Annotated in this window: 49 protein-coding genes and 1 tRNA gene (2 of these 50 only partly in view); 35 read left to right on the forward strand and 15 right to left on the reverse strand. The window is 41.3% G+C overall.

Annotated features, from left to right (window positions below; translation table 11 throughout):
• The 4 genes from tilS to IPN35_02925 all read left to right on the forward strand — a co-directional run.
• On the forward strand, positions 1-499 hold the 3' portion of the coding sequence (gene tilS, locus IPN35_02910; protein ID QQS59794.1) for a tRNA lysidine(34) synthetase TilS. Its footprint begins 440 nt before the window's first position; the window shows 499 of its 939 coding nt (coding positions 441-939); the start codon falls outside the window, past its left edge; the stop codon is at positions 497-499.
• Between the two features lie 119 nt (positions 500-618).
• Positions 619-2,469, forward strand: a complete 1,851-nt coding sequence (locus IPN35_02915) for a peroxidase family protein (GenBank protein ID QQS59795.1) — start codon at positions 619-621, stop codon at positions 2,467-2,469.
• 69 nt (positions 2,470-2,538) lie between these two features.
• Positions 2,539-2,613, forward strand: a tRNA-Gln gene (locus IPN35_02920).
• A 191-nt stretch (positions 2,614-2,804) separates the two neighbouring features.
• Complete coding sequence (locus tag IPN35_02925; protein ID QQS59796.1) at positions 2,805-3,755, forward strand: PrsW family intramembrane metalloprotease; 951 nt, start codon at positions 2,805-2,807, stop codon at positions 3,753-3,755.
• 20 nt (positions 3,756-3,775) lie between these two features.
• On the opposite strand, the gene IPN35_02930 is transcribed toward IPN35_02925, so the two are convergent.
• Positions 3,776-4,981 carry a MiaB/RimO family radical SAM methylthiotransferase gene (locus tag IPN35_02930; GenBank protein QQS59797.1) on the reverse strand — a complete coding sequence of 402 codons (1,206 nt, stop codon included), beginning with the start codon at positions 4,979-4,981 and terminating at the stop codon, positions 3,776-3,778.
• A 398-nt stretch (positions 4,982-5,379) separates the two neighbouring features.
• Positions 5,380-6,837 carry an NOL1/NOP2/sun family putative RNA methylase gene (locus IPN35_02935; GenBank protein ID QQS59798.1) on the reverse strand — a complete coding sequence of 486 codons (1,458 nt, stop codon included), beginning with the start codon at positions 6,835-6,837 and terminating at the stop codon, positions 5,380-5,382.
• A 23-nt stretch (positions 6,838-6,860) separates the two neighbouring features.
• On the opposite strand from IPN35_02935, the gene IPN35_02940 reads away from it, so the two are divergent.
• On the forward strand, positions 6,861-7,262 hold the full coding sequence (locus tag IPN35_02940) for a hypothetical protein (GenBank protein ID QQS59799.1): 402 nt from the start codon (positions 6,861-6,863) through the stop codon (positions 7,260-7,262).
• Positions 7,259-8,482 carry an AI-2E family transporter gene (locus IPN35_02945; protein ID QQS59800.1) on the forward strand — a complete coding sequence of 408 codons (1,224 nt, stop codon included), beginning with the start codon at positions 7,259-7,261 and terminating at the stop codon, positions 8,480-8,482. Before IPN35_02940 ends, IPN35_02945 begins: the two co-directional genes overlap by 4 nt.
• A 22-nt stretch (positions 8,483-8,504) precedes the next feature.
• Here the strand turns inward: IPN35_02945 and IPN35_02950 are convergent, their stop codons facing one another.
• On the reverse strand, positions 8,505-9,605 hold the full coding sequence (locus IPN35_02950) for a hypothetical protein (protein ID QQS59801.1): 1,101 nt from the start codon (positions 9,603-9,605) through the stop codon (positions 8,505-8,507).
• Between the two features lie 217 nt (positions 9,606-9,822).
• On the opposite strand from IPN35_02950, the gene IPN35_02955 reads away from it, so the two are divergent.
• The 3 genes from IPN35_02955 to IPN35_02965 all read left to right on the forward strand — a co-directional run bounded on the left by IPN35_02955 (position 9,823) and on the right by IPN35_02965 (position 11,540).
• Positions 9,823-10,092: a hypothetical protein gene (locus tag IPN35_02955; protein QQS59802.1), complete on the forward strand. Its 270-nt coding sequence runs from the start codon at positions 9,823-9,825 to the stop codon at positions 10,090-10,092.
• A 108-nt stretch (positions 10,093-10,200) separates the two neighbouring features.
• The gene (locus IPN35_02960) at positions 10,201-10,836 is read left to right on the forward strand and encodes a PrgI family protein (protein ID QQS59803.1); all 636 of its coding nucleotides are present in this window, start codon (positions 10,201-10,203) and stop codon (positions 10,834-10,836) included.
• Positions 10,836-11,540 carry a hypothetical protein gene (locus IPN35_02965; GenBank protein ID QQS59804.1) on the forward strand — a complete coding sequence of 235 codons (705 nt, stop codon included), beginning with the start codon at positions 10,836-10,838 and terminating at the stop codon, positions 11,538-11,540. Before IPN35_02960 ends, IPN35_02965 begins: the two co-directional genes overlap by 1 nt.
• 5 nt (positions 11,541-11,545) lie before the next feature.
• Here IPN35_02965 and IPN35_02970 read toward each other — a convergent pair whose 3' ends face one another.
• Complete coding sequence (locus IPN35_02970; GenBank protein ID QQS59805.1) at positions 11,546-12,496, reverse strand: hypothetical protein; 951 nt, start codon at positions 12,494-12,496, stop codon at positions 11,546-11,548.
• Positions 12,493-13,752: a hypothetical protein gene (locus tag IPN35_02975; GenBank protein ID QQS59806.1), complete on the reverse strand. Its 1,260-nt coding sequence runs from the start codon at positions 13,750-13,752 to the stop codon at positions 12,493-12,495. Before IPN35_02975 ends, IPN35_02970 begins: the two co-directional genes overlap by 4 nt.
• Positions 13,753-14,025: 273 nt before the next feature.
• Here IPN35_02975 and IPN35_02980 point away from each other — a divergent pair, with 273 nt between their 5' ends.
• The 4 genes from IPN35_02980 (at position 14,026) to IPN35_02995 (ending at position 19,198) form a co-directional block, all read left to right on the forward strand.
• Positions 14,026-16,392: an ATP-dependent Clp protease ATP-binding subunit gene (locus IPN35_02980; protein QQS59807.1), complete on the forward strand. Its 2,367-nt coding sequence runs from the start codon at positions 14,026-14,028 to the stop codon at positions 16,390-16,392.
• Between the two features lie 26 nt (positions 16,393-16,418).
• Positions 16,419-17,234, forward strand: coding sequence for an ATP-dependent Clp protease ATP-binding subunit (locus IPN35_02985; GenBank protein ID QQS59808.1), 816 nt, complete (start codon positions 16,419-16,421; stop codon positions 17,232-17,234).
• Between the two features lie 88 nt (positions 17,235-17,322).
• Entirely contained in the window at positions 17,323-18,234 is a 912-nt protein-coding gene (locus tag IPN35_02990) for a hypothetical protein (protein ID QQS59809.1), read from the forward strand.
• 76 nt (positions 18,235-18,310) lie between these two features.
• Positions 18,311-19,198: a hypothetical protein gene (locus IPN35_02995; protein ID QQS59810.1), complete on the forward strand. Its 888-nt coding sequence runs from the start codon at positions 18,311-18,313 to the stop codon at positions 19,196-19,198.
• Between the two features lie 54 nt (positions 19,199-19,252).
• Here the strand turns inward: IPN35_02995 and hisF are convergent, their stop codons facing one another.
• A complete protein-coding gene (gene hisF, locus IPN35_03000) occupies positions 19,253-20,008 on the reverse strand; it encodes an imidazole glycerol phosphate synthase subunit HisF (GenBank protein ID QQS59811.1) in 756 nt (251 codons plus the stop codon).
• A gap of 9 nt (positions 20,009-20,017) precedes the next feature.
• Here hisF and rlmN point away from each other — a divergent pair, with 9 nt between their 5' ends.
• The 13 genes from rlmN to IPN35_03065 all read left to right on the forward strand — a co-directional run bounded on the left by rlmN (position 20,018) and on the right by IPN35_03065 (position 33,276).
• Positions 20,018-21,157 (forward strand): 23S rRNA (adenine(2503)-C(2))-methyltransferase RlmN, encoded by a 1,140-nt coding sequence (gene rlmN, locus IPN35_03005; GenBank protein ID QQS59812.1) that lies wholly within the window; start codon positions 20,018-20,020, stop codon positions 21,155-21,157.
• Positions 21,158-21,304: 147 nt separating this feature from the next.
• Positions 21,305-22,126, forward strand: a complete 822-nt coding sequence (locus tag IPN35_03010; GenBank protein ID QQS59813.1) for a prolipoprotein diacylglyceryl transferase — start codon at positions 21,305-21,307, stop codon at positions 22,124-22,126.
• A 4-nt stretch (positions 22,127-22,130) separates the two neighbouring features.
• Positions 22,131-23,666, forward strand: coding sequence for a DNA polymerase III subunit gamma/tau (gene dnaX, locus IPN35_03015; protein QQS59814.1), 1,536 nt, complete (start codon positions 22,131-22,133; stop codon positions 23,664-23,666).
• Entirely contained in the window at positions 23,663-24,247 is a 585-nt protein-coding gene (locus IPN35_03020) for a 5-formyltetrahydrofolate cyclo-ligase (GenBank protein QQS59815.1), read from the forward strand. The genes dnaX and IPN35_03020 overlap by 4 nt, the downstream gene beginning before the upstream one ends.
• A gap of 45 nt (positions 24,248-24,292) precedes the next feature.
• Positions 24,293-26,917, forward strand: a complete 2,625-nt coding sequence (locus IPN35_03025) for a beta-propeller domain-containing protein (GenBank protein ID QQS59816.1) — start codon at positions 24,293-24,295, stop codon at positions 26,915-26,917.
• 136 nt (positions 26,918-27,053) lie between these two features.
• Positions 27,054-28,271: a hypothetical protein gene (locus IPN35_03030; protein ID QQS59817.1), complete on the forward strand. Its 1,218-nt coding sequence runs from the start codon at positions 27,054-27,056 to the stop codon at positions 28,269-28,271.
• A 23-nt stretch (positions 28,272-28,294) separates the two neighbouring features.
• Positions 28,295-28,726 (forward strand): hypothetical protein, encoded by a 432-nt coding sequence (locus tag IPN35_03035; GenBank protein QQS59818.1) that lies wholly within the window; start codon positions 28,295-28,297, stop codon positions 28,724-28,726.
• 95 nt (positions 28,727-28,821) lie between these two features.
• The gene (locus IPN35_03040; GenBank protein ID QQS59819.1) at positions 28,822-29,556 is read left to right on the forward strand and encodes a hypothetical protein; all 735 of its coding nucleotides are present in this window, start codon (positions 28,822-28,824) and stop codon (positions 29,554-29,556) included.
• 12 nt (positions 29,557-29,568) lie between these two features.
• Complete coding sequence (locus IPN35_03045) at positions 29,569-30,321, forward strand: glycosyltransferase (GenBank protein ID QQS59820.1); 753 nt, start codon at positions 29,569-29,571, stop codon at positions 30,319-30,321.
• A 9-nt stretch (positions 30,322-30,330) separates the two neighbouring features.
• Positions 30,331-30,966: a DedA family protein gene (locus IPN35_03050; GenBank protein ID QQS59821.1), complete on the forward strand. Its 636-nt coding sequence runs from the start codon at positions 30,331-30,333 to the stop codon at positions 30,964-30,966.
• A 23-nt stretch (positions 30,967-30,989) separates the two neighbouring features.
• Positions 30,990-31,478, forward strand: a complete 489-nt coding sequence (locus IPN35_03055; GenBank protein QQS59822.1) for a DUF2127 domain-containing protein — start codon at positions 30,990-30,992, stop codon at positions 31,476-31,478.
• 24 nt (positions 31,479-31,502) lie between these two features.
• On the forward strand, positions 31,503-32,180 hold the full coding sequence (locus IPN35_03060; GenBank protein QQS59823.1) for a response regulator transcription factor: 678 nt from the start codon (positions 31,503-31,505) through the stop codon (positions 32,178-32,180).
• Positions 32,181-32,259: 79 nt separating this feature from the next.
• Positions 32,260-33,276, forward strand: coding sequence for a HAMP domain-containing histidine kinase (locus IPN35_03065; protein ID QQS59824.1), 1,017 nt, complete (start codon positions 32,260-32,262; stop codon positions 33,274-33,276).
• A gap of 51 nt (positions 33,277-33,327) precedes the next feature.
• Here the strand turns inward: IPN35_03065 and IPN35_03070 are convergent, their stop codons facing one another.
• Positions 33,328-40,644 (reverse strand): LamG domain-containing protein, encoded by a 7,317-nt coding sequence (locus IPN35_03070; GenBank protein ID QQS59825.1) that lies wholly within the window; start codon positions 40,642-40,644, stop codon positions 33,328-33,330.
• Between the two features lie 101 nt (positions 40,645-40,745).
• Between IPN35_03070 and IPN35_03075 the strand changes: the two genes are divergently transcribed.
• The 4 genes from IPN35_03075 to IPN35_03090 all read left to right on the forward strand — a co-directional run bounded on the left by IPN35_03075 (position 40,746) and on the right by IPN35_03090 (position 46,378).
• Entirely contained in the window at positions 40,746-42,284 is a 1,539-nt protein-coding gene (locus IPN35_03075) for a threonine synthase (protein ID QQS59826.1), read from the forward strand.
• Positions 42,281-43,630 (forward strand): mechanosensitive ion channel, encoded by a 1,350-nt coding sequence (locus IPN35_03080; GenBank protein ID QQS59827.1) that lies wholly within the window; start codon positions 42,281-42,283, stop codon positions 43,628-43,630. Before IPN35_03075 ends, IPN35_03080 begins: the two co-directional genes overlap by 4 nt.
• Positions 43,631-43,716: 86 nt before the next feature.
• Entirely contained in the window at positions 43,717-44,724 is a 1,008-nt protein-coding gene (gene nadA, locus IPN35_03085; GenBank protein QQS59828.1) for a quinolinate synthase NadA, read from the forward strand.
• Positions 44,725-44,833: 109 nt separating this feature from the next.
• On the forward strand, positions 44,834-46,378 hold the full coding sequence (locus tag IPN35_03090; GenBank protein ID QQS59829.1) for a 2-isopropylmalate synthase: 1,545 nt from the start codon (positions 44,834-44,836) through the stop codon (positions 46,376-46,378).
• Positions 46,379-46,423: 45 nt separating this feature from the next.
• On the opposite strand, the gene glgP is transcribed toward IPN35_03090, so the two are convergent.
• Positions 46,424-48,133, reverse strand: coding sequence for an alpha-glucan family phosphorylase (gene glgP, locus IPN35_03095; GenBank protein QQS59830.1), 1,710 nt, complete (start codon positions 48,131-48,133; stop codon positions 46,424-46,426).
• Positions 48,134-48,311: 178 nt separating this feature from the next.
• On the opposite strand from glgP, the gene IPN35_03100 reads away from it, so the two are divergent.
• Both IPN35_03100 and IPN35_03105 read left to right on the forward strand, forming a co-directional pair.
• Positions 48,312-49,010, forward strand: a complete 699-nt coding sequence (locus IPN35_03100; protein ID QQS59831.1) for a 50S ribosomal protein L1 — start codon at positions 48,312-48,314, stop codon at positions 49,008-49,010.
• Positions 49,011-49,037: 27 nt separating this feature from the next.
• Positions 49,038-50,369, forward strand: a complete 1,332-nt coding sequence (locus IPN35_03105; GenBank protein ID QQS59832.1) for a S41 family peptidase — start codon at positions 49,038-49,040, stop codon at positions 50,367-50,369.
• Here the strand turns inward: IPN35_03105 and IPN35_03110 are convergent.
• Entirely contained in the window at positions 50,276-50,689 is a 414-nt protein-coding gene (locus IPN35_03110) for a transposase (protein QQS59833.1), read from the reverse strand. The two genes, IPN35_03105 and IPN35_03110, sit on opposite strands and share 94 nt — an antisense overlap.
• A gap of 155 nt (positions 50,690-50,844) precedes the next feature.
• Positions 50,845-51,069, reverse strand: a complete 225-nt coding sequence (locus IPN35_03115; protein ID QQS59834.1) for a transposase — start codon at positions 51,067-51,069, stop codon at positions 50,845-50,847.
• A 196-nt stretch (positions 51,070-51,265) separates the two neighbouring features.
• On the opposite strand from IPN35_03115, the gene IPN35_03120 reads away from it, so the two are divergent.
• A complete protein-coding gene (locus IPN35_03120) occupies positions 51,266-51,784 on the forward strand; it encodes a hypothetical protein (GenBank protein QQS59835.1) in 519 nt (172 codons plus the stop codon).
• A 5-nt stretch (positions 51,785-51,789) separates the two neighbouring features.
• Here the strand turns inward: IPN35_03120 and IPN35_03125 are convergent, their stop codons facing one another.
• Entirely contained in the window at positions 51,790-52,752 is a 963-nt protein-coding gene (locus tag IPN35_03125; GenBank protein QQS59836.1) for an ion transporter, read from the reverse strand.
• Positions 52,753-52,849: 97 nt separating this feature from the next.
• Between IPN35_03125 and IPN35_03130 the strand changes: the two genes are divergently transcribed.
• Positions 52,850-53,128 carry an FmdB family transcriptional regulator gene (locus tag IPN35_03130; GenBank protein ID QQS59837.1) on the forward strand — a complete coding sequence of 93 codons (279 nt, stop codon included), beginning with the start codon at positions 52,850-52,852 and terminating at the stop codon, positions 53,126-53,128.
• A gap of 12 nt (positions 53,129-53,140) precedes the next feature.
• On the opposite strand, the gene IPN35_03135 is transcribed toward IPN35_03130, so the two are convergent.
• From IPN35_03135 to ung, 3 genes are read right to left on the reverse strand one after another with little or no spacing between them, the layout of a single operon-like run.
• A complete protein-coding gene (locus IPN35_03135) occupies positions 53,141-53,716 on the reverse strand; it encodes an aminodeoxychorismate/anthranilate synthase component II (GenBank protein QQS59838.1) in 576 nt (191 codons plus the stop codon).
• A 14-nt stretch (positions 53,717-53,730) separates the two neighbouring features.
• Positions 53,731-55,518, reverse strand: coding sequence for a chorismate-binding protein (locus IPN35_03140; protein ID QQS59839.1), 1,788 nt, complete (start codon positions 55,516-55,518; stop codon positions 53,731-53,733).
• 50 nt (positions 55,519-55,568) lie between these two features.
• A complete protein-coding gene (ung, locus tag IPN35_03145) occupies positions 55,569-56,267 on the reverse strand; it encodes a uracil-DNA glycosylase (GenBank protein ID QQS59840.1) in 699 nt (232 codons plus the stop codon).
• Positions 56,268-56,370: 103 nt separating this feature from the next.
• Here ung and IPN35_03150 point away from each other — a divergent pair, with 103 nt between their 5' ends.
• A complete protein-coding gene (locus tag IPN35_03150) occupies positions 56,371-57,051 on the forward strand; it encodes a hypothetical protein (protein QQS59841.1) in 681 nt (226 codons plus the stop codon).
• Here IPN35_03150 and IPN35_03155 read toward each other — a convergent pair.
• On the reverse strand, positions 57,009-57,671 hold the 3' end of the coding sequence (locus tag IPN35_03155; protein QQS59933.1) for a type IV secretion system DNA-binding domain-containing protein. 786 nt of this gene lie beyond the right edge of the window; 663 of the gene's 1,449 nt are visible here — the last part of the coding sequence; its start codon lies off the right edge, out of view — the gene reads right to left on this strand; its stop codon occupies positions 57,009-57,011. The genes IPN35_03150 and IPN35_03155 overlap by 43 nt on opposite strands.

The following is a 57,671-nucleotide window of genomic DNA, read 5'->3' on the forward strand; positions in this document are numbered from 1 at the left end:
AGGACTTTCTGGCATTTTGGAATTTCATGCAGAAACACAGCTTTTTCGTCCGATTCTCCCCTTTCGAAAACAAGAAATTCTCTCATTTTTAGCAGAAGAAAAAATTACATTCTGCGAAGATGAAACAAACAGCAGCTCTCGCTACACTCGAAATTTTCTCCGAAATGAGGTTTTCCCTCTGCTCCAAACACGCTTTCCAGATTTTAGGGAAAACCTTCTCCGACAAGCAGAGATCTTTCGGCGACAGAGTAATTTTTGCGAGCAAAGTGCCGAAAAATTTCTTGAAGAGCAGAAGGAATACATTTCCCGAAAAGAATTTTTGTATCTTCCAGAAGCAGTACAAACAGAAGCAATTCGTCAGCTATTCGCTCCGAAAAATCTTGATTTTTCGCAAATAGAAAATGTACGAGCGTTTTTTTGTATCGGAAAATCTGGAAAAAAAATGTTGCTCTGTGGCAAAAAAATATCTCTTTTCTCCGATGGAATTTTTTTAGAATAAAAAAAATACTATTTAAATTTATCAAATTGTTTTTAACATAACATTTTTTAATTAAGTATTTTTAATTAGTTGACGTATTAAAATATTAATATAAAATATATAAAATTTTTAAGACCATAATGACATTTCGCGGTATTTTTGCTGTTTTTCTTCTCTTGTGTTTCCCTGAAATTATTCTTGCAGATAATCCATTTTCTGCACCCCCTGTTTTTCAACAGAGCACACCTTTCGAGGAAACAAAAAGTCCTGTTTCCTCAGAAAATACAACACCAGAAGTTTCAGAAGAAGTTCAGACGGAGAATATTTTCTCCCCCCCCTTTGTCAATGTACCAGAAGAAGAATCTCTCCCAAGAGAAGAGGAAAATTTTGCAGAAGAATGGGAATTTCCCGAAGTGAAAAAGGAGCTCGGGGCAGATGCATTTTTTACAGATCCCCCCAATTCTCTCTCTCGTCTTTTGAAAGAGTTTCGTACCATCACTGGAATAAAAAATAACCCTTGGCATCCCGAATGGGGAAGCGCCAACACCCCCCTACTCCGCTTTTTTCCATCGAAATACAGCGATAGTCTCTCTTCCCCGGCAGGAAAAACAAGACCGAATCCACGAGAAATTAGTAATACGGTTTTTGCGCAAGATACAAGTATTGAAAACAGTCAAGGGCTTACCAGCATGGTGTGGCAGTGGGGACAATTTCTTGACCACGACATTACTTTTACTGAAACGCTCTCTTACGAACCGCTTCCTATTGCTGTTCCCGCTGGAGACCCATGGTTTGACGCACAAAATACAGGAACAGAGCAGATTCCATTTCAACGCTCAGAATATGAGCACGGAAGCGGAAATAGTCCATTTTCTCCGCGAGAACAGATAAATCGGATTACCTCCTTTATTGATGGTTCAAATATATATGGATCCGACGAATTGCGAGCAAATGCACTCCGAACATTTTCTGGAGGAAAACTTAAAACGAGCTCTGGAAATCTTCTTCCTAAAAATACAGATGGATTTTCCAATGCCGGCGGAACTGATCCCAATTTTTTCCTCGCTGGAGACGTACGCGCCAACGAGCAGTTAGGACTTCTCGCTATGCATACACTCTTTGTTCGTGAACACAATCGAATTGCAGAGCAAATATTTCTCCAAAAACCACAATTCACCGATGAGCAAATCTACCAACTCTCCCGAAGAATTGTTGTTGCCGAAATTCAAGTCATCACCTATCGCGAATTTCTTCCAGCACTTTTGGGAAGAGAATTTCCCTCATACAGAGGCTATAAAGAAAAGGAAGATCCGGGGATTCGAAATGAATTCTCAACAGCTGCTTTTCGATTTGGTCACACACTGATCAATACAACTCTTCTCCGACTCGACAACAGAGGAAATGAAATTCCCGAGGGAAATCTTGCGCTACATGATAGTTTTTTTCGACCCGATCTCGTGAAAAAAGATGAAGATATTGGGTATCTCCTAAAGGGATTAACGGTGCAAAAAATGCAAGAACTCGACACATTCGTGGTCGATGATTTGCGGAACGCCCTCTTTGGCACTGCCGGTTCTGGCGGAATGGATTTAGTTTCCCTCAACATTCAACGCGGACGTGATCATGGTCTTCCATCATATACAGAACTCAGAGCATATTTGGAACTTCCGCCCATAAGAAATTTTTCTGACATTACTAAAGAAGAGAAGATCCAAAATAGACTCCGAGATACCTATGGAAGCGTGGAGAATATTGATGCGTGGGTAGGAATGCTGGCAGAAGATCATATTCCTGAGGCAAGTATGGGAAGAACCATGAAGCGACTCGTTGTTCGACAATTCATTGCGCTACGTGAAGGAGATCAATTTTGGTATGAAAGAATTTTTCAGGGACGGAACAAAAATATCTTGGAACGAACGAGACTTTCAAACATTATCCGAAAAAATACACAGATCAGCAATCTCCCAAGAGATGTTTTTACCGGAAAGTAAGCGAGAGACTTGCCCTCCAATAAAAAAAACGGCAGTATTTGCAAAGAGTTTGGTTGCCAAAAAAAACAGTGCCCGGTAGCCAAGTGGTAAGGCAGCGGACTTTGAATCCGCCATTCGTTGGTTCGATCCCAACCCGGGCAGCCATTTTCTCAAATGTTAAAGGAGTTGCATTTCGTTTTCTCCTTTTTTTGATGTGGATGAATAGAGCGATGATAAAAAAATCATGAAGTTGTTGAGAAATGCAATTTATTAGATACCTCCATTTGTTTGACATTGTTATGTTATTATTTTAAAATTTAATAACGCAACAGAAACACCATTCACAAAACACACACATGATTGATATTTTTTTACGGGCAGCAGAGCGTCCTACAGAATTTTTCTTCTGTTTAGCACTTGCGCTCATTCCCACTGTTGTTTGGTTTCTTATTTTTGGACCTCGCCACAGGGGACGCTGGGGAAGTATTTTTGCTACCTTTTGTGCGGGAATGCTTGCAGGAGCGATTATTCTCTCGTATCAATTTTTTTGGGGCGCTCGATTCGATCTTATCTTTTTTGTTATCGAGCCAAACGATTTTGATTCTGCCATTCGAGTACAAATTGGAAACGTTCTCCTCTCGAGTCTGCTTGTTTTTCTCTCAGTAGGATTCCTTGAAGAATACGCAAAACATTGGGTGGTGAAGAAGGTTGATCATAATATATTTGAGTCTATTGATGATGTGATTGAATTTTCTATTATCGGAGCACTCGGATTTGCCTTTCTTGAAAATGCTGGATACTTCTTTCTCCTTATGGTTCGTGGGGATATGGAAAATTTAGTGACCCTTTTTGTCGTACGCTCTATTTTTGTCGTATTTATCCATATTCTTTGTTCTGGAATTTACGGATATTTTTATGGACTCGGATACTTTGCAAAACCAGTGCTCAGCGAGCGAGTTCGGAAAGGAAAAACTCCTGCACTCCCCTTCTTTCTTCATCGCATTGCAAACTTTCGACCAACCTCAGTATTTCGTGATGAAATGGTCACAGTAGGACTTCTTCTTGCCATGACTATTCACGGTGCCTACGATTTCTTGCTTGAAATTGGAACGCTTGGACAGTTTGCCTCACTCTTTACTGAACAAACCATGCATTTTTCTGGAGAGAATATTCAAATTCATTGGATCCTCCTCCCCATGATTCTTGTCTTTGGATTTTCGTATCTCTCGTATCTCCTCAACAAAAAAGAACACCAAGTTCGCTATGGACACCTAGAGACGCATGAGGTATTTGTTCCACAGACATAAACTCTACCAAGAAGGAGATTTTAAAAATCTTCCGCAATATTCTTGGGAGTAAGGTGTATTGGAAGAATCGCCCCCAAAGGAGCATTTTCTCCTTTTAAACGAATGTAATTTCCGCTCGTTCCCTGACCTCCCCCTTCCACAAGTACCTCAAGAAGTTGTCCCATTTGTTGAGCAAGAAATGTTTTTCTCAACTTATCTCCTGTTTTTCGAAGCATTGCGGCACGCTCTTTCCGAATGGAAACAGGAATCTGCCCAGCAAAATTTGATGCCGATGTTCCCGTTCGCGCAGAAAAAGGAAAAACATGAAGCTTTGCAAATGCAAGATTTGTGACAAGAGTTTCCGTTTCCAAAAAATCTTGCCCCGATTCTGTTGGAAATCCCGTAATAAAATCTCCCGTAATAGCAACATTTGGACGTTTCTTTCGAGCGTTTTCCACGGCAAAATAGACTTCTTCTCTTCCGTGTCCACGATTCATTTTTTTGAGCACCGAAGAAGAGCCAGATTGCACAGAAAGATGAAGGTGATCACAAATTCTTGGATGCGAAAATACTTCAAAAAATTCTTTCCGTAAAAACTGTGGTCCCAAAGAACTGAGACGGACTCGAAGGTGTGTTGTGTGTCTCAAAATTTCTTCAAGAAGCACGGGAAGTTTTGTCTTTTCGGGAAAACATTCGGAGTTTCCGCATCCCCAACTTGCCAATTGAATTCCGGTCAAAACTATTTCTCGTACCCCCAAAGATTCTGCTCGAGAAATTTGTCGCAAAAGAAGTTCAGATGGAATGTCTTCTGTTTTTCCACGCGCAATACGCGTAATACAAAACGTACATTGATTATCACACCCATTCTGAATAGCAATGGGAATTCGCATTCGATTCGTGGAAGCGAGACATTCATTGGCTTCCTCAGGAATCTGAAAAAACGAACGAAAATGAGTATCATCAGAAAAAATAAGGAGATTGGGAAAATGCTTTTTCCATATCTCAGAATCTGCTTTTGGTCCGCATCCAAAAATCGCTACTTTTTTTTTGATTCGCATTGCTCGACTCGCCTCTTGTCGACTCTGCCGATCTGCTCGAGCTGTCACTGTACAAGAGTTGATAAAAATAATATCCGCCTCTACTTCATTTTGCGCCTCAGTATGCCCCGCAAGCTGAAGCCCTGCAGAAAGACGAGCAGAATCAAGCCAATTCATTTTACAGCCAAGAGTTTTGAAGAAAAATTTCATCAAAAAAAAACTCCCAAAGAGTATACGTATTTTTGAACAAAGGGAGTATAAAAACAATCTTCTCTCTGATATAATGGAGAAAACAATATGAAAAAAAACACACCAAAAAAACACAGAAACATGCATATTTCCTCGGAATTTTTTTTCCTCTTGGGTGGAATTGCATTTCTTGAAGCTCTATTTTTCTTATTCCGAGAAAACCCACTCCAAGTGTTAGGACTTTTTGGAATCTCGCTTCTCCTGTTTCCTCCGTTTGAGAAAAAACTCATCCAAAAATTTCATGTTGATCTCTGCCAAAAAAGAAGAGATATTGCGCTCTTTTCAGGACTTTTCTTCTTTTTTCTTGGAAGCGCCATCTGATTTTTTGTTGTATGAATTCGAAGAATTCTTAGTGTTCCTCAGTGAACATCTTCCATGAGAAAATTTCGAGGAAGATTATTTTTTAGACTCCCCTCTACTTTTCTTGTGAGCCCAAGAGGAAGACCCTGAAAACGCAAAAGAATATCTGCTTTTTCAGGAAGATGAGGAGGAGATACAAGGTTTTCTCCTCTTAAAAATGCCCGTGCTTCTTCCGCAGAACACTCAAGAACAAGATTTCCAGAAAAATGAACGCCAAAAGCAACAGCACATTCGTGAGAAATACGGAGTTTATTTCGATGCATTTTTCCGAGCAAAATTCCGGGACGATCTGGAGAAAGAAGGGGCATCGCATCCTCAGCCCCCTGAGGAATTCCCCACAAAAACCCTTTTCGTTCTGCTATGAGAATATGGGGAGGAAGGGAAAACTGAAAAGCAGAAGAGAATGCTTTTTGAATTTCTTGAGAGTGTTTTTCGGGGAGAATTTGAAGAGATCCTGCTCTTTCCTTTCGAAGAGGGGGAAGGTGTTTGGAGTTTCTAAGAGACTCTGTTTTACGAATTGCCGCAACAAAAAAACCCTCGGAATTGAAAAGATGTGGCCATACACGAAGCACTTTTGGCGCAAAAGAAAACTGTTCCGATACAAACTCCGAAAGCCCCTGTGCGCGATGCGCTTCTAAAAAAAGCCCCGAAAGATCGCATATTTCAACAGCATCTCCAAACTCTGCAAGAAGAGAACGAAGAACTCCTTCATTTTCTTCTGGAGCAAGCGTACAAGTGGAATACACAAGAATTCCATAAGGTTTCAATGCCTGAAAAGCGGAACGAAGGAGAGATTTTTGAAGTTTTCCCGCCGCTAAAATTCTCTGTAATGACCAGTTTAAAAGTGCATTTCTGTCTTTTCGAAATGTCCCCTCACCCGTACAGGGGGCATCGACAAGAATACGATCAAAATATTCTGGAAGGAGATTCCCGAAACGCTCTCCCGAAAGATGGGATACAATTGCATTTGGTACGCCACATCGCTGAAGATTTGCCGCCAGTACTTTGATACGGCTTCCCGAAAATTCGTTTGAAAACAGGCTTCCTTGTGCTTGAAGAAGCCCTGCTATTTGCGTGGATTTGCTCCCTGGTGCCGATGCTATATCGAGAACGCGTTGCCCTGGAACAACCTTGAGCGCCAACGGAGGAAGCGCACTACTCGCCTCCTGAATATAAAAGCGTCCCTGTATATGCCCAAGATTCTTTCCAAGGGGATGGTGACGTTGATCCCGATCAATAAGAAAAATTTCAGAAGAAAAAGGGTGTGACGTTAATTTCCAATCTGGATGATATTTTTTCGCCCATTCCAGAAACTCTGGAACCGTATTTCGAAGAGTATTGACCCGAAGAGTTTTTGGAAGTGAAGCATGTTGTGCCGCATAAAATGCGTCAAAATCGTTCCCCAATATCTTTTGGTATCGATTCCAAAAAGCCAATGGTCCCGTTGCGTCTTTCATGGAGGGTATTGTACACTTTTTTCATGAAAAAGATTCTTTCTATTCTCCTCTGGGGAGGAATACTCCTTATTCCCAAAAGAGCACTCGCTGCAGGGTGTGAACTGAACATTATTCCCGATAGCCTCGCGCTCGCAATAAAAACAGGAAATATTCATTGGGAAGATCTTATTACCTTTGTGCTTCATCTTATTTGTTTTCTCGTCTTTATTGCTGGAGGGGTCGCTGTTATTCTCCTTATGATTGGAGGATATAAATTTATCTTTGGAAGCATCATGGAAGATAAAGAAAGCGGTGTCAAAACAATAAAAAATACTCTTCTTGGACTTGTAGTGGTTCTCCTCTCGTGGATTATTGTCGATACGCTCATCTCCTTTCTTACAACTGATGAGAACACTGTTTATCTCTCTCTCCCCACTTTCTCATGAAACGCATTGGCGACACCCTTAAAAAGGCAAATCAACATTTTCGAAAGTGGAAAAAGGAGATTGACGATCGACGAGCACAGATGAAAATAGAATCTGAAGCGCCAGCTCCACCATCCTTTCGGAATCCAGATCAACCCGTGATGCTTGAAATTTCACTCCTCTCTGTTTTTAAAGCAACGCTCATTGTGATGGGCGTTATTCTTCTGAGTAAGGTTGCCGTTCAACTTGTTGATATTGCTGTTACGTTTCTCCTTTCGCTCTTTCTTGCCGCCGCGTTTAATCCTGCGGTGAATAAATTGGAATCGTGGCGAATTCCTCGTGGATTTGGCATTATTCTTCTCTTTTTTCTTGTCTTTGGATTTTTAATACTCCTCATTGCGAAACTTGTTCCTATTATTGCCGATCAGCTCGGACAGATTGCAACATCACTTGAAGAGTGGATTCGGAGCATCCATTTTATGACCGATGCAGGAGGTTCTGACTTACGCCAAAAAGTGCAGGAATTCTTGAGCAGCTTTCTCGGAAATACAAATTCAGAACAGATTTTCCGAACCATTGTCGATAACATCGATCAACTCGGCTCTCGGCTCTCCAATTTTGCCGATAAAGGACTTCAGCTTATTTTAGGAACATTTGGCTTTGCCTTTGAGTTTGTTCTCACCTTCCTCCTCACGTTTTTCTTGGTGCTCGACCGAAAAAATCTCAATGACTTTTTTCAATCGCTTTTTCCGGTTCGTCATCAGGCGTATCTCACGGAAAAACTCCATCTCGTTCAGGTAAAAATTGGAGAATGGGTGCATGGGCAAATTATTCTCTTTTTTGTTATTGGAGGCATTGCCTATATTTCCCTTAATATTATTGGAGTTGAATACGCACTCACCCTTGCCATGGTTTTTGGAATTGCCGAATTCCTTCCCTACCTTGGTCCACTGCTTTCTTTTACGGTTTCTGCACCTATCGCATTTAATGAATCGATTGCCTCGGGAGTAGGGCTTGTTATATTTTGCGTTTTTTTACAGTTTATTGAAGGGAATTTCATTGTTCCCTTCGTTATGAAGAGGTCGGTTGGACTTCCTCCTGTCGTGACTATTATCGCTCTTATTGCTGGTGCAAGTTTTCCGAATATTATCAATCCCGTTCTTGGAATGATTTTAGCAGTGCCAGTAGCAACCATTCTCTCTATTTTTGTACGAGACTACACCATGCGAAACGCAAAATAGTGATCTCTTTTTCGAAAGTCTTTTATTTTTTAAGACAGACCGGACGAGAGAATGCTCTTCCGCTGAAAATTCCCAAAAGGGTTCTCGTAAAAACAAATCCCCAAAGAGCCAAAGAAAGAGCTCCGAGAAGAACCCCAATCCAAGAGAGAAAACCCATTCCAGGGAGAAAGCCTCCTGCGACAAATGTCCCTGTTCCGAGTGCAGCAGGAGGAAACACAAGCGCCCAAAATCCAAGCGTATAGGGAATTCCTTCTGTTTTAATGTAGTTCGTCATGACCCGCAAAATAATCAAAAACCAAAAAAATCCGAATGACAAAAAGACAGGAAGCAAGAGATACAAGGCATTCGTCAAAAGAGCTTTATACGGAAGAATTTCAGAAAGCAAAGGGAGAAGACTCACAGAGGCAATGGTCAAAACTCCTACAGGAGCGAGTGGAATAAAAAAACTTGGAGCCATTTCTTTTTGAGGCAAAGGAGCAAATTTCAGACGAAAAAGAATAAACGTAAGAACAAAAGCAGTGAGTAAAAAAAGCAGTCCTAAAAGAAAAAAATGAATCAAACCAATAATATTTAAAAATACTGTCCCCTTAAGAAAAGTAGTCGCAAAGAAGTTCCCAGAAAAAATATTTACAAATACACCAACCGGCGGCAAAAGACATACTCCAATAGCATGCTTCATTTCTGTTTCGTGAGAAATAATTGTCTGCGAACACGTTGCGAGCAAAAAGAAAATCCCCAATACAAAACCAATCACATAGAATATTCCGGCGAGATACATACCAAATGTATGACCCAAAATTCCTTGGGGAACGAATACGAGCGATACCCCAGTACTCAAAACCGCAAGAGAAATGCTAATACCCGAAAAAAACTTTGCAGTAGAAGGCGAAAGAAAATCTTTCTCTACGTTTTCCCAAAAGAAAATCACCCGAAATCCGTATCCAACACTCGCAATAAGAAAAAGGAAAAACGCGAGAAACAGAAGTACAACACCAAGTGTATTCATCCACGGCTGAACAAGAAAAACCGACATCTTTGTCCAAAGAATTCCTACCGCGCCAGTTGCCATACTCGACATAAACCATCGAACTTCAAGGGCGGAAAGTGCTTCGCTGAATTTCATCTTTTTTCGTGAAAAATACCCCCATAGGGTATACTTGGGCAGAAAGGAAAATCAAGTACTTTTTTGTATTTTACAAAAAAACTCCCAAAAACTATGGAAATATTAAGAAGTAGACAAAGGAAAATAATTTTTTGGATTTGGATTTACAGAAAGAAATTTTCTCCATATTTTTCCTCTCAAAGTCTTTGGAATTGTTTTCTTACTCCCTTTTTTTCCCTTGACGAAAATAAACTATTCATTTAAAAGTATCGGCAAAATTTTATTTTTCATTTCGATGTTGGAAACAGAAGGAAAGGGCGTATTTCGAAACAACCATTGCAATCCTCATCATAACCTAGTATCTTATCCCCATTTTCTTGCAAGAAAGATTGGGATTTCTCCCGAAGAAATGGATCGTCTGCTTTCACACGGAAGAGAAGATCCCAATGAGATAATAGAGCGTTTGCGTAGATATGATAAGAAAAAACCTTCTGAAAAAAAATTTTAGAGTGTATATTTTATGATTTTCCATACACAAAAACTCCAAATCAGAACTGATTGAAGAAACCTAAAAAAAACAGTACAATAGGAGGAAAATAACAAAAACGAAAAAGACATGCTCCAATACAAAATTCCACAGGATGTTCAACGGGAAGACACCATTATTGGTCCCATCACTATGCGCCAACTCATTATTTGCGCTATAGGAGGTGGTATTGCCTACACACTTTATATGATTCTTAGTAAGAGCTATTACATGAGTGTTTGGCTTCCTCCGATAGCAATTATCTCTTTACTTACTGTCGCTTTTGCATTTATAGAAATTCGCGGTATCAGTTTTACAAAATGGATTCTCCTCATGCTTGAAACAATTATCCTTCCCAATAAACGAGTTTGGGACAAAAGACAATCAACCCAATTCCTTTTTCGTTTTCCTTCCCCCTCCGTGTCAAAGAAAGAGAATGAAGATGAAGATGAAAACACAAAAGAAGTGAGTATCGATCATCTTGAAGAGATTTCAAAAGCACTCGACTTTTCTTCTGGTGTTTTGGATGAACAGAAGGATTCTCCCACAGCAAATGCGGAAGATCATTATTTAGCAGCAACAGCACTTCATGAGGATGATAAAATGCGACACGACGCACGACTTCAGCAATTCCAAGAAGATCAGAAAATTTCTGCCATCCGTGGAAACCAAGCCCCCCTTCGCTCGGGACAAGTCAACACCCTTCAAAATCCCAAAAAAGCGTAATGGAGACAAACGACAAAACTGTCCGGCAAAAAAAAAGTTCTCCTGAGGCAAGCACTCAGCGTTTTCTTCCGATCTCAGAAATTCGAGATGGCGTCGCCGTTCTTAAAAATGGTGGTGTACGTGCTATTTTAAAAACCTCTTCTGTGAATTTCAACCTCAAATCAATAGAAGAACAAAATGCGCTCATTTATGCGTACCAAGGATTTGTCAACACGCTAGAATTTCCTATACAAATCCTAGTGCGCTCCCGAAAACTCGACATTGATGTGTACGTTGCAAATCTTACAAAAACCGCAAAAACTCAACAAAATCCTCTACTCCGAAAGCAAACACTTGAGTATATTGAGTATATCAAAAAACTCGTAGAATACGCAGACATTATGGAAAAAAATTTTTATGTCATCATTCCGCATGACCCCATTCGATCACAAGGAGGAGGCATGTTTAAACTGTTTGTTCAAAGCATTAGCCCAGAAGATAGTCTTGAGAATATTCGCATGCGACACCGAGAATTTGACAAGCTCCACAAAAAATTGTTGCAACGAGTAAACATTGCCCGTGCTGGTTTAGAAGGATGTGGACTCAATGTTGTAGAACTTGGAACAAGCGAAATTGTAGAACTCTTTTACCAGATTTATAACCCGAGCACTGCCCGAAACCAAAAACTAGTGAATCTCGCAGGTGAACATATTTTGCCGATGTAAGTTCATCATGAGTCTCCTCTTTTTAAAAGAACACGCCATGAGGAGCTTTTTTCATAATAGGTATCGTACATTTTCTGAAGTTCTTCCGCAGTTAAAACACCTTTATTTGTAATAAATTTCGATACCCACTCTACTGGATAACGATCGTGTGAATAGATGAGCTTGTCATACTCTGTTGCATTTACAGATTCTCGCTTTACCACCTTATAAGAGTGATGCTTTCGTTCTGCATCCCAAAGACTGAACTTGTCTGTAGTCAGGGGAACGATAACCGGAATTTTCCACGCACGCATCTGTGAAACGAGAGAATTTGTTCCTGCGTCACCTACAACTTCACCAAGTGAATTCACCGTTACTGCGCCAACAAAACAGCAATCAACGTTCTCTCGAACGTAAGAGAGAAGATATTCAGGAATGACACGAAAAGAAAAATCGTGTTCTGCAAGAAATCGGATAATATTCGCCGTTTTTTCTGCCTCTTGTTCTGCCACAACAATTTCAAGTTTTTTTCCTCCTCTTTTTACCTCAAGAAGGATGTCAAAAATGGTATGACTCGCATCGTGAAGAAGTATTCGATCACGATTCTTGAGCACTTCATGGGAAAAAGCGAGGAGTTTTTCGACGCTTTTTTTTCGTTTTTCCTCTACGTTATCAATAATCTCCACCATTTTTTCCTCATACTCATCAAGCGAGGCATTTGGATTTTGACGACAAAAATCTTCAAATTCCTCAAAAACACGAAAAAACATCATTATTAAAAGAGCGATCCGCGGAGAAGTATTTTTTACAATTTCCACCATTTTCTCTGTTTCCATACAAAACTCCTTTCGTGTCCCTTTGTAATCGACAACTGCTTTGCGAAGACTCTCGATAGCAAGAAAAGAGAAATCGCGTGAACCGAATATCTGCTCACATTCGCGGAAAAGCACCGAAATCGTCGTAACGATATTCTTCATTGCGTTGCGAAAAAGAGGAAGAGAGAAGAGAGAACGAGAGAAAGTATTGTGAGCGGATAGCCAATTTTAAAGTATTCCCAAAAAGAAATTTTTACACCATTTCGTTCTGCAATTTGCGCAACAACCATATTCGCGGAGGAGCCAATGAGTGATCCATTTCCGCCAAGACAAGCACCAAGAGAAAGGGCAAACCAAACAAAATTTGTGTCTCCCGAAAATTCTCCACCAGAAAGAATTGGGGTGAGAACAGGAATCATCATCGCCACGAGTGGAATATTCTCAACAAAAGCAGAGAGAAGCCCAATTCCCCAAAGCACGAACATGGAAAGTTCAAAGATAGAATCTGAGTGCAGAGCAATAAAATGGCTCACAGGAATAAGCGCACCAACTTTTTCTAGGGCACCAATCTGAAGAAAGAGCCCTGCGAAAAAAACGAGAAGATGCCAATCTACTCGGGATAACACTGCGGATGTTGAAACAAAATTCTGTGAAATACAAATTGCTGAAACGCCAGCAAGAAGCGCAATAAACTCAATAGGAAGATGAAAAAAATCGAATACAAGCGCACAAACGGTAACTGCCAAAACGCCCGCAGAAGCAAAAGCAAAATTTCGGTGAAAAAATTCTGTTGCAAACTGACGGCGGATTTTTTCCATCAGAAGATATGTTAGAAACATTTTTGGAATACTTCCGCGAATCGGACACACAGCATTCCAGTATTTCAGTGACAAAACACCAATGACGATAAAGGAAATAATAAAAATAGGAATTGAGTTATAGCGGAGAAAATCCATAAAAGAGAAATGGTTTGCGGAACCGATGAGAACATTTGTCGGATCACCAATAAAGGTGAGTGCACCACCAATATCGGAAAAGACAATTTCTCCAATAAGATACGGTTTCGGATCAAGCCCCATTCCGCGTGTAATGGCAAGTGTAATTGGTACAAGCACCATCATTGTGGTTGCATTTGCGAGAAACGTAGAGAAGAAAAATGTCATTCCCGCAAACAGGAAAAATAAAAAAAGCGGGTTCCCCCGCGTTTTTTCTAAAATCTGAATATTAATCCACGAAAGCAGTTTTGATTCACGTACAACCTCGACAAGAAGCATCATGCCAAGGAGAAGGAGTATCGTCCGAAAATCAATCATTTCCTCAATATCTTCGGGATTAATTACTCTACAAAGAATGAGAATAAAGGCGCCAATGGTTGTTGCAAGTGCCTTATCGAGCCACTCAAAAATAATCGCACTCAAAACGAAGATAAAGGTAGCGAGAGCGATTAAGAGGGGGGGAAATTCAAACACCGCAAGAATTTTTTTTGATTAGAATTTTTCACTAGATTCTTTCTATTGTCAAATTTTTGACGTTTAAAATCAAAAAGCTGGTCACTAATTCAAGAAATATCTAACATTTTTACTTTTCAGAGCTCTATTTTTTCCTAAAAAAATCCAAAAGTGAGTCATGAATAAAGGTTGAAAAAGAAGGGAAAAAATGAGATAATAGAAAGAAAATTCACCAAACACAAAATGCCAGAACCACAAAAAGGATCCGATTCCACTAGAAAAGAGGAAATTAAAACATCACCGCCACCAAATTCGCTTCGGGCAATTGATGAGTTCTTCAGCAATTCTATACGTCGTATTCTCATTTTTTCTAATGAAGAAGCACGAAATGCCGAAGCAGTAGATATTGACACCGAGCATGTGCTTCTTGGAATGATCCGTAATGCAAAACAAGATCAGGTTCTCAAACAGATTTTTGAGGGACTCAAAATTGATTTGGAAGAATTGGAAGGTGCCGCGCGAAAAGAGGTTCGCACAGGGAAAAATAAAAATCCTGATAAGTTTCTTCCCTTTTCCGTTCGTACAAAAAACGTCTTACTTGAATCGGATGCAGAACGGAGAAAATGGCGTCATCATGCTACTGCTGGTGAACATCTCCTTATTGCACTCACCAAAGGCGATGGCGTTGCGGTGAATATTCTTAAAAAATTTGGATTGACCGCAGAAGTTGTTTCACAAGAAGTAGAAAATGTTGTGGGAATGGGACAAAAAAAAGACGTTCTCATTGGCGAAGGAACACCGCTCCTTGATCAATTTGGTATTGATATGTGCCAACAAGCACGAGAAGGAAAAATTGATCCCGTCATTGGTCGTGCAGAAGAAATTGAGCGAACTATCCATATTTTGGCGCGCCGACGAAAAAACAATCCGCTCCTCATTGGAGATCCAGGAGTAGGAAAAACTGCCATTGTCGAAGGACTTGCCAATCGTATTGTACGAGGAGATGTTCCAGAAGTTTTGAAGGGAAAACGGATTATCTCTCTCTCCATTAACAGCCTTGTGGCAGGAGCAAGCCACCGAGGAGATTTTGAACAACGCATGGAAGGCGTCATTAAAGAAGCAGTCAAAAGTAACGGAGAAGTTATTTTGTTTATCGACGAAATCCATACGCTCATTTCCGCAGAAAGCGCGGGAGATGCCGCACAAATCTTAAAACCACCTCTTGCTCGTGGAGAAATCCACTGTATTGGTGCTACCACTACAGCAGAACACCATCAGTTTATTGAAAATGATCCGGCATTTTCGCGACGTTTTCAGCAAGTTATTGTTCCGGAGCCCAGTTTTGACGAAACATTCCAAATTATTCAGGGATCGCGCGATAAGTACGAAGCCTTTCATAAAGTAAAAATAAGCGATGATATCATTCGTCTTGCTATTCTCCTCTCAAATCGATTTATTGCCGACCGATTTTTGCCAGATAAAGCTTTTGACCTCATTGACGAAGCCGCCGCTATGGCGCGCATGCCTTCTATTTCGACTCCCGAAAAGGAGAAGGATATGGAAAAAGAAATCGAGAAACTCCGCGCCGAACGCGAGCGTGCAAAAGGAGTAGTGAACATTGAGGAACTTACACGACTTGAACAAGAAATAAATGAAAAGACAAGACAGCTTGAAGAAATTCGGTCGCACTTTGAAGAAGAGAAATCGCGAAGCCATGATGAAATTAAGCCAGAACATATTGCTCAAGTAGTTTCTCGATGGAGTGGTATTCCTCTCAATCATATTGCAGGATCAGAAGCAAGTCGTCTCCTGAGCCTAGAAGATGTTCTCCATCAACGCCTCATTGGACAAGATTATGCAGTTAAAATCGTAGCATCTGCAGTACGCAGAGGACGAAGCGGTATTCGAAAACCAAAGCGCCCTATTGGTTCTTTTCTCTTTATGGGACCTTCTGGAGTAGGAAAAACAGAATTTGCAAAAACGCTTGCCGAAATGCTCTTTGGAAAAGAAGAAGCGGTCATTCGGTTTGATATGTCGGAATTCATGGAAAAACACGCCGTGGCGCGTCTTACTGGACCACCACCAGGATATGTGGGATATGAAAAAGGAGGAGAACTCACCGAAGCGGTTCGAAAAAATCCGTACTCCATTGTTCTTCTCGATGAAGTGGAAAAAGCACATCCCGATGTCTTTCATATTTTACTCCAGATTTTAGATGATGGGCGACTTACAGATAATCATGGTCGGCTTATTAGTTTTAAACATACCATTATTATTTGTACCTCAAACCTTTCTTCAGAAATTATTACGAAGGAATATGCCATCTACTGGCAACAACTCGAAAATATGAAAGAGTTCCAACGTGCAGAGCAAAAACGAGCCGAAAAAGGCATCCGAGAACAAGAGGCAAAAGATGAACAGCTCCGAAAAGAACAGGAAATCAAAAAAATAGAAGTGAATGCCTCAGATGAAAGTGATCGTAATCTCCCTCAAAAGGAGGACACAAAGCCTTTTTTTCCTGCACAAGAATCACCAGAAAATCCACCAGAATCTCCTTCTCCAGAGCTTGGAAATGATTTTTGGGAAGGACTAACAGATGAAAAGCAATAAGAAATCTCTTCACTTTTTTTTCCGTCATGGATACCGAAAATACAACACCAGATGAAACAATAAAAAACCCAGCAGAAACTTCTGCGAGACAAAATGCTTTTGTCTCTCCTCTTGCCGAAACAGAAGAAAATTTAGAAATCGATTTTCCAGCAAACGATGAAGAATTTCAAAAACATCTCAAAGGAAAAGTTTTTCCTCAACTTCTCAAGTTTTTTCATCCAGAGCTCCTCAATCGTTTTGACGAAATCATCTTTTTTCATCCACTTCGCAAGGACGAACTCAAAATAATTGTCGAACTCATGCTTCGGGAGCCACGAGAAATGTTGAAAGAAAAAAATATGCAAATCCGTATTTCTGATGAAGCAAAGATGTTTATTTCTGAGAGAGGATATGATCCTGCATTTGGAGCACGCCCACTCCGTCGAGCTGTTCAACAATATGTAGAAGATCCTCTTTCTGATGCGCTCATTCGAGGGGATTTTGAAAGTGGAGATACTATTTATATTGATCTCGCAAAAGACGGCTCTCGTCTTCATTTTCGAAAAGATGTCGCTGATGCACAGGAAAAAATAATTGATCCGTTTGCCGTTCTTGAACAAGAACCACTCGGAGAAAATCTGAAAGAAAAAATTGAAGAAACGGTTCCCCAAGAAAAATTGGCAGAATCCGAAAAGCAGAATCCAGAGGAAACACTAAACGAATATGAGGAAAAAACTCCCGAACAAAAAGAATCGTTTTTTGGAAAAATGTTCAATGGAAATGCGAAACCAGAAAATGAAATACCTCCTCAAAATGGAGAGAAACATATCCGATTTGTGGATGGACGCATTGTAGAAGAATAGTATAATTCCAATAGAAGAAGTACTTGTTTCCCATTTTTCGGAATTTTTCTTACAAAGAAGTATATACTGGAGAAGAAGTATTTTTTTTATGAAAGAACAGAATCGAAAACTCCTCATTGCCATTCTTATTTTTTTGGCATTTGTGGGGATTCTCTGGTGGTTTTTTTGGGGAAATCGAGGAATGCTCTCTATCTCTGGGAATCCTCCATTTTTAGTAGATGCTTCACATTTTCGAACATTTTCCTGCACAGAAAATCCCTGTCTTCTTCACATTCCACAAGGAGAAAGGCGCTTTTGTCTCAGCAAAAAGAATTATGAAGCAGCCTGTGAAGAGATGAGCATTCCTTGGAGAAAAACTATTTCGTGGTCACCAGTTCTTCAAAAAATCCCCATGCTCAGTCCCCTTTCTCCCGAAAAAATCCCAAAACCCCAAAATGATACACTCTCTGTCAGCCTTTTAGATAAGAGTCAATACCAATTCCAAAAAGAAAACGAAACCGTTGTTCATTTGCTCCCAAATGGCGAAACAGAAAAAATAGGGAAATTTTTTAATATTAATCCTCTTTCGCTTCTTCCTTTTGGAAATGATCTTCTTCTCCAAACACCAGACAAATTGTTTTTGATCCTTGTGCAAAAAAAGAGGAAGTACGAAATCGCCTCTGGAAAAGATATGCTTGTTCGTGTCATGTCTCCAGAAATCCTATTTTTTGAAAAAGAAGATACTCTCTTTTCATTTACAAAAACAGATATTTTACCAAAAAAACTCCCCTTCTTTTTCCCTCTTGATCATATAGCACTTTGCAAAGAAGATGCTCTTTTTTTTTCGGATATAAAAAATGAGGAGGCTCGTTTTGGAAGTATGGATATTTCTGGAGAAAGAATCCGAGAGATCTTTCATGGAAAGCTCTCATCAAAAAAGGAGTTTCGCTTGGAGTGTGGAGAAAATGAAAACGAACTCCTTATTCTTTTTGGAGAAGAAGGATATGCATTAACATGGTAAAGTTCTCAATTTTACTAAAATAATTTGTTTTTTATAAAAAATAGTTTATAATGTAATCAATATTTCATAAACACACATGGATAAAAAAATGATTTTTTCTGCCCTCGGCGGAATGAGTCTCGGTCTTTTTGGCGCGCTTTTCGTACTCTCTGGGGATGGATCGCACAATCAATCAGCCGACTTTTTTCATAGACCACTTCTTGTCAGCGAAAGGGGAAATGGAGAAAATCAAAATCTCCAGTCTCAGCAAGAAAGAGGTGTAAAAGAAGGAGCGCGCTTTCGAGGGTCTTTCCAAGACGACGGTCCACATGAGAGTGCGCCAATGTTCCCTCCAAAGAGAGGAAATGAGACAGGTCGTGAATTCTCTCCTGAAACGGGAAACGAAAGCTCCGATTTTTCTGAAGAGCAAAGCGCGTGGCAAGATGAACTTCAAAGCCGGAATGAAGAAGGAGACGCTACAGAAAGTGATGCTCAAGAAGGAGACATATTTCAGGGGGAAGAAGTGCAAAAAAAATGGGGGGGAGAGCGAAGACAAAGAGCAATTCGATATTGCCAAGAAAATCACCCCGATTATCTCAAGGAGTGTGTTCGAGATTTCCTTCAGAAAATTGCTGAAACACAAGGAAGCGGTCTCTCAGAAACAAATGCTCCTCGCAATATGAAATTACAAAAGAACATGCAAAATGAAGAAGAAAATGGAGGATTCAGTAATGGAAGATCTATCTCCCAAGATAAAAAAGGAAATGAGGAAGGGAAGAAGAAAATTGATCTTCGAAAACTCGTCACCTCATGCCTTGAGGAAAATACAGAAGACCTTCGAAAATGTATTCGGGAATCACTTCTCAAAAGCATACAAGAACAGAAACAGCAAGAAACCTACGGAGATCCCTCCACGGAAGAAAATTTTGACGAGGGAGAAGAAGACAGTAGTGAAGAGGAAGATAATAGTGTTCCTACCATATAAATAATCCTCGAGAAACAGCTTTCAAAAAATCCCAGAATATTTCTGGGATTTTTTTTATAAACGAATAGGAATGCCTTCTTCAGAAAGCATCTTCTTCAAATTTGGAATGGCAATGTCACCAAAATGAAAGACACTCGCCGCCAATGCTCCAGTTGCTGGTGTTTTTAAAAACACTTCCAAAAAATGTTCTGTGCTTCCCACTCCTCCCGAGGCAATGACGGGAATTTTTACCTGCTCGCATACGGCATTTAAGAGGTCAATATCAAACCCCTCCTTTGTACCATCTCGATCCATGGAGGTGAGGAGGATTTCTCCGGCACCAAATTCCTCTGCTTGTCGTGCCCAATCCAGCACGTTTTTTCCGGTTCCTCTTCTCCCTCCAGAAACAAAAACTTCCCATTCTTTTCCTTGTTTTTTTGCATCAATAGCAACCACCACGGCTTGCGCCCCAAAAGCTTCGGAACACTTTGAAATAAGATTTGGATTTTTTACTGCGGCGGAATTCACAGAAACCTTATCTGCTCCTGCTCGAAGAATGGCGTAAAAATCTTCTGCAGATCGAACTCCGCCGCCAATAGTAAAAGGAATACTAATTTCTCGGGATACTCGTTCCGCAAGATCGATAGCTGTATTTCGCTCTTCATGCGTTGCCGTGATATCGAGAAAAATCAGTTCATCCGCACCTTCTTCTGCATATCGTTTTCCAAGTTCTACGGGATCACCTGCATCGCACAAATCGAAAAAATTCACTCCTTTCACTGTCCGTCCGTCTTGAACATCGAGACAAGGAATAATTCGTTTTTTAAGCATGGAAAGAAAATGAGGAATTCTTGTATACCACAAAACTCGCCTTCCAAGGAGAAAAAAGATACCATGTTCACCGATATGTACCCAGACACGTGGATTATTGGCGAGAAAGAATTTCGAAAGAAACAGCTTCGAAGAGCACTCTTTCGAGAATTTATTAGTGCATTTGAGGAAATGAGCGTATTCCCAAAAGCCCTTCAAGAAAAGCTCATTCAAGAAATTCCCTTTTCAAGCTTCGAAAAGGTAAAACATCTTCAGGGAGAAGAGACAGAGAAAATTCTCTTTCGACTTACAGATGGAAAACAGGCGGAAGCTGTTCTCATGAAACACAAAGGAAGAAATACTGTGTGCGTTTCGAGTCAAGTTGGATGTGCCGCAAATTGCAGCTTTTGTTCTACCGGAGCACTTGGTTTTACTCGGCATCTAACGGATCGGGAAATTGTGGAGCAAGTTCTTTTCTTTGCGCGTTCACTCAAAAAAAAGTGGCAAGAAGAAAATTCCGAAAAAAAGTGGAATCTTGAAACAACACCTCCAGAATATCGTGTGCGGAATATTGTCTTCATGGGAATGGGCGAGCCGCTCCTCAATTTTGAAAATGTTAAAAAAGCACTCGAGATATTTGAGTCACCTGAAGGAATGAATTTGGGCGTTCGACACATCACTATTTCTACTGTCGGTATTGCCGCACACATTCCCCAACTCCTCTCACTAGAACGCCTTCCCAATTTGGCAGTTTCACTTCACGCCGCCACCGATGAACTTCGGGGGCAAATTGTTCCTATGAATAAAGGTTTTCCGCTAAAAAAACTTTTTGCCGCACTCGATGAATATACGGAAAAAACCGGTCGCCGTATTTTTTATGAATGGACAGTACTCCGCGAAGTGAATGATACAAAAGAACAAATGGAGGCGCTGGGAGAGCTACTCCAACACCGATCTGCACATGTGAATTTTATTCCGTGGAACCCAGGACCAAGTCGCGAAAAATATCGAAAGCCATCTATGGATCACATTCGAAAAATGCAAGATTTTCTCCAAAAAAACTATAATATTCCTTCCACCATCCGTGCCCTGTATGGAGATGATATTGCCGGTGCCTGCGGACAACTAGCAGCACAAGAAAAAGAAAGCGAAACACATTCAAATTCATGAAGAAAACATATAGCTGTAATAACCACAAAAAATACGACAAACAAGAATATATCTTGCTTTATTGATTCGAGATCACCACCCACACAACCCAACGCTTGCAACTTGTCGTCTGAATTGACATACTCTAAGTCGTTCTCTTTTTCTCCTGTGAACTCTTTTGGTAGTATTCCAATCGGTCCGCTCATTATACCGACGGGAGGCATTGTCGCCTTTATTGGTGTTCTCTTGGCATCAGTCGTTCTTATTCGAACTGTTCGTGATGAAGAGGTCTCTCTTAAATTCTTAAGCGATCACCTTTTCTTTTTTGTTGTTATTCCTCTTTTTATGGGGCGCCTTGGCGCATTTCTTTCGCTCTGGTCTTCGCTTTCCTATCGAGAAGAAGGAGAAGGCGTAATCTCACGTTTCCAGAGCTTTTTCCTTATTGGGAATGGAGGCATTCAGGCGGACTGGGCATTGGGAGGATTCTTCCTCGTATTTATTCTTATTGCGCTTTGGCGCAAAGAAAAATTCTTTGTTTGGCTCGATACATTTATTCTTCCCGGAATTGTGGTGAGTATTTTTGTTTCACTCGGGGGATATTTTTCAGGATGGGCGTATGGTCGTCCAGCACCAGATGCACTCCCCTTTCCTTTTGTCACCCAATACGATCTGCTCGATGTTCGTTACTCTGGAAAAATTTATGCTGTTCAGCTGTATGCCACTATTGTATACACGCTCATTTTTTTTATTGGCTGGCGTCTCTGGCAACAGAAGCTCTGGCAACGATGGCCATCGGGAAAGTTTTTTGCCGCCATGATTTTTCTCCTCGGTATCTTCACGAGCATTCTCGAATTTTTTCGTGGGGATGGAGTTGCCATGGTAGGAGACATTCGCCTCCCCCAAATATTTGGAGTTTGTATTTCCGTCGCCGCCTTACTTCTTTTTTTCTCACGAAAGAAAAAACCTCTCCTCAACACTATTTCTTCGTAATTCAATGTCTCTTTACCAAAAATATCGACCAAAAACTCTTTCGGAAGTTGTAGGACAAGAGTTCATTCGACATACACTTCGAGCGGCACTTCGAAAGGAGCAAATTTCTCATGCCTACCTTTTCTTTGGTTCTCGAGGAACGGGAAAAACAAGTATCGCACGTATTCTCGCCAAAGCGCTCAACTGCAAAAATCCAAAAGAAGATGGAGACCCCTGCAACGCGTGTGAACACTGTGAAGCGGCAAATGCGGGCAATTTTGTTGACCTCATTGAAATTGATGGTGCCAGCAATCGAAAAATAGAACACGCTCGTGCACTCATTGAGAAAATCCACTTTTCTCCCACACTTGGCAAACGAAAAGTATATATTATCGACGAGGTGCACATGCTCACAAAAGAAGCCTTTAATGCACTTTTAAAAACTATAGAAGAACCTCCTCAACATGCATATTTTCTTCTTGCTACTACAGAACTTCACAAGGTACCAGAAACAATTCGAAGTCGATGTCAGGTATTCTCATTCCAGCGTTTTACTACAGAAGAAATTGTAAAGAGACTCAAGGAAATTGCTGAAAAAGAAGGGATTATTGCAGAAGAAGAAGCACTATTCCTTATTGCAAAACGAGCAGAAGGCGGCTTGCGAGATGCGATTGGACTTTTTGAGCAAGTTTCTGCTGATGAAACACTTACCGCAAAATTTCTTCAGGAAGAATTAGGGATGACCGGCGAAGAAGATGTTGCGCATTTTTTTGATTGCCTTGAGGAAAAAAATACAGAAGAGGCGCTCAACACTCTTGGACATATTTCTTCCTCTGGTATTCCTTTTGAAAATTTTTTAGAACAACTCCTCGATTTTCTTCGCAAGAAAATGATCGCGCATGCGCTTTCTATTCCTCCAAAACAAGAGGAATTAAGGACAATCCTCTTTTTTATTGATGCATTCGATACTGCTCGTCGCGAATTACGAGATGCTATTATCCCCGGATTTCCTTTGGAAATTGCAACAGTAAAGTGTACCCAATTTTGTGAAGAAATCTTTCGAACAGAAAGTCCTCATTTCATAAAAGAGAATAAAACGCTTCCTGAAACACAAAATCTGCCAGAAAAGCTGACTCCGCCCTCATCAACGCAAAGTCCTGCTCCATCATCAAAACCAGCTCCCGAGGAGGAAAAAAACATCTCTGAACCCATTTTTCCTTCTCACGGAGAAAATACTGCTGAGTCTTTTTCAAAAAAATGGTCGGAAGTTCTCAGAAATCTTGATGATGCCGTACTGGGCATGCTTCTCAAGAAAGCAACTGCCACACCCAGTTCAGATACAGAAATTCTTATTACGTTTTCTTCGCATTCATTTGAAGAACAAGCAAAAAATCAAGATCGCTTTGCACGTCTTTTGGATGCCGTTCGAAAAATATGTGGAGAGGGTGTCTCGGTAAAAACGAAAACAAAACCTGTTTCTTTAGAACCAGTAGAGCCATTAAGTACCGAAAAAGCAACCCCAGAAGCGATGCGCGAAATTTTTTGCATTTCTCATCCATGACCAAGACAAGTCTTCGGATGCAATTCCTTCTTCAACGAGAAACTATTTCAGAAGAAGATCGAAAAAGAAAAAGTGAAGCAATTCGAAAACAAATCTCCATACTTCCCGAGTTTCAGAGTGCCAAAACAATTCTCCTTTTTTTTCCGTTTCGGGGAGAACCAGATATTTTTACACTTCTTCATGAATTTCCCAAAAAAACCTACGCACTCCCTTATGTATCACCCAAAGACCACCTTCTTATTCCCAAGAAAGTAGAAACATTGGAGACACTTATTTCTGGAAAATACGGAATCCTCTGTCCTTCTGAATCTGCCGAAGAAATGCCTAAGGATTCATTTGATCTCCTTTTCATTCCGGCTATTGCGGTAGATGCCAATACAGGATTTCGAATAGGGTTTGGAAAGGGCTACTACGACCGATTTTTGCACAATATTTCTGGAATAAAATTAGCCCCTTGCTTTGAAAGCAGTATTCTCACAAACAGTGTCCATCATTTTGACGCGCACGATATTCCTATGGATAGAGTTGTTACCGAAAAAAAAACATACCAAATTGCTCCAAAGGAAAAATATTCTCTTTAATTTTTGGGGAATGTGCTATGTTTCTCTCGTCTTTTTCCCTGTGACATGATTTCCCTTCGATTCTTCTCTCTTGCGATAGCAGGGCTTTTTTTTATCCCATTGGGGTTTGCGGAAGGAACGCCTTTTTCGGATATTTCTGGGACTTCGTCCTCGGAAGCTGTAACTTTTCTTCAAGAAGAAGGAGTTGTGAACGGGTTTGAAGATAGTACGTTTCGACCAGAAAAAGATGTTACCCGTGCAGAATTCCTCAAAATTGCCTTGCAGGCGAAGACAAATTTCTCTGCAGAGAATTGTGAGGCAGAAAAAGATTTTTATGATGTTTCAGAAAAAGACTGGTTTTTCCCCTATGTCTGTTTTTCTGTGAACAACAATATTATTCAAGGATACAACGACAACACCTTTCGCCCACATGAACCCATTAACTTTCGGGATGCCGCAAAAATTATCGCCAATGTATATGATATTCATACTGACAAAAATGAAGGAGAGGAGTGGTATCTCCCGTATGTAAACGCCATTTTGCGTGAACGAGTTTTTCCTGGTTCTGTTCAGAGTTCATCAGCACTTCTTACACGTGGAGAAATGGCGCAAATGATCTGGGGAATCACCACCGGACACGAAGTAGAAAATAAAACTCTTGGCGAGCTCCCCTTTCTTCAAAACTGTGAAGAACTCTCTGTGCAACTCAAAAAACAGACGCTTCGATCTGGTATAGAATATAAAAATGGAGAAGGCGATATTGATATGGTTATGACAAAAGATATGGCTATTGATGAATCCACAAGCGATGAGACAGTAAGCGCGCGCCTAGAAGGTTCCGATGATGATTTCTCGGGAACGAATGTGCAGGAAGAAGGAGTTGATGAGGCGGACATTGTAAAAAATGACGGTTCACATATTTTTCTCGTAAAAAATAATGCCGTCCACATTGTTCGCGCATATCCGCCAGAAGAGCTTGCCGAAGATTCCACTATCTCATTAGCAGAGGAAAATATCACTCCTCAAGAAATGTTTCTCGATGGAGATCGACTCACACTTATTGGAGTAACAAGGATGACGGAAGGAGGCACACCTCGCATTCATTTTTACTCCGATGAGATGTCCTTTGCTCCTTCATATTCTGGAAAAGTGCTTGTTCTCGTGTATGACGTTTCCGATCGAAAGAATCCAAAAAAAGTTCGTTCTGTTTCCCTTGAAGGAAATTATCTTTCTTCACGACGTATCGACGAGAATGTTTTTGTTGCTGTTTCGAGTGGAAACTTTTTTTGGGGAGGGAATCTTGATCCTATTTTGCTCGAGAAAGAACTCCCCTTAATAACGGATTCAGTTTCTTCTGAGCCGGAAAAAATAACATGTGGAACAATTCGATATGTTCCCAATTTCCCTTCCGCAAATCTTCTCACCCTTCTCACCGTTAACACTCAAGATGAGACAAAAAAACCATCTCGAGAAACTGTTCTCGGAGGAGGAGAAACTCTCTATGCTTCTCTAAAAAATATATATGTCACCAGTACGGGCTGGGGAGAAACATATTGGAAAAAGGGAAACGATTCAGGTTGGAAAAGCACAGAAAAGACAGATATATTTCGTTTTTCACTGCAAGAAGGCGGTGTAAAATTTTCGGGAAAGGCACAAGCAGTTGGACACCCCATTAATCAGTTTTCCATGAGCGAAAATGATGAGTATTTTCGTATTGCTACACAGGTCGGAGAGGCATGGGGAAATGCGCTCTCTGAAACCGTAGTAAGTATTTTTAATAATGATCTTCAAGAAGTTTCTCGCATAGATGGCATTGCACCGGGAGAAAATATGAAATCCGCCCGATTCCTTGGAAACAAACTCTATCTTGTCACTTTCAAAACAGTTGATCCCCTCTTCGTTATTGACCTCACTCCTACGAGTCCAAAAATTCTCGGAAAACTCAAAATTCCTGGCTGGTCAGATTACCTGCATCCTTGGGGGGAAAGCTATCTCTTGGGATTTGGAAAAGAAGTAGACGAATCCATTGATGCCGATAAAGTCCATTCGGATTCTGCTGTCTACTACACCGCAGTCCTCGGCATGAAAATCTCACTTTTTGATATTTCCGATATTGAGCATCCGAAAGAAGTTCAGAAAGAAATCATTGGATACCGCGGAACAACAAGCGAACTCCTTCAAAACCACAAGGCTCTCCTTGCAGATATGGATAAGGGAATTATTGGCTTTCCCATAACGATTACGGAAAACAAAAATGGAAAAAGTGGCTCAGAAGCAGATGTTGAAACCGTATTCTCTGGAGCACGCGTTTATACCGTAGACGCAGAGAATGGTTTTTCTCTCAAGGGTTCGGTAACACACTATGCTTCAAATGATGTGTTTCTCAAATCTGGAGAATACTTTTTTGGGGATTACAACCTCAATATTCAACGCATTCTTTTTATTGGGGACACATTTTATTCCATTTCACCAAATGTCGTTACTGCACTTTCAGGGAAAAATCTCTCGAAAATAAAAACACTTGAGCTTGAAAAAAGAACGTGTGAAGAAATTTTTACGGAATCGGAGTGCATTGCAAAACCAGAGTGCGAAGCCGTCTACTGGACATCAAGTGAATGTCGACGCTCTTCAGAAAACGAGGAGATGATTTGTACAGACGATCCGCAGTTTTCACAATGCGAAACCAAGTAAAAACATAGGTAAGGCTCCAAGATCATTTCAGAAAGCGCTCCAAGGCAGAAATGAAAGTATAAACCGTTTGTGTTGTTGCTTCAGGAATTCTTCAGATTCGATTGATAGAATTTGTATGTTTTTTATTTATGAATTAATGACAAAGCAACATTTGGCATGGCTTCGTCAGCAAGGAATCAATAAAGTTCCGAAAATTACATTTTATTTCTGGATTATTAAAATTCTCTGTACAACCGTTGGTGAAACAGCGGCAGATTTCCTCAATGTAAATCTTAATCTTGGTCTTACGGGAACCTCAATTGTAACTGGAACATCACTCATCGTTGCGCTCATTGCTCAATTCAAAACGAAGAAATATATTCCTGCTGTATATTGGATCGCCGTAATGCTCATTAGTGTCTTTGGCACTTTAGTAACAGATAATCTCACGGACGCAATGGGAATTCCGCTCGAAACGAGCACTATCGTTTTTAGTATCCTTTTGGGAATGACATTTTTGATTTGGTATCTCTTTGAAAAAACACTCTCAATCCATTCTATTTTCACCATGCAACGCGAGTCATTTTATTGGCTAGCGATCCTTTTTACCTTTGCATTGGGAACTGCTGCAGGTGATCTTATGGCAGAAGGACTTGGGCTTGGATATGCCATTACAGGAATTATTATTGCGGCACTCATCGCAATTTTTTCTGCTCTCTGGCGACTGGGGCTCAATTCTATATTATCATTTTGGCTTATCTATATATTAACTCGACCCCTCGGCGCTTCTCTTGGTGATTATCTTTCCCAGTCACCCGCCCACGGAGGATTGGGGCTTGGAGCGACAATAACAAGTCTTGTATTTTTTGGCGGTATTTTAGGTATTGTCACCTACCTCTCTATTGCAAAAAGTGACACTGTCGATGAGTCGTATCAAGAGCGGAAAAAAGAAGATGCGCAAAAAGGCGGTTTATGGCAGACAATCGTTGTGCTCGCCATCCTTTTTGTTATAGCAGGAGTAGGATATTATATTCGGCAATCTTCTTTAGGAAATACAGAAATTCTACAGAATGAGACAAATACATCATCTTCAGGGGTGGCAACGCTCGGAGATCTTTCTATTTTTCGAACCATTACCCAAAACACGCTCGATTTGCTCGATGCAGGAAAACAATCTGAAGCCACCAAACGCGTTAGCGATTTGGAATACGAATGGGATAATGCGGAAGCTCGATTAAAACCAATAAATAAAGCACAATGGAGAGAAGTAGATGACAAAATTGACACCGTTTTGCGTGAACTCAGGGCTCTGCGCCCAGACGCATCCACTGAAAAAAAAGCACTTGAAGATCTCCTCACAGTGATTACCTCATGATTAATTTTTTAAACCGCTTTTTTATGAAAAAAATAATTATTTTCCCTGCCATAGTGCTTCTGTTCACGACCCCAATTTGTTTTGCAACTGAAAACACTGGAGATAATGCGACAAGTCCAATCGAAAACAACCAATCTACCACAACACCAAACGATAAAACCATAAAAAATGACACCAATATGCCAGAAATATCAGAAAATACCGAGGATCAAGACAGAACTAAAAATGAATCAACACACAGAAATACCTCTTCAGAAAATAGATACAGGGAGTTCAACAGGAAGAATGATTATAAAGAAGGTAACGATGAAAAATACAAGAGAAGAGAAAAAAATTATTGGGAAGATGGAGAGGAGTTTTTAGCGCCACTCGTAGGAATATTGAGCGGACTTATTGGACTTGCACTTGGTGCCAGCGGAACAGTTTTGTATTTTCGAAGAAAGAGGCAGAAGTAATTTTAGGTCGTACTTCAGGCGATTGACTTCGAAAAAAAATCGTATCTTGCAAAACTTTTCCTAAAGATATCAGTGAATCTTCCCTCCTTTTATTTATGTTAAAATCTGCTAGAAAAATTGCTTCCTCAAAAAATTTTATTTTTACTATAATCTCAGAGATGATTATGCCTCGCTACACGCCTTACTTTCGAAATTACGGCTTTGTCCTATCATCTCTATTTTCAATACTGCTTCTCTTTGGAAGCTTGGTTGTGAATTTCTATGCAGGCACATACGCGACAGAAAAAGCGAGTAATTCGGTAACCGATATTATTCTCAGTAATATTCGTATTTTCGATGTTGAGGCTGTTTTTATTTATGGACCTCTCCTCTTGTGGACATTTGTTGGAATTCTTTTTATATTCAAACCACAACGCATACCATTTGCTCTTAAGAGTATCAGCCTTTTTATCTTGATTCGCTCAGTCTTTATCAGTCTAACGCATATAGGACCATTCCCCAGTGCTATTCCGATTGACAGTGTCGATGTTATAAACAGTATTGGTCATGTGATAGGAAAATTTACATTTGGCGGTGACCTCTTCTTTTCTGCACATACGGGTTTACCATTTTTGATGTCTCTACTTTTTTGGGAGCAAAGAGTACTTCGCCTTATTTTTATTGCCATATCTCTACTATTTGGTGTTGTTGTTTTAGCTGGTCATTTGCATTACTCCATAGATGTCCTGTCTGCATTTTTTATCACCTACACCATTCATCATTTGGCAGTCTTATTCTTTCCTCGTGATCATGATATATTTGAGCGTGGCATTGCGCTGTCTAAAAACTAATCTTTTCTTCTCATGAAAACTTCCCACAAAAATGTGAGCATTATTATTATCACCTTTAATGAGGAGGATAATATTTTAAAGATTCTTCAAGACTTAAAACGACAAAGTTTCAAAAATTTTGAGATCATTGTTTCAGATTCCAACAGTTCAGATAATACAGAAAAAAATGCACGAACCATGATGTCTCAATTTTCAGAATTTCGATTTGAAAATTGTAGCGAAACCCTTGGTCCATCACACGGACGCAATTTTGGAGTGACATTCGCAAAATACGAACGACTCTTATTTTTAGATGCCGACACAAGGATCCATGATATACATTTCCTCAGAAAGTTCATGTCTATCACCAATAGACTGAAAATAGAGGCTGGCTCTATGTACCCAAGACTCAGCACGAAACATCTTATGCCAAAAATAGGATATAAACTCATGAATGCCGGTTTTTTTATCACCCAATATTTCTCTCCAACGGCGTGTGGAAGCTGTATGTTTTCGACAAAAACAATGCACAAATCAATCGGTGGATTTTCGGAGGATGTATTTTTGTGCGAAGATTGCGATTACGTGCGAAATGGAAAAAAACATGGTTTTAAAACCAAAATGGCACCACTCCATTTTGAATTTTCTGACCGACGACTACAGCAAGATGGGTTTTTAAGAACAGGTGCAAAATATCTTACGGCAAATGTTATTCGATTCGTCACGGGAAAAAGTGTAAACAAGCGAAGACTAGAGTATAAGTTCGGTCATTACCTTAAAAAATAATCTCCCAAAATGGATCTTTCTGTACTTATCGATAGTTGGATCCCCTACCTAAAACAACATCAAAATTTTGCCTATGTTGCCCTTTTCTTTGGATCGTATTTTGAAACGGTAATCGGTATTTCTTTTTTTGTTTACGGAGAATTCTTTTTTATCATTGGCGGAATTTTGGCGGGAATGGGGGTTTTAAATATTGGAGTGGTTCTTTTGATATTATTTTTGGGAGGCATGCTCGGCGATTTCACAAGTTATTTTTTGGGCAATAAATACGGCTACAAGTTGTACAGGAAGTTGGAACATGTAAAGTATGTGAATAAATATATCAACGAAAAAAATTATAATCGAGGACGTGCATTTTTTGAAAAGCACGGAAGCAAAAGCATTTTTTTAGCGCGTCTTTTAGGACCAATAGCGTGGATTACGCCATTTTTAGGGGGAATTTATCGTTTACGCTTAAAATCATTTCTCCTTTTTGACATTTTAGGAGTAACCGTCGGCATAGGGCAATTCGTTATAGCAGGATATATATTTGGCATAAATTATGAACGTATTTTGCCCATCATTTCGGAGTACCTTATTGTAGTATTACTAGGAATAGCGAGTATTCTTTTCTTATATCGCTTTTGGAGAAAACCCGAGAGATATTGATTCTTCTTTCTTAACCTTTTTCTATGCCAGCCAAAAAAGTTCCAACGCAAATATACGAGCTCTACCGTTTTGGACTGTATTTAAAAGGAATTCTCGGATTTTTTGAATTGAGTGTCGGATTGTTTTTGTATTTCAATACTAAAGCAGAACTTCACCAGCTACTGCTCATAATAGCGCAGGAAGAACTCATCGAAGATCCCAACGATCCATTCATTGCATTCTTACAAAATTTGCTCATCCATTTTACCGACAACATTCAAAGCATAGCCGTCACCTTTCTCATTCTGCATGGTGTTGCTAAGTGTCTGCTCATCTATGGTCTCGTCCGAAACTACTTATGGGTATACCCAATTGCCGTTATTGTTTTTCTCCTTTTTATTCTACAACAAGGCTATTACCTTACGCATACGTTTTCACAGGGGGTAGCATGGATCATGCTCCTCAACACGATTGTTTTGGGACTTATTGGATATGAATGGTGGTACATAAAAAAACATCATAAGCATTTTTAAAAATTACCGACATTCAACGCAATCATGAAAATTTTAATTGTCGAAGATAATCGCAACTTGGCAAAATCTATCGAAAGAGTTTTTAAGCAAGAAAACTTTTCTGTTCGTTCTTTTTGGAATGGCAAAGAAGCAGAAGAATTTTGGATTTCCCATCACCAAGAAATCGACTTAGTGATTCTCGATATTCAGCTTCCAAAAAAAAATGGTTTTGAAATTTGCCAAACAATCCGAAAGAAAGAAATTTGCACTCCTGTAATCATGCTTACTGCCAAACAAGAACTTGAAGACAGAGTATATGGATTAGAAATCGGCGCGGATGATTATCTTGGAAAACCATTTCAATTTGAAGAACTTCTCGCACGAGTACATGCGCTCCTTCGCAGACCAAGAACGCTAAAAACAGAAAAAATACAACTCACGAAAAATATTGTTTTTGACGGAATTGCAAGAAAAGTTGAAAAGAACGGGACAAAAATTGCTCTCACTCCTAAAGAATTTGAGATTTTAGAATTTCTTGTTCGACACAAAAATGAGGCTGTTTCCCAGCAAAAAATCTTCGATCACTGTTTTGATTTTGCCAAAGATAATTGGAGTAATGCTATTGAAGTTCATGTTAAAAATTTACGAAAAAAACTCTTTACCCATAATGATGAAAAAATTCTTAAAACCGTACGAGGATTTGGCTATCGCTTGGAAATCTAACGATTTTTTCCGAGCGAGAATAAAACTCACTCTGCTTTATTTTCTGATCATTTCAGTAATTTTGCTCATTTTTTCCGTCATGCTGAATTGGCAAATTGAAAATAATCTTCACTATCAATTTCAAAACATCAAACTTTCAGAGCAAGACGTAAAAAGGGAAATACAAACTCTATATTCAGATCGCTCTATTAAAAAAATACATCTTGAAGATGAAAATGGGAATTTAATGTATGACGTGTTTTTTGATGATTCCCCTGAAATAAAAATAGATGCCATCAATGGGAAAATTGTAAATGACAAAACCGTGCCAGAAAATTTTATTGATCAATTTACCTCTGACACACGAGATACTTTGTGGGCTATTGACACCATTATTTTACTCTTAAGTTCTTTTTTGAGTTATTTTTTAGCAGGAAAAACACTGGCATCAATTGCCGAAAAAATGAGGCAACAAAAGCAATTTATTTCCGATGCTTCTCATGAGCTCCGCAATCCTCTTTCGGCTATTAAGGCATCTGCCGATTCTTTGCTGAGAGCAAAAAGTATTTCAGACGAAGAAGCCCGCGAGGTTTTACACGCTATCAACGAAGAGTCAGATCGACTTATTACCTTAACCGAAGATCTTCTCTTGTTGGATCAAAGTCAAAAAGATGATGCGGTACAACAAGTCAACGCAAAAGAAATAGTAATAGCAATGCTCAAGACGATTGAACCACTCGCAAAGGAAAAAAAAATCTATTTTCAAACAAATCTAGAAAAATTTGAACTTCTTGCAAAACAGAAAGATTTAGAAAAGGTTCTTTTCAATCTCCTTCATAATGCTGTTAAGTTTTCACGAGAAGACTCAAAGATTATCGTCAAAATAAGTAAAAACGGATATTTTCGAGTAAAAGATTTTGGTGTAGGCATTACACCTGAAGATCTTCCCTATATTTTTGACCGATTTTACAAGGCTGAAAATGCCCGCTCTTTTTCGGGGGAAAGTGGCTCGGGACTAGGACTATCAATTATAAAAACACTAACCGATAAATATGTTTGGACACTTGATGTAAATAGCAAAGAAGGGAAAGGGACTCAGGTCACCGTTTATTTTTAGGATTCTTCTCGTGCACCATCTCAACTCTAAACATAATTTTCTAGTAATTCCCTACTTTTGTCGTGTCATAAAAAAGTCTGGTCCCGAAAAAGCAGTATGAATATCTGTCCCGTTGGCATTGAGATTAGTAATTCCGTAATACCCTCCCACGAGATAGATCCAACCACTTCCGTATGCGGTGGCGGCATTAAGATATTCGGTTTGTTCCTTTCCTGCTGTCTTTGTCCATTGATAATTTCCATTTATATCATATGCACTATAAAAGAGATCGAGACTTCCTCCTGCCGCACTTTTACTATCTGTTCCATCGGGATCAAAATTTGCTTCTCGTCGATAGTGTCCCGCAACAAAAATGGTGTCATCACCATCAATCGAAACGGAAGAAATATTTTCGTCCCAAAGTCCTCCTGCGGTTTTTGTCCAACGATACGTTCCATCATCTTGATATGAAGTCAGGAAGAGGTCTCCCCTTCCATTGCTCGTATGATTCTCGGTTGTACCAGTTGGATCAAAATCGACCGTGTTCCAAAAATCTCCAGTAAAATAGATATTATCCGAACTATCAACTCCAGCAGAAACAGATGTTTGAGTTCCTGTTCCACCGATAGTTTTTGACCAGCGATAATTTCCTAAAGCATCGTAGGAGGCAAAAAAGGCATCCCATCCATTTTGGCTCGAATCGGCAGTGTTTCCAACACTAGGGTCAAAATCGACCGTTTCCATAAAGTATCCTGTTACATAAATATTATTAGCAGAATCGGTGACCACGCTATTAATGGCATCTGCTTCGGTTCCTCCTCCAGCGATATTCCACTCATAAGCACCAGTAGAAGCATCGAGCGCAAGAAGGAAGAAATCACTTTCTCCGGCACTCGTTTTTTCATCGACTCCACTAGAAGGATCGAAATCGACTGTTTCATAAAAACGCCCAGAAACAAGTAGGTTTCCGTCTCCATTTATTGCCAAGGAAGTCGGTGCATCGTACCCTATTCCACCAAAAGTTTTTGTCCAATTATAGGTTCCATCAAAATCGTACGAACTCACAAAGACATCGGCACTTCCATTACTCGTATGATTCTCGGTTCCACCAGTTGGATCAAAATCTGATGTTTCTTCAAAAACTCCAGCGACATACACTTTGCTTGTTCCATCGGTAGTAATCGCCAACACTCGGTCTGCTCCGTTTCCCCCTCCTGTTATTATCCATTCGTCTCTTCCTGTTACCATACTTTGCTTGAGCACAAAATAGTCATACGGTCCAGAACTTGTATGATCATCGATTCCTTCCGTACTGTCAAAATCAACCGTCCCTTGAAAAACTCCTCCAACATACGAATCTCCACTATCATCAACTGCTATAGCGTAAGCAATATCTTGTCCTGCTCCTCCTGTGGTGCTTGCAGAATAAACACTTTTAATAGAAAAGGCGGCAAAAGGAGAGGCAATATTCCCTGCAGAATCGGTAATATCTGCATCAATTCGGTAATTTCCTTCGGTCAGTGGATCACCAGTAATGTCGTATGACCAATTGAGATAATTGTCTGCCGTAGAAACCGGAAGCCAAGTTTGTGTTCCACTCGCGAAACTCGTCCCATTGTAATAGAGATTGGAAACGGTATTTTTAAGAGAAATCTGAAGAAGACTGATAGTATCTTCTGCATCCGAAGCGACTCCAGTAATTTGAGAAAGTGATTCAAGTGATGATCCGTTTAGAGGAACAAAAGAAGTTGTGGGTGCTTCATTTATAATAAATGCTACTGATCCTCCGTTTGCTGTGGTGTAATCGGAAGAGAGAGGGTTGTTGTCTGTCGAAAGCACTCGCCAGTAGTATGCCCCCGGAGAAAGGGTTTGATCTTCAGCGCCAACCGTATAGGTTCCGCCTCCTTCGGCTTGTCCAACGGTAAACGAGGCAGAGCCTTGTGCGAGGAGTGCGGAAGTATAGTCGACAATGGGAGAAGAGAAATTGCTCGTATCATCAATTTGAATGGTGTACTTGAGGGTGTCTCCTATATCAGAATCGGATTGGGTAAAGCCAAGCGTTGGCTGAGTTTCACTGGTAAATGAGCCATCAACGAGAGAAGTGGGGCTAAGTGCTGAAGGAGCATCTGGAATATAGGTATTAAGTGTTGTAAATACATCCGTATTTCCATAAAAGGTTTCTCCAGCGGCGGTAGTGATATAGGCTCTGGTGTGATATGTAACGCCTTCTGTAAGCCCAGTAAGGTTTGAGGAAAAAGAACCAAGAGAAGTAGAGCCGAGAGTACTATATTGACTAAGAATGGGAGAAGAATCTTCGGTTCCAGTGCCAGAATTGTAGAGTTCTTCAACTTCAGCATTGGTAAGGGCTTTGTCGTAAATACGTATGTCATCGAGTTGCCCTGCAAAATAGTAACCATTTGCCGTTCTCGCTCCCAAATTAAGAACCTCATTCAAAGAATAGGCGCTATTTGAAGCTACCCCCTGACTAACTCCATCAATATAGAGTTTCGTTTTGGCTCCATCATAGACACCTAAAACATGATACCACTGATCATTCTGAAGTGTTCCTGCTCCAGTAACTATAGGATTACCCCAATTACTTCCATCTCCAATATTAAAATATATATGTCCATCGGCATAAGTCACAAAACTCAAGTGCTTATCCGAAGTTCCAGCACTGAATGGATCTCCATAATTATGAAGATTTGTTGGTTTCATCCAAAATGAAACCGTGAAGGAAGAATTAAGCGCTATTGTTGGAGTTCTTATATAGTCACTGCTTCCATTAAACGTGAGGGCTTCATTTATTTTCCCCGTCGTAGTAAGGGAGGAGGTGTTTCGTTGAGCAGTTCCGTTAAAGTTTCCCATAGCATCGGTAACGGTAGTATTTCCTGCGTTGTCATTCATTTTCCAGTGAGCAATGGGTTCAAGTGGAGCAGAAGCAGCCCAAATGTGCCCGTGTTCAATAATAGAGTCGGCGATACCAATGCTCTCTATGGTGGCGTTTCCTGTGGCAGTATTTCGACTGATATTTGAAGTGGGGTCTGTTGTAAATGCAGTGATATTGGGGTAGACAGTTCCCGCTCCTCCATCTTGTCCACTGTTTCCGTTTCCACCAGTGGCAGTAATAGCTCCAGTGAACGTTCGAGTGGCATACAAAACAGCAATGCGTCCACCGCCGCCGCCTCCTCCATCATGGGTACTACTTCCATTCCCTCCATCTCCTCCATTCGCGGTAAGGGTTCCGGTTCCGGTGAGAGTGTCTGTGGTGAGAGAAATGGATCCTCCAGAGCCTCCACCGCCACCGTAGTTATTGACATAGATCAATCCCGCTCCTCCGTTTGCCGTTATAGTTCCGTTCAGAGTGGTGGTTCCCGAGACAACAAGCTTAAGAGCTCCCCCTCCGGCACCACTTGCGGCGGAAGTAAATCCAGATCCTCCAGAAGAACCGATTGCTGTGGGGTCGGTTGCAGAACCATAGGTAGAACCGCCTGAAGCGTTTGCCTGGGAATTTCCTCCATTTCCACCATAGCCTCCACCGGCTCCAGTACTACCTAAATAACCTCCTTTCCCAGGACCATAGCCATTCGCATTCGAACTCGTCTGTGATGCATACCCTTTGCTGTTGAGGTTAATGGTTCCTCCAGAGTTGAGGGTGAGAGTGGTGAGATCGAGATTGAGTCCATCGGTTTGTGAAGTGGAGTTTGCTTGGTGGGTAAGGTTTCCTCCAGAGTTGATGGTAATAGAGGTAAAGGGAACGGCGGAACCTGTGGTATTTTGATTTTGGAATTCAAGAGTTCCATTGATGATAATGTCGGTAATGGGTTGAGTGTCTCCGATTTGGGGATTGGTACCGTTTTCTTTCCAAGTAAGACCAGAGGGAATAGTAAGAGTAGAAGAGGAATGATTGTAAATACCGTTGTTGGTAATAGATGCGGTAGAGGTGGAAGTAAGAAGGGAGCCAGAAATACCAACAGTATTTGAGGAAGCAATAATATATTTTCCGTAATTATCAACAGTAATATTATTAAAAATTTCAGAGGAAGAAGTAGTCGTGTTTGCGCTATTAGAACTCGTACTATTAATGAGAAGGTCACCGTATGTTTGAGAATTGGCTTTTGTGTAGACAGTTCCCGCTCCTCCATCTTGTCCACTGTTTCCGTTTCCACCAGTGGCAGTAATAGCTCCAGTGAACGTTCGAGTGGCATACAAAACAGCAATGCGTCCACCGCCGCCGCCTCCTCCATCATGGGTACTACTTCCATTCCCTCCATCTCCTCCATTCGCGGTAAGGGTTCCGGTTCCGGTGAGAGTGTCTGTGGTGAGAGAAATGGATCCTCCAGAGCCTCCACCGCCACCGTAGTTATTGACATAGATCAATCCCGCTCCTCCGTTTGCCGTTATAGTTCCGTTCAGAGTGGTGGTTCCCGAGACAACAAGCTTAAGAGCTCCCCCTCCGGCACCACTTGCGGCGGAAGTAAATCCAGATCCTCCAGAAGAACCGATTGCTGTGGGGTCGGTTGCAGAACCATAGGTAGAACCGCCTGAAGCGTTTGCCTGGGAATTTCCTCCATTTCCACCATAGCCTCCACCGGCTCCAGTACTACTTAAAAAACCTCCTTTCCCAGGACCATAACCATTCGCATTCGAACTCGTCTGTGATGCATACCCTTTGCTGTTGAGGTTAATGGTTCCTCCAGAGTTGAGGGTGAGAGTGGTGAGATCGAGATTGAGTCCATCGGTTTGTGAAGTGGAGTTTGCTTGGTGGGTAAGGTTTCCTCCAGAGTTGATGGTAATAGAGGTAAAGGGAACGGCGGAACCTGTGGTATTTTGATTTTGGAATTCAAGGGTTCCATTGATGATAATGTCGGTAATGGGTTGAGTGTCTCCGATTTGGGAATTGGTACCGTTTTCTTTCCAAGTGGAGCCAGAGGGAATGGTGAGGGTAGAAGAGGAATGATTGTAAATACCGTTGTTGGTAATCGTCAGACCAGAACCAAAAGAAGAAATTGCCGGAAATGAAAGGGTTGAATTATTGGTAAGAGTGAAGTCTGCGATACTCGTCAGACTGTCTGCTATAAAGGTTCCTCCAGCATTAATGGTGAGAGAAGTGTTGCTGGTGGTAGTGAGAGAGGAAGCGAGGAGAGTGATGGTATGGGTATTAGCGATGATATATTTGGCGTAGTTCTGAATGGTGATGTTCTCGAAGGTATCAGATGTACCAGTAGTTGTGCTCGCTCCATTTCGTCCAGCATTGTCGAGAATGAGGTCTCCATTTGTTTGGGAATTGGCTTTTGTGTAGATGGTACCCGCTCCTCCACCTTGTCCACTGTTTCCGTTTCCACCAATGGCAGTAATAGCTCCAGTGAACGTTCGAGTGGCATACAAAACAGCAATGCGTCCACCGCCACCGCCACCTCCGTCATAGCTAGAAGCATTCCCTCCATCTCCTCCATTTGCGGTAAGGGTTCCGGTTCCGGTGAGAGTGTCTGTGGTGAGAGAAATGGATCCTCCAGAGCCTCCACCGCCACCGTAGTAATTGTTATAGGTCAATCCCGCTCCTCCGTTTGCCGTTATATTTCCGTTCAGAGTGGTGGTTCCCGAAACAATAAGCTTAAGAGCTCCCCCTCCGGCACCGCTTGCGGCGGAAGAATATCCAGATCCTCCAGAAGAACCGATTGCTGTGGGGTCGGTTGCAGAACCGTAGGTAGAACCGCCTGAAGCGTTTGCCTGGGAATTTCCTCCATTTCCACCATAGCCTCCACCGGCTCCAGTACTACCTAAATAACCTCCTTTCCCAGGACCATAGCCATTCGCATTCGAACTCGTCTGTGATGCATACCCTTTGCTGTTGAGGTTAATGGTTCCTCCAGAGTTGAGGGTGAGAGTGGTGAGATCGAGATTGAGTCCATCGGTTTGTGAAGTGGAGTTTGCTTGGTGGGTAAGGTTTCCTCCAGAGTTGATGGTAATAGAGGTAAAGGGAACGGCGGAACCTGTGGTATTTTGATTTTGGAATTCAAGAGTTCCATTGATGATAATGTCGGTAATGGGTTGAGTGTCTCCGATTTGGGGATTGGTACCGTTTTCTTTCCAAGTAAGACCAGAGGGAATAGTAAGAGTAGAAGAGGAATGATTGTAAATACCGTTGTTGGTAATAGATGCGGTAGAGGTGGAAGTAAGAAGGGAGCCAGAAATACCAACAGTATTTGAGGAAGCAATAATATATTTTCCGTAATTATCAACAGTAATATTATTAAAAATTTCAGAGGAAGAAGTAGTCGTGTTTGCGCTATTAGAACTCGTACTATTAATGAGAAGGTCTCCATTTGTTTGGGAATTGGCTTTTGTGTAGATGGTACCCGCTCCTCCACCTTGTCCACTGTTTCCGTTTCCACCAGTGGCAGTAATAGCTCCAGTGAACGTTCGAGTGGCATACAAAACAGCAATGCGTCCACCGCCGCCGCCTCCTCCATCATGGGTACTACTTCCATTCCCTCCATCTCCTCCATTCGCGGTAAGGGTTCCGGTTCCGGTGAGAGTGTCTGTGGTGAGAGAAATGGATCCTCCAGAGCCTCCACCGCCACCGTAGTTATTGACATAGATCAATCCCGCTCCTCCGTTTGCCGTTATAGTTCCGTTCAGAGTGGTGGTTCCCGAGACAACAAGCTTAAGAGCTCCCCCTCCGGCACCACTTGCGGCGGAAGTAAATCCAGATCCTCCAGAAGAACCGATTGCTGTGGGGTCGGTTGCAGAACCATAGGTAGAACCGCCTGAAGCGTTTGCCTGGGAATTTCCTCCATTTCCACCATAGCCTCCACCGGCTCCAGTACTACCTAAATAACCTCCTTTCCCAGGACCATAGCCATTCGCATTCGAACTCGTCTGTGATGCATACCCTTTGCTGTTGAGGTTAATGGTTCCTCCAGAGTTGAGGGTGAAGTCTCCCCCGATATCAAGAAAGAGTTTGTGGGTTTCAGAAGTTCCGTTGGCGGTATGAGTGAGTGTTCCATTTGCTCCAATAGTAGCGTTGTTCGTGATAATAAGTTTTTTGGTAGAGGTGTCTCCATTGGAAACGGTCAGGGTAGAAGAAGCCGAACTTCCAAGAGAAAGAGAGTTAATAGTTATTGCCCCTCCAGAGAGATTGAGAGTGGGAGGGTTTGTGTAAGAACCATTGATGATAACATCATCGGTTGATTGAGGAGTTGTGCTATTACAGTTTGTCCAGTTGGTTGAAGTTGCCCAGTCTGTAGAAGTAGTTCCGTTCCAAGTACAGGAAGAAGCGGAAGCAGAAGAAAAAGGAAGGAAGAAAAAGAGGAGAGCCACTATAGAGATGAGAGGAGTCAGAAAGAGTGTTCTGCCCCGAAGAAGGAGAGAGGTGGTAAGCGGCATTTGTGTGTGAGAAGAGAGTTTTCTTTTTCATTCCATTATACCGTCTTTTTTGGTTGGGTGTCAAAAGCTATTCCTCTCCACAAAATTTTTTCGTCTTCTTCATGACAAAAAGACAAAACTATGGCAGAATGCCCATGATGATACACTATGTTTCCACTCGTGGCGGAGGAGCGCCAGTTTCTTTTTCGGAAGCTGTTTTATGCGGACTTGCTCCAGATGGGGGGCTTTTTTCTTCGGAATCGACTCCAAAAATTTCAGAAAAACAGATGGTCGATTGGCTCAAAAAACCGTATGCCGAACTCGCGGCGGAAATTCTCGCACTCTTTGCTCCAGAAATTCCTCAAGAAAATATACAACATTTTTGCCGATCTGCATACGCCCCAGAAAAATTTTCTCATGCGGACATTGCTCCTGTAACGTCTCTTGGAAAAAATAGATTTCTTCTTGAACTTTTCCACGGTCCAACGGGCGCCTTTAAAGACTTTGCGCTCCAACTTCTTCCACATATAATATCATACGCAATTACTCAAGGAGATGGGCTCCATCGTGCCATTCTTGTTGCAACTTCGGGGGATACCGGAGGCGCGGCACTTTCGGGTTTTGCAGATGTTACCAACACCTCATGTGTTGTCTTTTTTCCAGAAGATGGTGTTTCCCCACTTCAAGAGGCACAAATGCGAGGAGCAGAAGGAGAAAATGTTCTATCTCTTGGAATTCGAGGAAGTTTTGATACAGCACAAAGCGCGGTTAAAGAAATATTTCTCGACACCTCTTTCTGCCAAATGCTTCGCAGACAAAACATTCTTCTTTCCTCTGCGAATTCCATTAACATTGGAAGACTCATTCCACAAATTGTATATGCCGTCCATGGCTATCTTCAGCTTATTTCTCTCTATAATATTCCCCTGGGAAACACTGTGGATGTCACTATTCCTACCGGAAATTTTGGAGATATTTTTGCGGTGTTTCTCGCAAAAAAAATGGGGATTCCATTTGGAAAACTCATGTGTGCAAATAACGAAAATAGTTCTACCACCCAATTTCTTAAAAGCGGTATATTTAATATTTCCGGTCAATTCACCAAAAAAACGCTTGCCCCTGCTATGGACATTCTGAAAGCCAGCAACATAGAGCGTCTCCTTTTTTTCCTCGCCGATCATAACTCAGAAAAGGTAAAAACATGGATTTCAGAACGAGAGGGTTTTAGAAAATTTCTGCTCTCCACAGAAGAACACAAGAAAATACAGGAAGATTTTTTGGCGGAAACTGTTTCTGATGCCGAGATACTCTCGGAAATTCGAAAAAGCACAGATGAATTTGGTAAAACTCCAGATCCGCATACTGCTGTTGGCATTGTCGCCGCTAGAAGAAACGCTTCCAAAAATCCCATGCTTATTTTTTCCACTGCTCATTGGGCAAAATTTGGAGAAACGATTTGGAAAGCGCTCCTTCCAGAAAAAGATATTCCGAAAACAGAAGAAGAAATTCTTTTGCGCCTTGCGGAAGTTATCCAAAGACCTCCTCTCCCAAATGCCCTCAAGCATATTTTTCAGAAAAAAACTCGTCACTCAAAAACCATTTCTGGAACAACAGATGATATGAAACATGCTCTCCTCAATTTTTTTGAGAAACAATCATGAAACATTTTTTTTGGCGACAGGCACTTTTTTTTACAATAGGATGGATACTTTTTCTCCCCTCGGCATCAGCATTTCGACTTATCGATTTTACGGGAGGACAACAGGGAACAAACACAGGGACAGATACCGTCTCTGAACAGCAATCGCTTACACAGAGCATTTCGCAAATTCAAACACTTCAACAAAAACTTAAATCACTCGAAATCGATTTACGCCTCGAGACCGAACGCCCTTTTCCAGAAAAAGAGGAGATTGAGACGGCATCACAAGCCCTTGCCAATCTTCGAAAAGAACTCGAAGACATGGAAAACGCAGAAAAGAGAAATGAGGAGGATATTTTAAAAAAACGGGAAGAAGTGGAAATTGCACGGTTTGAATTTGAGCAAAAACAGCAATCATATCGAGACAAGGTAGAAATTCATATTCAAAAAACCGAACAGATTAAAAATGACATCACCGAAACAGAAGCCGAAATTCAAAAAACAAAGGAACTCGCCAAAAATCAGGCAGTAGAGCTTTTGGCTCGCATCCTCTTCTTTTTAATGTTCATTCTTATCCTTCTTATTCTTAGAAGACTTTCTGGAAAAATGATTTCTCGCCTTTCTGGCAACATTCCCATTGCACGAGAACGGGCACTCCTTCGAATTAATCGCATTGCCTTTAATGTCCTCATTGCTACTTCTGTTGGTGTTGGACTTTTTTCACAGGTTCTCAATTTTCTTCCTTTTGTCGCCATTCTTGGAACGGCGCTCGCATTTGCTTTGCGAGATATTATTGTCTCATTTATTGCTTGGTTTCTTATCGGTACAGAACAGGGTTACAAAATTGGAGATCTTATTCAGATTGGCGAACTCAGGGGGCGTGTTATGGAGGTGCACCCACTTTTAACTGTTCTGCGCCAAACCGGAATGCGAGGAGACACCGGAAGAATTATGAGTTTTCCAAACAAATTCCTCTTTGAACAAAGTATTCAAAATTTCTCAAAAATGTTCCGCTTCATTTATATTATGGCGGATTTTTTACTCGAACGAAATTCTGATGCTACAATGGCGCGAAAAGAGCTAGGAATTGCGGCAGAAGAAGCACTTGCAAAAGATATTGAAGAAGCACGAAAAAACTTGCCAAACCTCCAGAGTAAATTTGGCATAAAGCAGTCAAACATTATGCCACAAGTTTTTGTCGAACCAGATCCTCGAGGAATTCTCTTAAGAATAAAATACTTCTGCCGACTCGATAATCGACATATTAGCCGAACAAATATCATGGAAAATTTTCTCGCGCGTATTAAGGACAACCCCGAAATCAATCTCCGTTTCGTAGAATTTGGCGAAAAAAAAGACACGTAAATTATAGTTCGCTGAGCAGTGGATCAAAAACCTTCTTTTGCTCCTCAAAGAAAAAACGCATATACTCATTTGGAATATTTTTCCGTATGGAATTTTCGGGAAACACGATTCGGCAAGAAACAGGGCGACTTTTTAAGGCTCTTGAGGAGTTCGAATACTCTTGGGAAGACTGTGAGCGCCTTGCTCCCGTAACGCTTGAAATTCACCATTTGAAACGAGAAAAAAATGCAATTATTCTTGCGCACTCATATCAAACACCAGACATTAAATTTGGTGTTGCAGATTCCATTGGCGATTCTTATGGTCTTTCCCTTGAAGCAAAAGAAACAAACGCGGATATTATCCTCTTTTCTTCTGTGCTTTTCATGGGAGAAACAGCAAAGATTATAAATCCCACAAAAACCGTTCTTGTTCCGTGTCAATCAGGCTGTTCACTGGCGGATTCTGTAACAGCAGAAGATGTCCGAAAATTACGAAAAGCATACCCAAACGCAGGATTTGTGGCATACATTAACACAAGTGCAGAGGTAAAAGCAGAAGTTGATGCCTGTTGCACTTCGGCAAATGCACAAAAAATTGTCGAGAACATGCCACAAAAAGAAGTCGTTTTTCTGCCAGATAAACTCATGGGAGAAAATCTTCGCCCACTCGTTTCCAAAAAACTCATCATCTGGGATGGAACATGTATTGTTCATGAAGAAATCAGCGCGCTTGAAGTAAAGTCTGTACAAGAAGAATATCCTAATGCGAGTATTATCGCTCATCCAGAATGTCAGCCAGAAGTCGTACAAATGGCGAACTTTACGGGAAGTACAGAAGAAATGCTTCATTTTTTTGCCTCTGCACCGGAAAAGGAATTTCTTCTTCTCACTGAGTGTGGACTTGCCGAACGCGCACAAAAAGAACATCCCGAGAAGAAGATTGTGGGAACATGTCACTTGTGCCCATATATGAAAAAAATACGCCTTCAACACATTCTCAAGGCACTCAAAAATCCTTCTTCAAATCAGATGATCCAGATTCCAGAAGAGATTCGTAAACGAGCGCAGAAAAGCCTTGAAGAAATGTTTCGCTTACACAACAAGGATGAGTAAGAATTATCTTTATTTGAGAGAAATTTCACAGTAATGATATTGAACGGAAAAAATCCTTTGCGTCATCTAAGAAACTTTTGCAAAAATTTCTCCTGCCTTTTTCCTGTTTATGCAATACGATACACTGCGTATTTTTGATACCACTCTACGAGATGGTGAGCAATCACCGGGATATTCCATGATGACCGAAGAAAAAATTCGTCTTGCTGTTCAACTCGAAAAACTTGGTGTTGATGTTTTGGAAGCCGGCTTTCCGGCAGCAAGCCCTGATGATTTTTTGGCAGTACAATCTATTGCAAAAAAATTAAAAAAAACCGAAGTTTGCGGTTTAGCACGCGCTATCGAGAGCGACATAAAAGCAACGTGGCATGCCATTTCTCCAGCAAAAAAACCACGCATTCATACGTTTATTGCAACGAGTCCAGTTCACATGGAATACAAACTCAAAAAGAAGCCAGAAGAAGTGTTGGAATTGGCGAAAAATGCCGTTCGTCTCGCAAAAAGCTTGTGCGAACGAGTCGATTTTTCTCCAGAAGACGCTGGACGAAGTGATCGGGATTTCTTAAAAAAAGTAGTAGAGATTGCCATTGCCGAAGGTGCGGATACCATCAATATTCCCGACACTGTTGGCTATTTGCAACCAGAGGAGTTTGGAGATCTTATTGCCTTTCTCCGAACGAATTGCTCTGGCGGCGACACAGTAATTTTTTCTACACATTGCCACAACGACTTAGGGCTTGGGGTCGCCAATTCCTTGGCGGGGATTCGAGCAGGTGCAAGACAAGTGGAATGCACAGTAAACGGTATTGGAGAGCGCGCGGGAAATGCAGCACTCGAAGAGGTGGTTATGGCAATACAAACGCGACCACACTTCTACAATGTTTCGACCAATATCAATACCACAGAAATTATGCGCACGAGCATGCTCTTAAAACACATTACGGGGCAACCTGTTCAGCCGAACAAAGCGATTGTGGGGCGGAATGCATTTGCGCATGAATCGGGTATTCATCAACATGGCTATTTGGCACACAGGGAAACGTATGAAATTATGCGCCCAGAAGATATTGGTCTCTCAGAATCACAAATTATTCTCGGAAAGCATTCGGGGCGCGCCGCGCTCAAAAACCATTTGGAGGAAATGGGGTATGATCTTGATGAAGCACAACTCAACGATGTTTTTGCAAAATTTAAAGCACTCGCGGACAAAAAGAAGATTATTGAAGATGCTGATCTTGATGCAATTCTCATGGGAGAACTGGGAAAAGAGCAACAGGGATATTCTGTAATCGATTTAGATGTTCACACGGGAACAAAAGCAGTTCCCTCCGCGAGCATTACACTTCTTTGCCCAAATTTAAAAATACGAAAGGCAGAGGCAACGGGAACTGGTCCAGTGGATGCCGCTTATAAAGCAATCGAGAGTATTGCCGGAAAGTATGGTGAACTTTCGGAGTTTCGCATGGATGCCGTTACAGAAGGGCTTGATGCACAAGCCGTTGTTTCCCTTATTCTCAAAACACCGGAAGAGCAACAATTTTTCGGACGTGCTGGCAACACAGATATTGTTACCGCGAGCGTAGAAGCATATCTCGATGCCATTAATAAATATCACCGGAGAAAAGAAGTAAAAACGGAAACCCCTCGCATATAAGATTTTTGTTTTAGATCTCGTTCGGAATTTAGATTTTTGGTATCTTTACGAATCCAACTTCCACATTTTTTCGTAATACTCATCCACCACGCGATGTGTATTAAATGTTCCGAGAAGTGAAATGGCGGCTTTCATTCGCTTCGACCAATTCTGACGATTGTCATAATACTCCGCAGTAATTTCTTCAATGCGATCATGGATTTCAGAACAATCGAGATGATCTCGCACTTCAGGATCAGCTACACCATTTGACCGTTCTCCAAATGCCCAACCAGAAAGTGGCTTTTGAACATATCCTTCATCCCACCAACCATCTAAAATAGAGAGATTTAGAAGTCCATTGAGTGCCGCCTTCATACCACTTGTTCCGCTCGCTTCACGCGGTTTTATGGGATTATTGAGCCAAACATCTCCGCCAGAAACGAGATGAGAAGCAATTTCGAGATCGTAATCTTGAACCACTGCAACACGAACCTGCCCACGAAGAGCACGCCCAAACTGCTCTATATTTTCTCGAACATTTATACAATAGTGATTATCTGGATGACACCGCCCCGCAAAAACAAGCTGAAGTTTTTTGTAGCCAACATCCCGAAGACGTTCAATATTTTTAAAGATGAGCTCTGGACGTTTATACTGAACAAATCGTCTTGCAAAACAAATCGTCAAGGTATCCTCGTCAAAAAAATCGTCGGAATGGAGCTCTCCTGCAATCGGAAAAAATTCCCGATGACTATTCACCCATTGTACAAATTGTGTCTTATTCTTTTGATGTGCCGAAAAAAGCTCTTCATCTGGAAGAACCTCTTCTGCTTTTGCAAAAAGAGAAGGATCTTGACGCCACCCCGAAAGATGTTTGTCGAATACCTTTGCCATTTCCTCCGAAACCCATGTGAGATGATGGATACCATTTGTCACGTTTTCAAAATCATATCCTGGAAACATTTCCCGACAAACTTCACGATGCTTTTCGGAAACCGAATTCGTTTTGTGGCTTAAGTTCATAGCAAGATGCGTCATGCTCAGCATATCTGGTGTTCCAAGTTTTTTAATATGCCATGGAACCATATCTCGTAAGACACCATTGACAATGTCATACGCAAAATAATCATGTCCCGCAGCAACCGGTGTATGCGTTGTAAAACTACATCGCTCCTTTACATCCTGATCTTGAAATCCCTCTTCATGAAGGACTTCCAACGTAAGAAATGCCGCATGCCCCTCATTCATGTGATAGAAAGCAATGTCATGATATCCCAGTGCCTCAAGCATGCGTACTCCACCAATCCCTAAAATAACTTCTTGTCCCAAACGAGTATAGGTATGCGATGGATAGAGATTTTTCGTGAGATCACGATCCCAACGCTTATTTTCGGGAAAATTCGTAGTGAGAAAGAAAATGGGAGCGAAATTTCCGTTCACACTTTTCACCTGATATTCGTATGCCCCAAGAATAACTTCTCGATCCTCAATGGTAATAGTAGCTCGTTCAGGACGAAGGGTCATATATGGACTCGCGTCAAATGACTCCACCGGATTATCGTGTTGATGGTAGAGAATGGAAACTCCTACGAGAGGTGCTTTCATATCTGCCGCAGAATGCATAATATCTGCCGCAAGTACTCCTAGTCCTCCGGCATAATTGGGAATATGTGCATCCACAGCAAACTCCATGGAAAAATAGGCAATCGTTCCTCTTTTTAAATTAGTCATTGATGTTTCTGTTAAAGACACGATCATTATGACATTTCTCATCAAAAAAATCAATTTTTCTGCACAGCCCAAGAAATAGAACTTTTCTCATCGAACCCTCAGGAGAGAAAAAGGTTGCGGAACTCAAAAAAAACAGGAAGAATAGTGCGGAATCCGTTTTGTGGGAGAACTGTTTTTTTAAAAAAACGTTCGATCGCACCACTTTCTTTATCCACTTCACATGCCACATCGTGGGAAAAAATACCGCGAAGCTGAAAAGCTCGTTCAACGTAACACTCTTTATGACACAAAAGAAGCCGTCGCCTTAATAAAAAAGACGTCTACCACCTCTTTTGACGCTACCATCGAAATACATGTCACAACCACTGCGAATGTTAAGCACGCCGACCAAGTCGTGCGTTCCACCACAACTCTTCCAGCAGGAACTGGAAAAACAAAACGAATTGCCGTTTTTGCAGATGGCGGTCAAGAAGCCGAAGCAAAAAAAGCAGGTGCAGATGTTGTAGGAGGTGAGGATCTCATCGAAAAAGTACTTAAAGGAGAAATTGACTTTGATATTGCCATTGCTACTCCAAAAATGATGCGTTCGCTTGCAAAAGCTGCACGTATTCTTGGACCAAAAGGACTTATGCCATCACCAAAGTCGGGAACAGTAACCGATAACATTTCTGCCGCTATTGAGGAGCTCAAACAAGGAAAAATTGAGTTTCGAACCGATAAGAACGGTATTATTCACTCCATTATTGGAAAGGTATCCTTCTCGGAAAAAGACATTCTCGAAAATCTCCAAACAATCATGAAAGCAATTGTACAAAACAAGCCTTCTGGAGTAAAAGGAGTGTTCCTAAAGAGTATATCGCTGAGTAGCACCATGGGTCCCGGAATTTCCGTCTCCCCATCGGATCTGCTCTGGAAATAATCGCGCTTCTTCCCTCTTCCCTCCTCTATGCGTTTTTCTCCGCGAACTACTGGTTCTTCTGGAAATATTGAATTTATTTCATTCTCTGCGTTTATTGCACTCCCTATTCTCGCCTTTATTCTGGGTTGGTATGCGTCAGAAATGAAATATCAGCACTCCTCACTTCCTCTGACAACATTTACAAGCGAAGAAGATAAAAAAGATGGATATCCTGAAAAAGATCAGAAAGAAGGAGACATTGATATTTCCCTCCTCAAAGAAGCCATCGATATTATTCGTTCAAAATATGTCGACCAAAGCGCCATTGATCCGAAAAAGATGGAATATGGTATTGTGCGCGGACTCGTTTGGTCCCTCAACGATCCCTATTCGGAATTTTTAAGCCCCGAGGAAAGTAGTGATTTTGAACATGAACTTGATGGTGACCTTGAAGGAATTGGGGCAGAGCTTACTGTAAAAAAAGGATCTATCGTGGTTGTTTCTCCTCTACGAGATTCCCCCGCAGAAGAAGCAGGGCTTCTTCCAGAAGATATTATTCTGAAGGTTGATGGTGCAGAGGCATCCGGAGATGATTTTCTAAATGTTATTAAGAAAATACGAGGAAAAGAAAATACAGCAGTTGTGCTTGATATTTTTCGCCCCGAAACAGCAACAGAACTCTCACTTTCTCTTGTTCGAAAGAAAATCAAGGTGGAAACCGTAGATCTTTCTTTTGATGATGATATCGCCATTATCGAGGTGAGTCAGTTCGGAACAAATACGGACACAGAATTTGAAAAAGCTCTTACAGAAGCACTTACTAAGGATCCAAGAGGAATTGTGCTTGATCTTCGATTTAATTCGGGAGGATACCTCGACAAAGCCGTTTCCATGGTTTCAGCATTTCAAAAAACAGGAAAGGTTGTTATTCAAAAGGGACGACCTCCTGAAATAACCAGTATTTTTGTAGATGGAAACGCAAAGACAGATCTTCCGCTTGTTGTTCTTCAGAACCGTGGATCAGCATCGGCAAGCGAAATTGTTGCCGGAGCTCTTCAAGATTTGGGTCGTGCTGTTATTGTTGGCGAAAAAAGTTTTGGAAAAGGAACGGTGCAAGAACTCGTAAAAATGAAGGGGGGGGCACATCTTCGTGTCACCATTGCAAAATGGCTCACACCAAATGGACGAGATATCGGAAAGGTTGGCATTGAGCCAGATATTTTTATAGAGCGCACCACAGAAGATTTTGAAGCAGACAGAGATCCACAAATGGAGGCAGCACTTCACTACCTCCGAGGAGAAGAGGTTGCTCCCACCCCCGCGGAAACAAAAGAAGACACAGGATCGGATGAGGGAAATACCGAACAGGCTGAGCAGTAAGAGGTGGTAATGTCCAGAAGATTATGTCCGAGGTCGGAATGGGAAGGTTTGAGGTGTTTATAAAAAGCAGGAATGTGCCGTTTGTACGGTCCGTTTTCAAAGTGCTGGGTCACCATAAAAACGAGGTTGAGCAGTGAGTCCAGTGTCGGAAATACAGGGACTCGTTGGGTGATCTTTCTGCTATGAGTATTAAGCCTCTCGATCCAGTTGGTAGTGTAGATCATCCTTCGTATTTCTTCGGGGAAATGGAGAAAGGCGGCATAGTTTTTGAGCTTTCCGGTCTCAAGACAGGAATCGATATTGAGATGTGCGGCTTCCATTTCTCCGTAAAGAATATGAGCCTTTCTTCGATCCTTTCGATACTGTTTTCCGGATCGTCAACGGAAAAGACATGGCTGAAGTCATCGGAGAACTCTTTCTTTTTGTCGGCTCGGATGCGGTTAATCAGATTCCGTTTCCGGTGGATCAGACACAATTAGTGTTTTCCTCCGTGGTAATATTCCTCTGTGGTTTCAGTAATCCCCTTGAGTTCATCGGAGATCACAAGGTTAATCTGGTTCAGCCCGCGACTGATGAGATCAGAGAAGGTCTCCTTCCATGCATGGGAGCCTTCTTCGGAGTACCCATTCCCCTTGTTCTTCTCTGAATCAGTATCCGTTTCCCAAGGAAGTATTTCTATTATTCCATACCCCGAACACAATAAAAGCTACACTACCGTTTAGAAAGGAATGATGACCTCTTCAAGTTAAGGAGATTTTTCCAAACCAGACACCCCCAAGAAATACGAAATTCTTTTGAGCAAGCTATTCACCAAATTATTGATCCAGAAAAAACAATATAGTATTTTCAACTTTGATCTTTTCAAAAAGATCTACACTTTCTTCTTTTTCGAAACTATGAAGGATAACATCCTTTTGCCATACATCGCTTCTCCGAGTCGGCGCATTGGCATATTTGTTGGATTCTTTGCATTCTGTACTATTTTTCCAGCACTCATTCATTCACAATGGATTACCGGACCATTTATAAATGCAACTCTTCTCTTGGCGACCATTTTCTTAGGACCTGCTGAAGCAATCTTTATTGGACTCTTTCCAAGCTCTGTCGCACTCACTTCAGGGATTCTCCCTGTTGCTCTCGCTTCTATGGTGCCGTTTATCATGATTGCAAATGCTCTCTATATAAAAACCTTTTCCTACGGAAGACGATTTGGATTTTGGATTTCTGCTGGAATTGCCGCGCTTTTGAAATTTATTTTTCTCACACTTTCCGTCATATTTCTTTTGCCAAATCTTCTTATTCCAGAAGCAGTGGAGCGCGTTGCTGTTCTTTTAACATGGCCACAACTTGTTACAGCAATCATTGGAGCTTGTATCGCCTTTCCTGTACTCAAAATTCTTAAGAAGAACACATAATGTGTTCATTTATTTTCTTGCCGATCTTCAAGAGCTTTTTTCGCCTTTCGAATTCGATCCATTTTTGTCTGAGCCTCTTCAAGCGTTTTTTCAAGATCTTGAATTTTCCGTTGCTGACGGCGAAGTACCTGATCTATTTTTTCTTCATTCTCAAGAGCAACATCGTGGAGAAGTTCAACTTCTTCTCCAATTCTTTGAATTTGTCGCTCACGACGACGCGCTACCTCATGATAAAAAGACGCCCCTAAGAGGGCTGTTGGAAGAGCAAAAATTCCTACACCTACCACTGCCGAAAGCGCACCAAAAAATCGCCCGAGGGGAGTGACGGGTACCATATCACCATATCCAATGGTGGTGAGTGTGGAGATCCCCCACCAAATAGCGGCAGGAATACTCGTAAACTTTGTTCCAGGAACAGCATGCTCCGCAATATACAAAAGCGTTGAACAGAAAATAAGTATGAGAAACATAATGGAAGAGACGGCAACAAGCTCCTCTTTATTCTTTCGAATAACCTGTAAAACACGATCAGACGCGTCAGCATAACTTGTTGCCCGAATAACCTGATATACCCGAAAAAGTCGAAATACTCGTACCCAACGAATATTAAACGGAGAGAAGAACGAACAAATTGCAAGCGCATCAAGCAACATGAGTGGCGAGCAGAGAAACCGAACCCTGCTCAAAAAACTATCTCCAGAAACCGATTTTAATAAAGGAGCTGTCCAAATGCGAAGAAGATATTCAAGAAAAAAAATGCCCCCAGAGAAGAACGAAAACCAGAGAAATAAAGGGGAGGTGGGGTATTGCGAAAACTCGGGAAGCGTTTCGATGACCACAAACGTAACATTGAAAAAAATAAGGAGCAAAAGAAGATACTCCACTCCTCTTCCCCAGTGAGTTTTGCTTTTGTTCTCAAGAACTTCAAAAACCTTCTGCCGAATAGTGTGTTTTTGCTCTGAAACCATGAAAAAAGTATAACATTTTTTTCCGCTCTTCGCAAAAAGAGCGCTTGCAAAAGAGAAGGAAGCGCGCAATACTTTTCTTGTTTTTCCTCTACGAGAAATGCCACGATACACATTTCAATGTACCAACAAAAATTGTCGGAAAAATTTTGGGGAACAAGTTCCCATGGGAACAACAGAGGCGACCTGCCCTCATTGTCAGGCGCGTGCGGAAAAGATTTTTTCCGCCCCTGCTATTCACTTTCGTGGATCGGGATTTTATGCAAGCGACAGTAAAAACGCTTCTACTTCTGCCTCATCTGGTATGACAGAACAAAAAGAGTCTCCACCAAAAACGGAATCAAAAGCAGAGGTAACACCTCCCCCCTCCTCTTCATAGAAAATCCAAATTTTATCGGGTAAGAATTCGCATGACGTTCCGCACAATATTCATTCCCGAGTCTTTCTTCATGGTAAGCACCGATTCTGGATGAAACTGCACCGACTCAATAGGAAGCGTTTTGTGACGCATTGCCATAATGATTCCATCTTTTGTGGTCGCAGAAATTTCGAAATCTTTTGGCATCGCATCTACTGCAAGTGAGTGATACCGACCTCCCGAAAAATCTTGGGGAATATTTTCAAAAATGGTCTTTTCGTCGTGGTGAATAGCGGTGCTCCTTCCGTGTACCGGAAGAACAAATTTGAGACTTCCGCCAAAGACTTCGGCGAGTGCCTCATGTCCAAGACAAACTCCAAAAATGGGAACTTTTTCGAGAGATTTTTCGATAATTTTCATGAGATTTCCGGCATTTTTTGGAACACTCGGTCCGGGAGAAATAATGAGAAGATCGTATTTTTCGGGACGAATATTTTCTACTGCCACATCATTTCGAAAAATCGTGATGTTCCCGCCCGCTGTTTCAAAAAAATCAACGAGATTAAAGGTGAATGAATCGAAGTTATCGATCAGAAGGATATTTTTCATAAAGGAAAAGAAATCTAAAATTCTCCGCGGAGTATTTCCAATAGCGCTTGTGCCTTGTTTTCTACTTCTTTGCTCTCATCTTCAGGAATAGAGCTATAGAGCAACGTTGCTCCGGCACGAAAAGAGAAGCGATTATTGTGAATATGTGCCGAACGAATAATGATTCCGGTATCCATATCTCCGGAAAACGTAAGATACCCAATAGAACCACCATAAAATCCACGACGACTCGTTTCTGTTTTTTCAATTTCAATCATGGCCTGTACTTTTGGCGCGCCAGTGAGTGTTCCGGCAGATTGGCAAGCAATAAGCGCATCAAGCGCATCACGGTCTTTTCGCAGATTTCCCGTGAGATGCGCAATAGTGTGCATTACTCGGGAATACTTTTCGACATGTCGATACGAAGTAATTTCAATACCAGGTTCACACACTCGTTTTAAATCGTTTCGTCCAAGATCGATGAGCATATCGAGTTCCGCCCGTTCTTTTTCGCACGAGAGGAGCTCAAGCATATTTTCGTGATCGGAAACAGGATCTTCTCCACGCGGACGCGTTCCCGAAATGGGGCGGAGATGAGCTTTTCCATTTTCGACCCGAACCATCATTTCGGGGCTTGCTCCAACAAGTTGACTTTCGCCAAAATCGAAAAAGAAGAGATAAGGCGCAGGATTCTTTTCACGATAGATTTTGTAAAGCGCAAATGGGTCACCAGAAAATTCTCCAGAAAACTTTCGGGAAAAAACCGCTTCAAAAATCTCTCCTTGACGCGCCAATTCTCGTGCAGTTTCCACCTGATTTTCGTACTCTTCCGGCGAAATATCGGCAGAAATATTTTTCGTGGAAAATACCTTCTTTTGCAATTTTTTTGGCTTCGAAATGGACTGAAAAAGCTGTGCAATATCAGCTTCTGCCTCCCCTCTGTTTTCACGAAACAGAGCAAGCTCCGCCTTCTCTTTGAGGAGATCAAACTGAACAAAAGTATCGAAGAGAAAAAAGTGAAAATCGGGAATATCATTCTCGGGCAAAAGCTCGGGAAGAATCTCAAAAAGTCGTGCAAAGTCATATGAAAATGCGCCATACACGCCAAATTTTCCGGATGTTTTACACTGAAAATACTCCAGAAATGCACGGAGTGCGATGGCAATATTTTTTCGACGTGTTCGCGCGTCTTCCGAGCAAAACCCCGTGTCTTTTTCGATACGAAGTTCGAGTATATTTTTGTCTTGCTGAAGCACTTCATCTGCCTGATCTGCAATTCCAGAGGAAGTAAAATCTTTGAGAAAACGCTTTCCACGGGGCGAACATACCCGAAATTTAATGATATTTTCCTTTCCACAAATTTCGAGAATAGGATCGATGCCAAGCAGGCTCATACGCCCATAAATAGGATTTAACGAGCGAGATTCAAAACAAAACAAAGGAGATTTGGAGATTTGGATTCGCTCAAACACATTTGCCGCATCTTCTAGTGAAATGCTTTGCCGAGCTTCGAACACGGGAAGGTTTCCGCAGGTGTGTTTTCGAAGAACACGTTCATAAAATTTTTGAAATACTCCGTTTCCATATTTCATTTCTCGACTTCCTCGAGAAATAGTCGCAAGACTTGCCCCCGTCTTTTTGGCAATATCTCGATGGGTTTTCCCCTCAAAAAGAAGTTCGACAATTTCTGCTCGTTCGGCAAGTGTTTTTCGTTCTGCAGGGGTAAAGAGTGCGCTAAGAAGCTCTCTTTGTTCCTGAAGATTTTGAGGGGCGAGAAGGAGTTTTTCGAGAAGCTCATTTTTTTCGGAATGTTCTGCATCCATGGGATAATTGATTTAGTGTACTAAAACAGTATATAAACGCACCAGGAGCGTCAAGAAAAATAAGAAGGAATCTGCCAATCGATAGGAATTTTTCCTTGGAGCGTTAAAAATTCATTTGTTTTGGAAAAGTGACGACAACCAAAAAATCCGTTTGAAGCCGAAAAAGGAGATGGATGCGCCGCCGTAAGAATGAAGTGTTTTTTGGGATCAATTACCCTCCCCTTTTCTTGTGCGTATCTTCCCCAAAGGAGAAAAATAATCCCCTCTTTTTGGTCAGAAAGTGCCTTTATAGCGGCATCAGTAAAAGCCTCCCACCCTTTTCCTGCGTGTGATGCCGGAGATTTCGCGCGAACGCTGAGCACCGCATTGAGCAGCAAAATCCCCTGCTGAGACCAATATTCCAAATTTCCATGAGAAGGAATGCTACACCCCATATCACTCTGCAACTCTTTATAAATATTTTGAAGTGATGGCGGAACACGAACACCGCGATTCACCGAAAAGCAGAGTCCGTGCGCTTGTCCAACGCCGTGATAGGGATCTTGCCCAAGAATAACTACCTTTGTTTTTTCAAACGGACAAGAATCGAACGCATGAAAAATAAGTTTCGGTGGCGGATATACCGTTTTTCCAGATTGAATCTCTTCTGTGAGAAACGCCTTCATTTCAAGAAACGAAGGCTCTTGAAATGCATTGGAGAGCGCATTTTTCCAACCAGTCTCTATTTTTTGGCTTGTTTCTCCTGTCATTTCTTATACATATACAGAAGGAGGATAACAAATTCAGACGCAGGAATTCCATATTTGACAATACTCTTTTTTTCCATTAAAAACCTGCTCCTTATTTATTTTTATGCGAGAACACTTTCAGGAATTTAAAAATCGTGACCAAAAATATATTCTCAGAGAAATGCTGAAATATGATAAGGAGAGAATAGAAATGGCGTATAAAACTCTTTCGGGGAACACAGAAATACGAGGCTCAAGGCTTTCTCCTGAGATACTCGAAATACTCAAAAACAGAAGAAAAGAATTGCAAAACATATGGGAAGACGATGAATTTCCAGCACGGGAACCAGTTTGTAATGATGTGGAAAAGGGAATGGAGGTTGCTCTTCAAATGGAAAAAATTGCCATTATTCTAGAACCTATTGTTTTCCTTACCGACAAAATGAATTTCAATGAAGACCGTGTGAATGCATATTGTTATAATCATAGACCACATAACACTCAGGAAGAATGGTGTAAAAACATCATCTCTCGGGCAGTGTTGGCAGATTCTGCAGTACTCAAAAATGGTTCCCCTTTTCGTGTTGGTGATACGAAAAACGGAGTTATTCTTGATTCAGATCTTCCAAAAGCGGTAGTGCGCTTTGTTGGTCTCGGCGCTGAACGTCGCAATCAAAACAAATATGCTTTTCCGTTCGTTGCGCGAAATTTTCGAAACCCCTCATTAGCTGATGAAATAAAAAAGTATATGGAAGAAAAAGGTTACCCTTTCCCTCTTTTTCCTCCGCCCTCTTTCTTCTCTTGATTCATTGACCATTTAATAATGCGTTCTTCTACTATTGCTCGTGGTCGTCCATAGCGTTGACGACATGCCTTGAGTATTTTTTGTGTTCGACCTTCTTCATGTTCAAATTCTGGAGGTGGCAACGTGCTGACGGAAAATACCGAACTTGGCATGCCATCAATCATAAGACGAAGATATGCCTCATATTTTGGAAGCGAGCCAATATCCGCAGGAGCAATAATATCCTCTCCGCCAAACTGATCGCTTAGCGTTTCCGCATCGTCAAACCCTACCTGAAAAGTAAGCATTGTTCCCACATTTCCAAAAATAGCATCCCGAACCGTTTCTTCCATTTGCGCGAGATATTGATTTGCCACTACGAGATTCAAGCGATATTTTCGTGCTTCCGAGAGAATGGTAGCAAACGAATCTGTTGCAAAATTTTGGAACTCATCAACATAGAGATAAAAATCGCGCCGATCTTTTTCTAGAGTATCCGCACGACTCATAACATCAAGCTGAAACTTGGTCACGAGAAGCGATCCAAGAAGTGCGGAATTATCTTCTCCAATTTTTCCTTTGGAGAGATTGATAATGATAATTTTCCCCTTGTCCATGGCAAATCGCAGGTCAATACTCGA

The sequence above is a fragment of the Candidatus Peregrinibacteria bacterium genome, from assembly GCA_016699755.1.
GTDB lineage: Bacteria > Patescibacteriota > Gracilibacteria > CAIRYL01.

Excerpts from the sequence above, each read along its gene's own strand:
- IPN35_03110 (QQS59833.1), bottom strand. The coding sequence starts at position 50,689 with ATGGAAGCCGCACATCTCAATATCGATTCCTGTCTTGAGACCGGAAAG.
- IPN35_03030 (QQS59817.1), top strand. The coding sequence starts at position 27,054 with ATGACAAAGCAACATTTGGCATGGCTTCGTCAGCAAGGAATCAATAAA.
- IPN35_03065 (QQS59824.1), top strand. The coding sequence starts at position 32,260 with ATGCTGAATTGGCAAATTGAAAATAATCTTCACTATCAATTTCAAAAC.
- IPN35_03075 (QQS59826.1), top strand. The coding sequence starts at position 40,746 with ATGACAAAAAGACAAAACTATGGCAGAATGCCCATGATGATACACTAT.
- IPN35_03140 (QQS59839.1), bottom strand. The coding sequence starts at position 55,518 with ATGGATGCAGAACATTCCGAAAAAAATGAGCTTCTCGAAAAACTCCTT.
- IPN35_02940 (QQS59799.1), top strand. The coding sequence starts at position 6,861 with ATGAAAAAGATTCTTTCTATTCTCCTCTGGGGAGGAATACTCCTTATT.
- IPN35_03125 (QQS59836.1), bottom strand. The coding sequence starts at position 52,752 with ATGGTTTCAGAGCAAAAACACACTATTCGGCAGAAGGTTTTTGAAGTT.
- IPN35_02960 (QQS59803.1), top strand. The coding sequence starts at position 10,201 with ATGCTCCAATACAAAATTCCACAGGATGTTCAACGGGAAGACACCATT.
- IPN35_03120 (QQS59835.1), top strand. The coding sequence starts at position 51,266 with ATGAAGGATAACATCCTTTTGCCATACATCGCTTCTCCGAGTCGGCGC.
- IPN35_02995 (QQS59810.1), top strand. The coding sequence starts at position 18,311 with ATGGATAAAAAAATGATTTTTTCTGCCCTCGGCGGAATGAGTCTCGGT.
- dnaX (QQS59814.1), top strand. The coding sequence starts at position 22,131 with ATGTCTCTTTACCAAAAATATCGACCAAAAACTCTTTCGGAAGTTGTA.
- IPN35_02990 (QQS59809.1), top strand. The coding sequence starts at position 17,323 with ATGAAAGAACAGAATCGAAAACTCCTCATTGCCATTCTTATTTTTTTG.
- IPN35_02945 (QQS59800.1), top strand. The coding sequence starts at position 7,259 with ATGAAACGCATTGGCGACACCCTTAAAAAGGCAAATCAACATTTTCGA.
- glgP (QQS59830.1), bottom strand. The coding sequence starts at position 48,133 with ATGAGAAATGTCATAATGATCGTGTCTTTAACAGAAACATCAATGACT.
- IPN35_03020 (QQS59815.1), top strand. The coding sequence starts at position 23,663 with ATGACCAAGACAAGTCTTCGGATGCAATTCCTTCTTCAACGAGAAACT.
- IPN35_03070 (QQS59825.1), bottom strand. The coding sequence starts at position 40,644 with ATGCCGCTTACCACCTCTCTCCTTCTTCGGGGCAGAACACTCTTTCTG.
- IPN35_02935 (QQS59798.1), bottom strand. The coding sequence starts at position 6,837 with ATGAAAGACGCAACGGGACCATTGGCTTTTTGGAATCGATACCAAAAG.
- rlmN (QQS59812.1), top strand. The coding sequence starts at position 20,018 with ATGAGGAATTCTTGTATACCACAAAACTCGCCTTCCAAGGAGAAAAAA.
- IPN35_03050 (QQS59821.1), top strand. The coding sequence starts at position 30,331 with ATGGATCTTTCTGTACTTATCGATAGTTGGATCCCCTACCTAAAACAA.
- IPN35_03045 (QQS59820.1), top strand. The coding sequence starts at position 29,569 with ATGAAAACTTCCCACAAAAATGTGAGCATTATTATTATCACCTTTAAT.
- IPN35_03105 (QQS59832.1), top strand. The coding sequence starts at position 49,038 with ATGCGTTTTTCTCCGCGAACTACTGGTTCTTCTGGAAATATTGAATTT.
- IPN35_02915 (QQS59795.1), top strand. The coding sequence starts at position 619 with ATGACATTTCGCGGTATTTTTGCTGTTTTTCTTCTCTTGTGTTTCCCT.
- IPN35_03060 (QQS59823.1), top strand. The coding sequence starts at position 31,503 with ATGAAAATTTTAATTGTCGAAGATAATCGCAACTTGGCAAAATCTATC.
- IPN35_03025 (QQS59816.1), top strand. The coding sequence starts at position 24,293 with ATGATTTCCCTTCGATTCTTCTCTCTTGCGATAGCAGGGCTTTTTTTT.
- IPN35_03090 (QQS59829.1), top strand. The coding sequence starts at position 44,834 with ATGCAATACGATACACTGCGTATTTTTGATACCACTCTACGAGATGGT.
- ung (QQS59840.1), bottom strand. The coding sequence starts at position 56,267 with ATGACAGGAGAAACAAGCCAAAAAATAGAGACTGGTTGGAAAAATGCG.
- IPN35_03040 (QQS59819.1), top strand. The coding sequence starts at position 28,822 with ATGTTAAAATCTGCTAGAAAAATTGCTTCCTCAAAAAATTTTATTTTT.
- IPN35_02965 (QQS59804.1), top strand. The coding sequence starts at position 10,836 with ATGGAGACAAACGACAAAACTGTCCGGCAAAAAAAAAGTTCTCCTGAG.
- IPN35_02930 (QQS59797.1), bottom strand. The coding sequence starts at position 4,981 with ATGAAATTTTTCTTCAAAACTCTTGGCTGTAAAATGAATTGGCTTGAT.
- IPN35_03135 (QQS59838.1), bottom strand. The coding sequence starts at position 53,716 with ATGAAAAATATCCTTCTGATCGATAACTTCGATTCATTCACCTTTAAT.
- IPN35_02980 (QQS59807.1), top strand. The coding sequence starts at position 14,026 with ATGCCAGAACCACAAAAAGGATCCGATTCCACTAGAAAAGAGGAAATT.
- IPN35_03055 (QQS59822.1), top strand. The coding sequence starts at position 30,990 with ATGCCAGCCAAAAAAGTTCCAACGCAAATATACGAGCTCTACCGTTTT.
- IPN35_03150 (QQS59841.1), top strand. The coding sequence starts at position 56,371 with ATGCGAGAACACTTTCAGGAATTTAAAAATCGTGACCAAAAATATATT.
- hisF (QQS59811.1), bottom strand. The coding sequence starts at position 20,008 with ATGCTTAAAAAACGAATTATTCCTTGTCTCGATGTTCAAGACGGACGG.
- IPN35_03035 (QQS59818.1), top strand. The coding sequence starts at position 28,295 with ATGAAAAAAATAATTATTTTCCCTGCCATAGTGCTTCTGTTCACGACC.
- IPN35_03130 (QQS59837.1), top strand. The coding sequence starts at position 52,850 with ATGCCACGATACACATTTCAATGTACCAACAAAAATTGTCGGAAAAAT.
- IPN35_02985 (QQS59808.1), top strand. The coding sequence starts at position 16,419 with ATGGATACCGAAAATACAACACCAGATGAAACAATAAAAAACCCAGCA.
- IPN35_02950 (QQS59801.1), bottom strand. The coding sequence starts at position 9,605 with ATGAAATTCAGCGAAGCACTTTCCGCCCTTGAAGTTCGATGGTTTATG.
- IPN35_03080 (QQS59827.1), top strand. The coding sequence starts at position 42,281 with ATGAAACATTTTTTTTGGCGACAGGCACTTTTTTTTACAATAGGATGG.
- IPN35_02970 (QQS59805.1), bottom strand. The coding sequence starts at position 12,496 with ATGAAGAATATCGTTACGACGATTTCGGTGCTTTTCCGCGAATGTGAG.
- IPN35_03100 (QQS59831.1), top strand. The coding sequence starts at position 48,312 with ATGCCACATCGTGGGAAAAAATACCGCGAAGCTGAAAAGCTCGTTCAA.
- nadA (QQS59828.1), top strand. The coding sequence starts at position 43,717 with ATGGAATTTTCGGGAAACACGATTCGGCAAGAAACAGGGCGACTTTTT.
- IPN35_02925 (QQS59796.1), top strand. The coding sequence starts at position 2,805 with ATGATTGATATTTTTTTACGGGCAGCAGAGCGTCCTACAGAATTTTTC.